The sequence below is a fragment of the Acinetobacter haemolyticus genome (genome assembly GCF_003323815.1).
GTDB lineage: Bacteria > Pseudomonadota > Gammaproteobacteria > Pseudomonadales > Moraxellaceae > Acinetobacter > Acinetobacter haemolyticus.
Genome location: NZ_CP030880.1, coordinates 1 through 57,671, shown reverse-complemented (window position 1 = coordinate 57,671; position 57,671 = coordinate 1). Strand labels below are relative to the sequence as shown.

The 57,671-nt window shown below is 42.5% G+C and carries 44 protein-coding genes, 2 tRNA genes and 3 rRNA genes (1 of these 49 running past the window's edge); 17 read left to right on the top strand and 32 right to left on the bottom strand.

All coding sequences use genetic code 11. The features are described from left to right. The 4 genes in view from DS737_RS00250 to ahr are tightly spaced (at most 27 nt apart) and all read left to right on the top strand, a layout consistent with a single transcriptional unit that may run on beyond the window. Nucleotides 1–474 carry the 3' portion of a M23 family metallopeptidase gene (locus DS737_RS00250; protein WP_113996492.1) on the top strand. 63 nt of this gene lie to the left of the window's left edge, so the window shows 474 of its 537 coding nt (coding positions 64–537); its start codon lies beyond the left edge, outside the window; it ends in the stop codon at nt 472–474. A gap of 9 nt (nt 475–483) precedes the next feature. Beyond that, entirely contained in the window at nt 484–729 is a 246-nt protein-coding gene (locus tag DS737_RS00245) for a hypothetical protein (protein ID WP_004637255.1), read from the top strand. A gap of 27 nt (nt 730–756) precedes the next feature. Next, nucleotides 757–1,311 carry a DNA-3-methyladenine glycosylase I gene (locus DS737_RS00240; RefSeq protein WP_008942087.1) on the top strand — a complete coding sequence of 185 codons (555 nt, stop codon included), beginning with the start codon at nt 757–759 and terminating at the stop codon, nt 1,309–1,311. Nucleotides 1,312–1,337: 26 nt separating this feature from the next. After that, complete coding sequence (gene ahr, locus DS737_RS00235; RefSeq protein WP_113996491.1) at nt 1,338–2,363, top strand: NADPH-dependent aldehyde reductase Ahr; 1,026 nt, start codon at nt 1,338–1,340, stop codon at nt 2,361–2,363. On the opposite strand, the gene DS737_RS00230 is transcribed toward ahr, so the two are convergent. Beyond that, a complete protein-coding gene (locus tag DS737_RS00230) occupies nt 2,360–3,787 on the bottom strand; it encodes an aminotransferase-like domain-containing protein (RefSeq protein ID WP_113996490.1) in 1,428 nt (475 codons plus the stop codon). The two genes, ahr and DS737_RS00230, sit on opposite strands and share 4 nt — an antisense overlap. 89 nt (nt 3,788–3,876) lie before the next feature. Between DS737_RS00230 and DS737_RS00225 the strand changes: the two genes are divergently transcribed. Continuing rightward, nucleotides 3,877–4,287: a hypothetical protein gene (locus DS737_RS00225; protein ID WP_113997942.1), complete on the top strand. Its 411-nt coding sequence runs from the start codon at nt 3,877–3,879 to the stop codon at nt 4,285–4,287. Here DS737_RS00225 and DS737_RS00220 read toward each other — a convergent pair. Continuing rightward, nucleotides 4,235–5,137: a LysR family transcriptional regulator gene (locus tag DS737_RS00220; protein WP_113996489.1), complete on the bottom strand. Its 903-nt coding sequence runs from the start codon at nt 5,135–5,137 to the stop codon at nt 4,235–4,237. The genes DS737_RS00225 and DS737_RS00220 overlap by 53 nt on opposite strands. Before the next feature lie 129 nt (nt 5,138–5,266). Between DS737_RS00220 and dkgB the strand changes: the two genes are divergently transcribed. After that, entirely contained in the window at nt 5,267–6,073 is an 807-nt protein-coding gene (gene dkgB / locus DS737_RS00215; RefSeq protein WP_113996488.1) for a 2,5-didehydrogluconate reductase DkgB, read from the top strand. 1 nt (nt 6,074) lies between these two features. Beyond that, nucleotides 6,075–7,262, top strand: a complete 1,188-nt coding sequence (locus tag DS737_RS00210; RefSeq protein ID WP_113996487.1) for an MFS transporter — start codon at nt 6,075–6,077, stop codon at nt 7,260–7,262. A 41-nt stretch (nt 7,263–7,303) separates the two neighbouring features. Here DS737_RS00210 and DS737_RS00205 read toward each other — a convergent pair whose 3' ends face one another. The 6 genes from DS737_RS00205 to DS737_RS00180 all read right to left on the bottom strand — a co-directional run bounded on the left by DS737_RS00205 (nt 7,304) and on the right by DS737_RS00180 (nt 14,981). Further along, a complete protein-coding gene (locus DS737_RS00205; protein WP_113996486.1) occupies nt 7,304–7,951 on the bottom strand; it encodes an START domain-containing protein in 648 nt (215 codons plus the stop codon). An 89-nt stretch (nt 7,952–8,040) separates the two neighbouring features. Then, nucleotides 8,041–8,862 carry a 4-hydroxy-tetrahydrodipicolinate reductase gene (gene dapB / locus DS737_RS00200; RefSeq protein ID WP_017396296.1) on the bottom strand — a complete coding sequence of 274 codons (822 nt, stop codon included), beginning with the start codon at nt 8,860–8,862 and terminating at the stop codon, nt 8,041–8,043. A gap of 113 nt (nt 8,863–8,975) precedes the next feature. Continuing rightward, nucleotides 8,976–10,091, bottom strand: coding sequence for a molecular chaperone DnaJ (dnaJ, locus tag DS737_RS00195; RefSeq protein WP_004637270.1), 1,116 nt, complete (start codon nt 10,089–10,091; stop codon nt 8,976–8,978). Between the two features lie 148 nt (nt 10,092–10,239). Beyond that, nucleotides 10,240–10,617, bottom strand: coding sequence for a hypothetical protein (locus tag DS737_RS00190; protein WP_005087385.1), 378 nt, complete (start codon nt 10,615–10,617; stop codon nt 10,240–10,242). Nucleotides 10,618–10,749: 132 nt separating this feature from the next. Next, the gene (locus tag DS737_RS00185; RefSeq protein ID WP_017396294.1) at nt 10,750–13,878 is read right to left on the bottom strand and encodes an efflux RND transporter permease subunit; all 3,129 of its coding nucleotides are present in this window, start codon (nt 13,876–13,878) and stop codon (nt 10,750–10,752) included. Between the two features lie 2 nt (nt 13,879–13,880). After that, complete coding sequence (locus DS737_RS00180) at nt 13,881–14,981, bottom strand: efflux RND transporter periplasmic adaptor subunit (protein WP_008942076.1); 1,101 nt, start codon at nt 14,979–14,981, stop codon at nt 13,881–13,883. Between the two features lie 162 nt (nt 14,982–15,143). Here DS737_RS00180 and DS737_RS00175 point away from each other — a divergent pair, with 162 nt between their 5' ends. The 4 genes from DS737_RS00175 to DS737_RS00160 all read left to right on the top strand — a co-directional run bounded on the left by DS737_RS00175 (nt 15,144) and on the right by DS737_RS00160 (nt 21,135). After that, nucleotides 15,144–15,767, top strand: a complete 624-nt coding sequence (locus DS737_RS00175; RefSeq protein WP_005088817.1) for a TetR/AcrR family transcriptional regulator — start codon at nt 15,144–15,146, stop codon at nt 15,765–15,767. 84 nt (nt 15,768–15,851) lie between these two features. Further along, nucleotides 15,852–18,533, top strand: a complete 2,682-nt coding sequence (ppc, locus tag DS737_RS00170; protein WP_113996485.1) for a phosphoenolpyruvate carboxylase — start codon at nt 15,852–15,854, stop codon at nt 18,531–18,533. A gap of 312 nt (nt 18,534–18,845) precedes the next feature. Beyond that, nucleotides 18,846–20,141 carry a solute carrier family 23 protein gene (locus tag DS737_RS00165; protein WP_113996484.1) on the top strand — a complete coding sequence of 432 codons (1,296 nt, stop codon included), beginning with the start codon at nt 18,846–18,848 and terminating at the stop codon, nt 20,139–20,141. Nucleotides 20,142–20,244: 103 nt separating this feature from the next. Then, nucleotides 20,245–21,135, top strand: a complete 891-nt coding sequence (locus tag DS737_RS00160) for a LysR family transcriptional regulator (RefSeq protein ID WP_113996483.1) — start codon at nt 20,245–20,247, stop codon at nt 21,133–21,135. Nucleotides 21,136–21,142: 7 nt separating this feature from the next. Here the strand turns inward: DS737_RS00160 and DS737_RS00155 are convergent, their stop codons facing one another. The 3 genes from DS737_RS00155 to ilvD all read right to left on the bottom strand — a co-directional run bounded on the left by DS737_RS00155 (nt 21,143) and on the right by ilvD (nt 25,234). Continuing rightward, a complete protein-coding gene (locus DS737_RS00155) occupies nt 21,143–21,874 on the bottom strand; it encodes a sulfite exporter TauE/SafE family protein (RefSeq protein ID WP_004637287.1) in 732 nt (243 codons plus the stop codon). A gap of 79 nt (nt 21,875–21,953) precedes the next feature. Continuing rightward, entirely contained in the window at nt 21,954–23,243 is a 1,290-nt protein-coding gene (locus DS737_RS00150) for a hypothetical protein (protein ID WP_005087402.1), read from the bottom strand. A 161-nt stretch (nt 23,244–23,404) separates the two neighbouring features. After that, a complete protein-coding gene (gene ilvD / locus DS737_RS00145) occupies nt 23,405–25,234 on the bottom strand; it encodes a dihydroxy-acid dehydratase (protein WP_113996482.1) in 1,830 nt (609 codons plus the stop codon). 210 nt (nt 25,235–25,444) lie between these two features. Here ilvD and fmt point away from each other — a divergent pair, with 210 nt between their 5' ends. Then, complete coding sequence (fmt, locus tag DS737_RS00140; protein WP_005088823.1) at nt 25,445–26,407, top strand: methionyl-tRNA formyltransferase; 963 nt, start codon at nt 25,445–25,447, stop codon at nt 26,405–26,407. Continuing rightward, entirely contained in the window at nt 26,404–27,711 is a 1,308-nt protein-coding gene (gene rsmB / locus DS737_RS00135) for a 16S rRNA (cytosine(967)-C(5))-methyltransferase RsmB (protein WP_008942069.1), read from the top strand. The genes fmt and rsmB overlap by 4 nt, the downstream gene beginning before the upstream one ends. Nucleotides 27,712–27,769: 58 nt before the next feature. Here rsmB and DS737_RS00130 read toward each other — a convergent pair whose 3' ends face one another. The 4 genes from DS737_RS00130 to DS737_RS00110 form a co-directional block, all read right to left on the bottom strand. After that, a complete protein-coding gene (locus DS737_RS00130) occupies nt 27,770–27,886 on the bottom strand; it encodes a methionine/alanine import family NSS transporter small subunit (protein WP_005087409.1) in 117 nt (38 codons plus the stop codon). Nucleotides 27,887–27,895: 9 nt separating this feature from the next. Next, on the bottom strand, nt 27,896–29,374 hold the full coding sequence (locus DS737_RS00125; RefSeq protein ID WP_005088826.1) for a sodium-dependent transporter: 1,479 nt from the start codon (nt 29,372–29,374) through the stop codon (nt 27,896–27,898). A 368-nt stretch (nt 29,375–29,742) separates the two neighbouring features. Further along, complete coding sequence (locus tag DS737_RS00115; RefSeq protein WP_017396287.1) at nt 29,743–30,315, bottom strand: DUF1287 domain-containing protein; 573 nt, start codon at nt 30,313–30,315, stop codon at nt 29,743–29,745. Continuing rightward, the gene (locus DS737_RS00110; protein WP_113996481.1) at nt 30,312–31,760 is read right to left on the bottom strand and encodes an aldehyde dehydrogenase family protein; all 1,449 of its coding nucleotides are present in this window, start codon (nt 31,758–31,760) and stop codon (nt 30,312–30,314) included. The genes DS737_RS00115 and DS737_RS00110 overlap by 4 nt, the downstream gene beginning before the upstream one ends. A 130-nt stretch (nt 31,761–31,890) precedes the next feature. Between DS737_RS00110 and DS737_RS00105 the strand changes: the two genes are divergently transcribed. Next, nucleotides 31,891–32,643: a TIGR04219 family outer membrane beta-barrel protein gene (locus DS737_RS00105; protein ID WP_075314259.1), complete on the top strand. Its 753-nt coding sequence runs from the start codon at nt 31,891–31,893 to the stop codon at nt 32,641–32,643. Nucleotides 32,644–32,692: 49 nt separating this feature from the next. On the opposite strand, the gene DS737_RS00100 is transcribed toward DS737_RS00105, so the two are convergent. From DS737_RS00100 to tyrS, 9 genes are all read right to left on the bottom strand, one after another. Next, on the bottom strand, nt 32,693–34,468 hold the full coding sequence (locus DS737_RS00100) for an SLC13 family permease (RefSeq protein ID WP_113996480.1): 1,776 nt from the start codon (nt 34,466–34,468) through the stop codon (nt 32,693–32,695). A gap of 397 nt (nt 34,469–34,865) precedes the next feature. Next, nucleotides 34,866–35,429, bottom strand: a complete 564-nt coding sequence (locus DS737_RS00095) for a DUF4256 domain-containing protein (RefSeq protein WP_113996479.1) — start codon at nt 35,427–35,429, stop codon at nt 34,866–34,868. A gap of 47 nt (nt 35,430–35,476) precedes the next feature. Then, on the bottom strand, nt 35,477–35,875 hold the full coding sequence (locus DS737_RS00090) for a putative signal transducing protein (RefSeq protein ID WP_075314255.1): 399 nt from the start codon (nt 35,873–35,875) through the stop codon (nt 35,477–35,479). Nucleotides 35,876–35,971: 96 nt separating this feature from the next. Then, nucleotides 35,972–36,086 (bottom strand): 5S ribosomal RNA (rrf, locus tag DS737_RS00085). Nucleotides 36,087–36,261: 175 nt separating this feature from the next. Continuing rightward, a 23S ribosomal RNA gene (locus tag DS737_RS00080) occupies nt 36,262–39,153 on the bottom strand. A 382-nt stretch (nt 39,154–39,535) separates the two neighbouring features. Next, nucleotides 39,536–39,611 (bottom strand) — tRNA-Ala (locus DS737_RS00075). A 70-nt stretch (nt 39,612–39,681) separates the two neighbouring features. After that, a tRNA-Ile gene (locus DS737_RS00070) sits at nt 39,682–39,758 on the bottom strand. Between the two features lie 59 nt (nt 39,759–39,817). After that, nucleotides 39,818–41,355 (bottom strand): 16S ribosomal RNA (locus DS737_RS00065). The 16S, 23S and 5S rRNA genes sit together here with 2 tRNA genes alongside, the layout of an rRNA operon. A gap of 496 nt (nt 41,356–41,851) precedes the next feature. Then, a complete protein-coding gene (tyrS, locus tag DS737_RS00060) occupies nt 41,852–43,084 on the bottom strand; it encodes a tyrosine--tRNA ligase (RefSeq protein ID WP_008942570.1) in 1,233 nt (410 codons plus the stop codon). 61 nt (nt 43,085–43,145) lie between these two features. On the opposite strand from tyrS, the gene DS737_RS00055 reads away from it, so the two are divergent. Continuing rightward, the gene (locus tag DS737_RS00055) at nt 43,146–44,279 is read left to right on the top strand and encodes an anhydro-N-acetylmuramic acid kinase (protein ID WP_004637302.1); all 1,134 of its coding nucleotides are present in this window, start codon (nt 43,146–43,148) and stop codon (nt 44,277–44,279) included. A 54-nt stretch (nt 44,280–44,333) separates the two neighbouring features. Here the strand turns inward: DS737_RS00055 and erpA are convergent, their stop codons facing one another. The 4 genes from erpA to DS737_RS00035 form a co-directional block, all read right to left on the bottom strand. Beyond that, on the bottom strand, nt 44,334–44,669 hold the full coding sequence (gene erpA / locus DS737_RS00050; protein WP_005086061.1) for an iron-sulfur cluster insertion protein ErpA: 336 nt from the start codon (nt 44,667–44,669) through the stop codon (nt 44,334–44,336). Between the two features lie 121 nt (nt 44,670–44,790). Beyond that, on the bottom strand, nt 44,791–45,795 hold the full coding sequence (locus tag DS737_RS00045; protein ID WP_075314251.1) for a putative solute-binding protein: 1,005 nt from the start codon (nt 45,793–45,795) through the stop codon (nt 44,791–44,793). A 288-nt stretch (nt 45,796–46,083) separates the two neighbouring features. After that, nucleotides 46,084–47,094, bottom strand: a complete 1,011-nt coding sequence (locus DS737_RS00040) for a putative solute-binding protein (RefSeq protein WP_005086066.1) — start codon at nt 47,092–47,094, stop codon at nt 46,084–46,086. 141 nt (nt 47,095–47,235) lie between these two features. Further along, the gene (locus DS737_RS00035; protein ID WP_113996478.1) at nt 47,236–48,237 is read right to left on the bottom strand and encodes a putative solute-binding protein; all 1,002 of its coding nucleotides are present in this window, start codon (nt 48,235–48,237) and stop codon (nt 47,236–47,238) included. A 229-nt stretch (nt 48,238–48,466) separates the two neighbouring features. Between DS737_RS00035 and DS737_RS00030 the strand changes: the two genes are divergently transcribed. Both DS737_RS00030 and DS737_RS00025 read left to right on the top strand, forming a co-directional pair. After that, a complete protein-coding gene (locus DS737_RS00030) occupies nt 48,467–50,395 on the top strand; it encodes an ATP-binding cassette domain-containing protein (protein ID WP_113996477.1) in 1,929 nt (642 codons plus the stop codon). Between the two features lie 333 nt (nt 50,396–50,728). Then, nucleotides 50,729–51,286 carry a VTT domain-containing protein gene (locus tag DS737_RS00025; RefSeq protein WP_004637309.1) on the top strand — a complete coding sequence of 186 codons (558 nt, stop codon included), beginning with the start codon at nt 50,729–50,731 and terminating at the stop codon, nt 51,284–51,286. 89 nt (nt 51,287–51,375) lie between these two features. Here the strand turns inward: DS737_RS00025 and gyrB are convergent, their stop codons facing one another. From gyrB to dnaA, 4 genes are all read right to left on the bottom strand, one after another. After that, entirely contained in the window at nt 51,376–53,844 is a 2,469-nt protein-coding gene (gene gyrB, locus DS737_RS00020) for a DNA topoisomerase (ATP-hydrolyzing) subunit B (protein WP_004637310.1), read from the bottom strand. Nucleotides 53,845–53,893: 49 nt separating this feature from the next. Next, the gene (gene recF, locus DS737_RS00015) at nt 53,894–54,988 is read right to left on the bottom strand and encodes a DNA replication/repair protein RecF (protein ID WP_113996476.1); all 1,095 of its coding nucleotides are present in this window, start codon (nt 54,986–54,988) and stop codon (nt 53,894–53,896) included. 27 nt (nt 54,989–55,015) lie between these two features. Further along, nucleotides 55,016–56,164, bottom strand: a complete 1,149-nt coding sequence (gene dnaN / locus DS737_RS00010) for a DNA polymerase III subunit beta (RefSeq protein ID WP_004637312.1) — start codon at nt 56,162–56,164, stop codon at nt 55,016–55,018. A gap of 112 nt (nt 56,165–56,276) precedes the next feature. Then, nucleotides 56,277–57,671 (bottom strand): chromosomal replication initiator protein DnaA, encoded by a 1,395-nt coding sequence (gene dnaA / locus DS737_RS00005; protein ID WP_005086074.1) that lies wholly within the window; start codon nt 57,669–57,671, stop codon nt 56,277–56,279.

The window sequence follows — 57,671 nt, the reverse complement described above, 5'->3', positions numbered from 1 at the left end:
AGCACACCTCAAAAACCAACACCACTACCAAATACCCAAGTCAACAAACTACAAAATATGCGCCTCGATAGCCGATTACCAATACCGGTCAAAGGTGTTAGTCGAAGTGAGTTGAGCGACACGTGGGGAGCTGCTCGTAGCCAAGGTCGTCGTCACGAAGGAATTGACATCATGGCAGCACGAGGAACGAAAGTGTATAGTGCAACTGACGGGCTCGTCGCAGACTTACGCAACAACAATCTGGGTGGAAAAGTGGTCTGGATTTTGGGACCATCAGGATCATGGCATTACTATGCACATCTAGATCGTCATAAACGTGGGCTCAATGTCGGTGATTATGTTCTCAAAGGCGAGCACATTGGATATGTGGGAAATACAGGCAATGCACGCCATACAGCTCCACATCTACACTATGGTATTTATTTAAATGGCAAAGGGCGTGGCGCAGTCAATCCATTCCCTTATTTACGTTAGGAACACACAATGTCAGAAGCATTGATTGAACGACTGGTTGAATTTGCAGAGTCAGGGAATCAACAAAAAATCATTCTCAATGGAACCAGTTATCAAGGCTGGATCATGGAGATTACCGAAGATGCACTGCTAATCAGTACAGGTTTTGCAGATAAATCAGGTAAAGACTTTTGGCTAAAGTTTGATGATTTGGATAGTGCCGCACTGTATTATTGGGATAATCATAGTGATGAGTGGGTTGAATTCAAACTCTAAAATTCACAGTATTCAGGAGCAACAGATATGACGATTCAACGCTGTGGTTGGTGCTCTAACGACCCTTTGTATATAGCTTACCATGATGAAGAATGGGGCAAGGCTGAACATGATGAAGCACGTTTATTTGAAATGCTTTGCCTTGAAGGTCAACAAGCTGGCTTATCATGGATTACTGTTCTAAAAAAACGTGAATGTTATCGTACTCATTTCTTTCAATATCCAGTTGCACACATCGCAGCACTCACCGATGATCAACTAGAAAATAAGCTCAATGATTCAGGGTTAATCCGTCATATCGGTAAACTCAAAGCCATTCGAGACAATGCGATCGCATGGCAAAAACTCAAAGATGAAGTTCAAGATGTCTCAGCTTGGTTTTGGAACTTCGTCAATCATCAAGCACCAAACAACGATGTGATGCATTATCGTGAAGCACCCGCCCAAACTGAAATCAGTCAAATACTTTCCAAAACATTAAAAAAGCGTGGTTTCAAATTTGTTGGGCCAACCACCTGCTATGCCTTCATGCAAGCGGTAGGTATGGTCAATGACCATGAAAACCATTGTCATTTTAAATAAAACGATCCCCTCAAAGGAGTCCTTTCATGAGCAATAATCAAATTCGCGCTTATGCAGCGATGCAAGCAGGTGAACAGCTGGTTCCTTACCAATTTGATGCAGGTGAATTACAAGCCCATCAGGTGGAAGTCAAAGTTGAATACTGTGGTTTATGTCATTCTGATCTTTCAGTCATCAACAATGATTGGCGTTCTTCAACCTACCCTGTCATTGCTGGTCACGAAATCATTGGCACAATCACAGCGCTCGGCACGGAAGCAAAGGGGCTCAAACTGGGTCAACGTGTTGGGATCGGTTGGACAGCTGAAAGTTGCCAAGCATGTGATCCGTGTATTGGAGGCAATCAGGTGCTCTGTACAGGTGAAAACGTGGCAACCATCGTGGGTCATGCGGGGGGCTTTGCAGAAAAAGTACGGGCTGGTTGGCAATGGGTTATTCCTCTACCCGATGATTTAGCGCCTGAAAGTGCGGGTCCACTCCTTTGTGGTGGGATTACCGTATTTGATCCATTACTTAAACATAAAATCCAAGCCACACATCATGTCGGTGTGATCGGTATTGGTGGCTTAGGTCATATCGCAATTAAACTGCTCAAAGCTTGGGGTTGTGAAATCACCGCGTTTAGTTCTAATCCAGAAAAAACGGAAGAACTTAAAGCGATGGGCGCAGATCATGTCGTGAATAGTCGTGATGTTCAAGCGATTAAAGCACAACGTGGTAAGTTTGATTTATTATTAAGTACCGTCAATGTCACACTGAATTGGCAAGCCTATTTGAGTACCCTTGCACCCCATGGCAGTCTCCATTTCTTAGGTCTTACTTTAGAGCCAGTTCCTGTTTCAGTCGGTGCGCTCATTGATGGTGCCAAATCTGTCACAGGCTCTCCAACAGGTTCTCCTTTGGCATTACGTCAGCTTTTAAAGTTTGCTGCACGTAAAAATATTGCACCACAAATTGAACTATATCCTATGTCACAACTTAATGAAGCCATTGAGCGACTTCATTCTGGTCAAGCCCGCTATCGAATTGTTCTCAAAGCTGATTTTGATTAGGCTGAAGACGAGTCTAAGCTCTGTTTTACCCAATCCGCCAATTGCTGAATCGCTTGGCGGATTTCTTGTGTAAAAGCATGCCCCGCATTTAAACGGATAAAATGCCGATAGCGCTGATCTTCACCAAATACTTCACCCGGTACAATATTGATACCTTTAGCTTGTGCGAGATAATATAGATCAAGCCCTGTAATCGTGTCAGGCAGCTGCATCCATAAAGCATAGCCTCCTTGTGATTGACTTAATGCAATCGGAATCCCCTGAAAAGTTTCTAAAATACAGGCACGATACTGTTCCACCTGCTGCATGAGCTTGGGTCTTAATTGATCTAAATGTTCTCTATAACCACGACTATAGATAAAATCAGCCAAACCAAGCTGTAAAGGCGTATTCACACCAACGTTATTTGCCAATAATTGGGGGCGTAAGGATTCAAGTTTTTGCCCCAAACAGAACCAACCAACTCGATAAGCACTGGATAATGACTTTGAAACTGATGCACACCAGACCACATAGCCCTGTTGATCCCAATAACGAATCGGTAATGGGCGCTCATTTTGGAAACTACACTCCGCATAAATATCATCTTCAATAATGAAACATTGATACTGCTGCGCCAGTTCAGCAATCCGTTGTTTCTGCTGGTTACTGAGACAATATCCTAACGGATTTTGAAAGTTTGCCGTCAATAAACACAGTTTGGCACTGCCCTGCTGCATAAAATGCTCTAAGCGTTCCAGATCTATTCCCTGATGGTCTGCGGGGATTTCAATAATTTTACGTTTTAAACTGGCCAGCATTTGTAGCTGACCATTAAAGGTCGGGGTCGGAATCAGAATACTATCGCCCTCTTTGCTCATTTGCTGGATCAGTAGCGAAATCGCAGGCAAACAGCCATTGGTAATAAAAATATCCTCTGCCGCAATATAAATCCCATCCTCACGCCAATGATCCGCAAGCGCCTGTCTCAACACGTGATGCCCTTGTTTATTGCAATACAGAAAATCTTCAGGCTGGCAATGCTTCAACGCCCGTTGCAAAGAACGGCGCAACCCATCAACAGGAATGAGATGAGGTGAAAGTTGTATTGCCCCGAGTGGTGTCAAATGGCTTTGAATGGAGGCAGTTTGAATCTGATTTTGTAGATCAAAATTGGAAACTTGTCGTGGCATCGATTCAAACTGAGGACTGTCAGGAGCAGGACTTTGATACTGTCTAGAGCTAACAAAATAACCTGACTTGGCTTTGACATAAATCAGCCCTTTTGCTTCCAACAACTCATAGCATTGTTGTGCCGTACTCAAACTGATCTCTTGCTGACGTGCAAACTCACGTAAAGAGCTGAGCTTCTGCTGTGGTTGCAGCTCATGGTGATAAATCTTATGTGCCAACTGTTCGGCGAGACGCTGATATTGAAAAGTCATTCTGTACTGCTTTTTTAAAAATTTCTGTATCTGTATTGGTTTATACAACACTATTAAGCTATAAAAATCAACTACAGGAGGATAAGGCAATGAAAAATAAACTCTTATTTATAATATGTAGCGTCCTATTTACTGGCTGCCAATTTACCGACCAGACCGTTTATCAACAGCAACAGATCTGTAAAAGACTTGCTGAGGGATATTTAACCACTCAAAACCAACAAATGTATGAGTTTTGGAAACTTGAACAAAGCCCAACACAAGGGCAGCAACATACAATCAAGTTGACCTATAAAAAACCCAATGAAAATGGACTGATTTTATCAGGTCTGCTTTTGCCAACCGTTGAGTTGGAGTGTACTTTAGAACAGCAACAGATTATGGTGTCACTCATTCAGGCAGCAGGTAAACAGGTTCGTGTTTTAGAGGTTCAACTACCTGATGCAACTAACGACATACCGAGAAACCTTGTTCAAGTTGCTCAGTCAAAAATTCGATAAATAGGCGGACTCGTTTGGGTAAATGTTCTTGTTGATAATAAACCGCATGGATGCGTTGATAAGAATGTTCGATTTGGTCTTCAAACAAAGCCACCAAGCGACCCTCTTCTAAATCTTTCCAGATTTCAAACTCAGATAATCGGGCGATACCTAAACCACGTAAACATAATTGTCGTACCGTTTCTCCACTCGACGCTTTAATACTCGATTGCGCCACAAAGTATTCACCATCGACTTTTATCGGCCATTTATTGATATAAAGTGGACGAGTAAAACCAATCACATCATGCATCGCCAGTTGTTGCGGATGTTGTGGCGTACCACGCTGAGTAAGGTATGCAGGGCTAGCAACAAGATATAAACGGCTTTGACACAGCAATTTGGCATGCAAACTTGAATCATGCAACTCACCGAAACGAAATGCGACATCGGTTTTATGTTCAAGTAAATCAATCACCTGATCATTACTATTTAACTCAATCTCGATATTTGGGTAGCGTTGATGAAATAACTGCATTAACGGTGCAATCACATGCAAGATAAAGGGTACGGCTGAGTCTACCCGAATGATGCCAGACGTATCCTGATCAGATCGAAGTAAGGCTTCTTCGGCTGCGTTGAGATCATTGAGAATTTTACGCGCGTGATTTAAAAACTGTTGACCTTCCTGCGTTAATTTTAATTTCCGCGTCGTACGCTCGAGTAAAGTAACATCTAATTTTGATTCTAAACGACTGAGCGAACGACTGAGTCCGGATGCAGTTTGTCCTAACCGCTCTGCTGCAGCAACAAAAGAACCTGTATCGACAATGGTAATAAAAGCCAGTAGTTCTTCAATACTTGATTTCATAGCGGATCATTATTGATATTGAGTCAACTATATTTTGCAAATTCATCTATTTTTTAGCAACAATAATCGTCGCACAATCACATCATCAACAAAATAGGCTCAATCGAGCACAACAAGATGAGGTGAAGCATGCATATCCCACAATTTGGTTTAGGTACTTTCCGTCTTAAAGATCAAGTGGTGATTGATTCTGTTAAAACGGCGTTGGAAGTCGGTTATCGTGCAATTGATACAGCACAAATTTATGAGAATGAAGCTGCAGTCGGACAAGCGATTGCCGAAAGTGGTGTTGCACGCCAAGATTTATTTTTAACCACAAAAATTTGGGTTGATCACTTTGCAGAAGATAAATTGATCCCAAGCTTAAAAGACAGCTTACAGAAACTTCGCACTGATGCGGTCGACCTTACCTTGATTCACTGGCCCGCACCACAATTGGGTGTATCCATTCCAGCAGTGATGCAGTTGCTATTAGAAGCAAAACAACAAGGTTTGACCCAGCAAATAGGGATCTCGAACTTTAATATTGCCTTAACCCAGCAAGCGATTGACACCATTGGTGCCGAACACATTGCGACCAATCAAATTGAATTAAGTCCTTATCTACAAAATCTGAAGCTTGCGAATTATCTAACTCAGCAACACATTGATGTGACTTCTTACATGACGCTTGCTTATGGCAAAGTCCTGAATGATCCAACCTTGCTTGAAATCGCCGCGCAACATCAGGCAACTACCGCGCAAATTGCATTGGCTTGGGCTTTACAGCAGGGTTATGCCGTGATCCCTTCTTCAACCAAACGTGAAAATTTAATCAGTAACTTAAAAGCACAAGATCTAACGCTGAGTTCTGAAGAAATGCAATTGATTGCTCAGCTTGAACGTAATGGTCGTGAAGTCAATCCTGAACAATGGGCACCTGAATGGGATCAATAATATGAACCGTGACGTTCATTTTACTTTGCTCGCGCTAGCGATTGGTGCATTTGCAATAGGTACAACCGAATTCTCCCCTATGGGACTATTGCCTAATATTGCCAACGATCTAGGGGTATCCATCCCCAGTGCAGGTCTACTCATCACAGGTTATGCATTAGGTGTCATGATAGGCGCTCCAATCATGACACTCTGGTTTGGTGGCTATGCGCGCCGCAATGCACTCATTCTGTTGATGGCGATTTTTACCATTGGAAATCTTATAGCAGCCTTTGCACCCAGCTATATGAGTTTAATGGGGGCGCGGTTGATTACCAGCTTGAACCACGGTGCATTTTTTGGAATTGGATCAGTGGTTGCCGCTAGTGTCGTTCCTGCAAATAAACAAGCCAGTGCGGTTGCAAGTATGTTTATGGGGCTGACCATTGCAAATATCGGCGGTGTACCACTTGCCACATGGGTAGGACAGAATATTGGTTGGCGCATGTCATTTCTTGCGATTTCAGCGCTCGGTCTGATTACCATGCTGGCGCTGTGGAAAGCCCTACCCGTCGGTTCGGTCGGGCAAAAGCCCAATATAAAAATGGAACTGAAAGTCCTCACCCGTTTACCTGTGGTATTAGCACTGCTCACCACTGTATTCGGGGCTTCAGCAATGTTTACCCTCTACACTTACATTGCCCCGAGCTTGGTCGAATTTACCCATGCGTCACCGAGCTTTATCACCATGATGTTGGTCTTGATTGGAATTGGTTTCTCTCTTGGCAATCATTTTGGAGGAAAATTTGCAGATTTATCGATGGATAAAACGCTGATCGGATTCTTAGGATTACTGATTGGCTTAATGGTGATTTTCCCAATCTTGGCTCAAACACAGTTAGGGGCAGCGATTGGTTTAGTACTTTGGGGTACTGCAGCCTTTGCAATCGTACCACCGCTTCAAATGCGTGTGATGTCTGTTGCACGAGAGGCTTCTGGACTCGCTTCCTCAGTCAATATCGGCGCATTTAACTTGGGCAACGCCATCGGTGCAGCAGCAGGAGGTGCCGTCTTAAGTTTGGGTTTAAATTATGCTGCAGTTTCAATGATTGGAGCAGTACTAGCTGCGATTGGATTAGTTTTAGTTTTCATCCAAATAAAGTTAACCACTAAACCCAATACGCCGTATCAACAGTGTTCTCAAACTTAAACAAGTAAAAGCCTGATGTAAAATCAGGCTTTTTATTATGATTATTTTAGCAAATCCGGTAATGTCGGTTGCTTATATAAAGGGTTTTGTACTTCTTTTTTCATTTTCATCAGCATCTGATAAGGCTGCTGTTGTACAAACATATTCACAAAACTTAATGGAATTGCACCTGCTGGATCAGCATAACCACGGGTTGAAACTTTCACTTTGTTGTCAGCCACTTTTTGGAAAGTCCAATCCCCTTCATAACGACTCAAACGAATAATATCGGGTTGCACTGGATAATCATGCTTAATTGCCTGATTTTTGATACTAATACTGCCATCCCCATTCTTATTCATTTTTCCTTTAATCACCACATCACGATCTTTTAGCGGAAATGGAAAATCCAAAACCATATATAAGATGAACTCACCTTTTTGATCGTCTCGTGATAACAATTGCACTTTGCCTACGTAGGGTACCCATTGTGGTGTGCGTTCAACATCCAATACCACAGCCACAGCACGTTCTAATGGCACATCAAAAGTGGTTTCTGCTTTGTATTGAATGACTGGATTATTTTCTGTTTGATAGGTCCAAACTTTAATGTCATTACGGTGTAAACTGAGTTTAGGCGCTGTTGCAGCACTGGCGACTAGACTTGCGGTACTAAGTAACGCAGCAAGAACGATATGTTTTTTTTTCATGTCATGCTCAATTCTTTTAATCATTATCAGAGCTTGTATATCCTCTAGATCGACATTACAAGCTCTTTTATCACGTAATATTTAAGGTTTTATACTTCAATTTCATTAAAACCCAAAACATCCTTCATATCATATTTTTGAGCTTTACGTCCTACTACCCATGCAGCAGCACGTACCGCACCTGAAGCAAAGTTCATACGATTTGTAGCTTTGTGTGTCACTTCAACACGCTCACCCTCGCCAATAAACATCACCGTATGCTCACCCACGATATCACCACCACGAATGGTTTCAAAGCCAATCGTTTGACGATCACGAGGTCCTGTATAACCTTCACGGCCATAAACCGCTACTTCTTTTAAGTTACGACCTAAAGTATCCGCAATCGCCTCACCCATCATAAAGGCTGTGCCTGATGGTGCATCTACTTTGTGACGGTGATGCGCTTCAATAATTTCGATATCAACCGTATCACCGAATACCTTTGCAGCCAACTCAAGTAATTTAATTGATACATTTACACCCACTGAATAATTTGCAGCATATACGACTGGGGTATGTGTTGCAGTTTCATCTAAAAATGCCTTTTGCTCATCCGACATGCCTGTGGTCCCAATCACCATCGCCACACCGGCTTCACGACAAAGCTTTAAATGCTGTTCAGTCGCAACAGGTGCGGTAAAGTCAATCACCACATCACAGTCTTTCAGCACTTCACTCAAACTTCCCACAACTTTGACACCGATGTTGCCAATGCCTGCAAGCTCACCCGCATCTGCACCAACCAAGCTGCTTTCAGGACGCTCTACTGCTGCGGCAAGTTGATAGCCAGCCTGTTGTACTGCTTGAATCAGAATACGCCCCATGCGTCCGCCTGCACCCAAGATCCCAATGCGTGGAGAAGTTGACATAATATTTCCCAGTCTTTTATTTAAACAATCCTGCTACTATAGCAAAACTCTCACATTCCGCTAAAAAATTCCCATAAAAAAACCTGCCGAAGCAGGTTTTTTGTTGATGCCGATTAATCAAATAGGCGATCAAAGAATGATTTTTTCTTTGGCGACGATGCATGACCATCTCCATCCAAAGATGCTTGTAATTCTTTTAATAACTCACGCTGACGACTGGTTAAATTCACAGGCGTTTCAATAACGATACGACATAGTAAATCACCAACCATGCTACTACGTACTGGACGGACACCTTTACCACGTAGGCGGAACAGTTTACCTGTTTGCGTACCTTCAGGAATCTTCAGGCTGACACGCCCTTCAAGCGTTGGAATTTCAATTTCTTTACCTAAAGCAGCATCGGCAATACTAACAGGCACATCCATATAAAGATCTGCACCATCACGCTGGAAGATTTCGTGTTCACGCACGACAACTTCTACATATAAATCACCAGACTGACCATCGCGAATCGCCTCACCTTTACCCGTTAAGCGTACGCGATCTCCATTATCCACACCCGCTGGAATGGTGACTTCAAGTGTTTGTTGACGGTCTGCTACCCCTGAACCATGACAGGTATTACATGGGTTCTTAATGATTTTTCCTTGTCCACGACAAGTACTACAAGTTTGCTGAACCGAGAAGAAACCCTGTTGCATACGGATTTGACCCGTACCGTGACAAGTACGACAGGTTTCAACGTCATTTGGATTTTTCGAACCTTTACCATCACAGGTTTCGCATGGTGCAGGTGCAGTAAAGGTAATGGTCTTTTTCACCCCTTTTACCGCTTCTTCGAGCGTCAGTTCCATCACATAGCGGAGATCTGAACCACGACGTTGACGTTGTTGTTGACGACCGCCACCACCGAAAGCACCACCGAAAATATCACCAAACTGGCTAAAAATATCTTCTGCGCTAAAACCGCCACCGAAGCCACCGCCGCCACCAAAGCCGCCCTCAAAAGCACTGTGCCCAGCACGATCGTACATACTACGCTTTTCGCTATCCGAAAGTACTTCGTAAGCTTCCGATGCTTCTTTGAATTTTTCTTCTGCTTCAGCATTGTCAGGATTTCGATCTGGATGATACTTCATCGCCAACTTACGATAGGCTTTCTTGATCTCATCATCACTTGCGGTTTTCGAAACGCCTAAAACCTCATAATAATCACGTTTAGCCATGGTTGGCGATGCTCCTCACGGAATGTATTTAAATCTAAAAAAACATAAAATAGGCTCTGCTGGCATTTTATTTATAAAAGCCAACAGAGCCTTAATAAGGACGATCTTATCTATTTACAAGGGTAATTCCGATAAAAAAACAATAAATTTAGAAAACTGCCTTGTTTCTAAAATACTTAGCGATGCCTTTTAACCACGCATTGAGTAAAAATAGCCATGCAATTGCACTAAATACCACACCAGCAACCGTCAAGGCAGTTACCCAAAGTGTGCTGTCCCATGCAAAGAAGAACAATGGAATAAACCACAAAGCAGCAAAAAAAGCCATTATGATGAATAACAGCACATTACGCATAATCCAGAGTGCGTGCGCATGAATCCATACCTCTGCATCATCCACAACAGCAACTTTTCGCGCTAATACATAGGCGAAGGCCGCAAATACGATTGTAAACAATGCAAGAAACATGAACACGTAAGAAATCGCCACGTAACGGCGATGCTGCTCAACCTTATCTTGCCCCATGCTTGATATCACCTCATTCATCACATTTTGCCAAATCGACTATGCAATGGGATTCCATTATTTTTTAATATTAAAATATAGGTGCTACTATATTGAAATTTTCAATATTTCGCACCTCTATTCGCAAAAAAATTATGTGCTAGGTGTTGCTTTCTTAACCTTAAACCATGTTGCATAGAGTGCAGGAAGGAAAAATAAGGTGAGTAATGTTGCAACAATCAATCCCCCCATAATCGCCACCGCCATCGGCCCGAAGAAAATACTGCGGGAGAGCGGAATCATTGCTAACACTGCGGCAAGTGCGGTTAACACAATTGGACGAAAACGACGCATAGTTGCATCAATCACTGCGTCCCAAGCTGCTTGTCCTGCTCGAATATCCTGTTCAATTTGGTCAATCAGAATCAGCGAGTTACGCATAATCATACCAGACAGCGCAATTGTTCCTAGCATGGCCACAAAACCAAAAGGTTTATTGAACAATAATAAGAACGCTACGACACCGATTAAACCCAGAGGTGCTGTCAGCAATACAATCGTTGCTCGAGACATACTACGGAGTTGGATCATTAACAACGTCATCACCACGACTAAGAATAATGGCATACCGGCATTGACAGAACTCTGACCTCGTGCCGACTCTTCAACCGTTCCGCCCACTTCAAGTAGATAACCACTTGGAAGATCCTCACGCAAAGTTTGCATCTGATCCGCCAATTGTTGAACCACGGTGGCTGGTTGAAGTTGTGTGCGGATATCTGCTCTCACAGTAATGGTGGGTAAACGGTTCCTATGCCAAATCAATCCCTCTTCAAAACGCGACTCAATTTGTGCAATTTGTGCCAATGGTACCGTCGTCCCTTTGCTGGTTGGTACGGCTAAACTGGCTAAAGAGGCAACTTCAGCACGCTCCGTCTCATCACCACGTAAACGGATTTCAATCAATTCACGTTTTTCACGATACTGATTCATGACAGCCCCAGTCACCGAAGCATTGAGGAAGTTTGCCAAATCGACACTACTCACTCCCATCTGACGCGCACGATCTTGATCAATCTCGATTGCAATAATCTTACTCGGCTCTCCCCAATCCAGATGCACGTTGGTGGTATTTGGGTCCTCACCCACCACTCGTGCAACTTTTTGTGCCCATTGACGTACGGTTGCTAAATCCTCACCTGAAACTCGATATTGCAATGGATACCCCACAGGTGGACCATTTTCTAACAATGAAACACGCGTCCGCACTTGTGGCAGCAATTGCTTAATCTGTTGCTCTAAAGAACGACGAATTTCATCTCGATCATCCAAAGATGAAGCCAAAACGACAAATTGCGCAAAGCTCGCCTGCGGGAGTTGTTGATCTAAAGGCAAATAGAAACGAGGTGAGCCTGTTCCCACATAAGCCACATAATTATCAATTCCCTCTTGCTTGGCCAAGAACTGCTCTACTTTTTGTACAGCTTGCTCAGTCGCAGTCAGAGATGCACCTTCTTCAAGTTTTAAATCCACTAAAATTTCAGCGCGGTTAGAGGGTGGAAAGAATTGCTGTGGCACAAACTTAAACATCATCACTGAAAGTACGAATATGCCAACCGTCGTCGCAATGACCGTCTTGCGATAGGTAATACAGATTTCTACAGCCCGACGGAAAGACTGATAAAATTTGGTTTGATAGGGATCATGATGTGCACCATGTGCCTGTACGACTGGTGCTGGCTGCTTACGTAGTCGTGCCCACAAACGTAGATACCATGCAGCCTTTTGCTGTTGCTTGCTAAAATCAGGTAGTAGTTTTTCACCCAAGTACGGTACAAATAATACCGCTGCAATCCAAGACACCACTAAGGCAATCGTCACCACTTGGAAAATCGAACGAGTATATTCACCTGTTCCCGATTGTGCAGTTGCAATCGGTAAAAAACCTGCTGCGGTAATCAATGTCCCCGTTAGCATCGGAAAGGCGGTGGTCTGCCATGCAAAACCCGCTGCTTTGAGTCTGCTGTAGCCCTGCTCCATCTTAATCGCCATCATTTCAACGGCGATAATGGCATCATCGACCAACAAGCCAAGCGCGAGAATCAGCGCCCCTAGCGAGATCTTATGCAACCCGACATCAAATAGGCTCATGCCCGCAAATGTCATGGCCAACACCAGCGGAATTGACAACGCCACCACCAGTCCAGTGCGAAAACCCAAAGAGAAAAAGCTCACCAATAAAACGATAATCACCGCTTCGGCCAATACTTTTAAAAACTCTTGGATACTGCGTTTTACTGCGACAGGTTGATCAGAGACTTTTTGCAGTTTCATCCCGAGGGGTAAACTTTTTTGGAGGCGGGTAAATTCGGTTTCAAGATTTTTGCCCAGAGCAATAATGTCTCCGCCTTTACGCATCGAGACAGCAATACCGATCCCATTTTCACCCATAAAGCGCATACGTGGCTGGGCAGGTTCGCTAAAACCACGATATACCTCGGCGACATCACCCAATTGAATGGTTTTGTCCCCGACCAACAACGGCATTTTTCTTAGTTCATCCACACTATGTAGATGCCCACTGACACGAATCTGAATACGATCTGTGCCTGTTTCAAAGAAACCAGCACTGGCCATGTCATTTTGTTTTTGTATCGCTTCTTGTATGGCGGTAACTGGAACCCCCAGCTGCACTGCCTTAGTATTTGACAGCTCAATCCAAATCTTTTGATCTTGCAAGCCGACTAAGTTGACTTTGCTCACATCTTTGACGCGTTGCAGTTGTAATTGCAAACGATCGGCATATTCTTTCATCACCGCATAGTCAAAATCCTTGCCTGTCAGCACATAAATATTGCCAAACGTATCGCCGAACTCATCATTGAAAAATGGTCCTTGCACCCCATTTGGCAACTCAGCGCGAATATCATTAACCTTTTTACGGACGTTATACCAAACGTCAGGAATTTGTTTTGATGGCAAAGAGTCTTTTGCCACAAAGGTGACCAATGACTCTCCTGGACGTGAGTACGCCATAATGCGGTCATATTGACCTGTGGTCATCAGCTCTTTTTCGATTCGATCTGTAACTAGCGTCGAAACTTCTTTTGCGGTTGCCCCTGGCCAGAAAGTTTGCACCACCATCACTTTAAACGTGAATGGAGGATCTTCACTTTGAGAGAGTTTTGAATAAGACATTATGCCAATAATGCCCAATATCAACATGAAGTACAGCACAATACCTTTATTGTTGAGTGCCCATTCTGAAAGGTTAAATTTCATGCTTAACCTCCCGTTTTGACAAGAACTTCACGATTTTCACGGTCAATTGGATGGATTTTTTGTTGCTCACGTAACAAATGTACCCCTCCAACGACAACCCAATCGGTTGCCTTTAAACCAGAAATAACGGGCACCCTGTCACGTGCATAAGCACCTAAAGTCACAGGAACTTTACGTAATGTTTTATCTGTATTGACCACCCAGACATAGGCTTGTTGATCCGTCGCAGTAACACTCGATAAAGGTACACTCAATACATCATTTTCATTCGATACAAAGAATACGCGAGCACTTTGACCTAACTGGATACTGGACTGACCTTCGAGTAAGGAAACTTTAACAGTGAAAGTACGAGATTGATCTGCTGCTGGTGATACTTCACGCACCTTTGCAGCAAAACGAGCATCGGGTTGTGACCATAAAGTTACCCATGCAGGTTGCCCAACTTTGATTGCACTGACCGCTTGCTCAGGCACGCCAAAGACAACTTCTCGTTCGCCATCAATTGCCAATTGATATGCTGCTTGTCCTGCAGCCACCACTTGCCCAACCTCAATTTGACGCTGAGTAATCACCCCTTTCTTATTGGAGATTAGCTGGTTATAACCGGTTTGATTTGCAGAAACTTGGTAGTTAGAGCGTGCTTGCTGTAGATTTGCTTGAGCAGATTCATATTGATTTTTCACGGCATCAAACTGTGAACGGCTCACCGCATTGACAGGTAACAATTGCTGATATCGTTGGTATTCTTCCGTAGCAATTTTGGCTGCCGCCTCAGCACTTTGTAATTGTGCCTTCGCTGCATTCATTTGCAATTGAGCATCTTTTACATCAAGTTTAGCCAAGACTTGCCCAACATTGACTCGATCACCCACCTCAACATACCGCTCCGTCACCTGTCCCCCGACACGAAACGCCAAAGCAGTTTGCTGTCTTGCTTGTACATCACCTGCATAACTTTTTTGATCTGTGTGATTACGACTCGGTTGCGTCACCATGACATAAGGAATTTCCTCGGTTTTAGGAAGCTCTTTTTGGCATGCTGATAAAGTGACACTGCTGAGTACGAGCAACCCCACAATGACATGATTTAGCAAATTCATCTTTTTTCGCTCTTATTCAAATAGATTTTTTAAGGCACAATAAGTTTATTGACAGTTACCATCATAAATTGTTTAATTTTTAATTAATATACCCGTAAGTACATTAATTAAAAATTAAATCTAGATTTATGATTTTTGGTTAAATTTAAAGAGAAAGATAACGTGCAAATTCAAAGTGGTCGTCCCAAAGATTTAGAGAAAAGAGCCAAAATCTTGCAGGCTGCAAAAGCTATTTTCTTAAAGATGGGCTATCACGCTGCCAATATGAATCAAATTGCCCAAGAAGCAGGTGTGACTAAACTGACGGTGTATAACCACTTCCAAGATAAAGCCAATTTGTTTATTTGTGCGATTGAGGAAACCTGTGAAGAATCAATTTGTGCAAAAGAGTTTGTACTCACAGCTGAAACCAATTTTGAACAAGCGCTTTATCTGATGTGTCATCGTGCCCTCAGTATTATTTATTTACCTGAAGCGATTAAGTTAGACCGCGTCCTATTTGAGTTAGCTGCCGAAAGTAGTCCATTAACGCAACAATTTTTTGATGCATCACACACGCGTATGAGCCATGTGTGGTGTGATTTTTTTGAGCAAGCAATTAAGCTGAAATTTATTCAAGCAGATGATCCACTCAAGCAGACATCACTCATCATATCGTTGATGCTAGGGGTACGTCATCACAGCGTTTTACTCGGGCTAGATACGGTTCCTTCAGCCGATGAATTAGATCAGGTGATCCAACAAGCAATCGAGATATTTTTGCTTAAATATCAAACTAAAAGTTAGAGAATTTTCACATTTTTTTACGTTCTGCTCTTGGATTGTTGCTCAATCACGCTATAGTCAAATGAGAACATCAGGAGAAATAGAATGATTCAGCAAATCACTGCTCCATTACGTGAAGATGTCCGCTTATTGGGCAATCTACTCGGTGAGACCCTAAAACAACATGCAGGGCAAGATTTGTTTAATCAAATCGAACAAATTCGCGCATTAGCCAAAGGCGCTCGTGACGGTCAAATCGAAGCAGAAAAGCAATTAGAACAACTTTTCCTTGGTTTAAAAGATGAAGAAATCTTGCCACTGACGCGTGCATTCTCACATTTTTTAAACTTTGCAAATATTGCCGAGCAGTACCATGTGGTACGCAATCGTCGTCAGGCTGAGTTTGACGAGCAAGTCCCCAACCCTAACCCTCTCGCACCACTATTCGAAAAGTTCAAAACACAACAAATTTCGGCACAACAACTATTCCAACAAATTTGTGACCTGAACATTGAATTGGTATTGACCGCTCATCCAACGGAGATTAGCCGTCGCACCTTGATTCAAAAATATGATGATATTACCGATTGTCTTTCTCGACTGGATCAACAAAAGTTAACGCCAAAAGAGCGTCAGCAAGCCATTGCGGTACTCAAGCAGCTTATCAGTTCTGCTTGGCAAACGGATGAGATTCGACAACACCGCCCAACCCCAGTAGATGAGGCCAAATGGGGCTTTGCAACCATTGAGCAATCGTTATGGAATGCAGTTCCTAAATTTATCCGTGAGCTGAATGAACTTACTCAGCAACATTGTCAAAAGGAGCTACCACTCGACATCGCCCCAATCCGTTTTGCATCTTGGATGGGTGGAGATCGTGATGGTAATCCAAATGTCACGCATCAAGTGACTCAAGAGGTGCTGTGGTTGTCACGCTGGCAAGCGGCTGATTTATATCTCCGTGATATCGAAAATTTACGCTGGGAACTCTCCATCCAAAGTTGCTCGCAAGAATTAACCGATGCGCTGGGTTATGCCCATCCTGAGCCTTATCGAGAATATTTGCGTGACACCCGTGAACGTTTAAAAGCCACCAGAACTTGGTTAGGACAGCGTCTTCAGGGCATTGAAGCGGATGACAGCAATATTATCCGAACCAAGGATGAACTGTTAGCGCCCTTATTGCTTTGCTACCGCTCACTGATGGACCGTAATCTCGCCGAGATTGCCAATGGACAATTGCTGGATTTTATTTACCGTGTGAACTGCTTTGGTATTGAGCTGCTAAAACTCGATATTCGCCAAGAATCAGGACGTCATCGCCAAGCTGTTTCAGCCATTACTGAATATTTAGGCTTAGGTAATTTTGAATCATGGACAGAACAGGCACGACAAAACTTCTTGATTCAAGAACTTCAAAGTAAGCGTCCATTACTTCCAAAATTTTTTAATGAGCCTGAAGGCAGCCTCATTCAGCATCCTGATGTATTGGAAGTGTTTGCCACCATGCGTACTTTAGCTGAACAACCAGCAGAGAGCTTAGGTGCCTATATTATCTCCATGGCAGAATATCCAAGCGATGTATTGGCAGTTTTATTACTGCAAAAAGAGGCCGGCATTCAACATCCGCTTCGTGTAGTGCCTTTATTTGAAACGTTAAAAGATCTCGACGGCGCAGCCAAAACCATGGATACCTTGTTCAATATGCATTGGTACAAACAGCATATTCAAGCTAAACATGAAGTCATGATTGGTTATTCGGATTCTGCTAAAGATGCAGGTTTTATGTCTGCCAACTGGGCACAATATCGTGCACAAGAAGAATTGACTGCAATTGCCAAAAAACATGGCGTACAACTGACCTTATTCCATGGTCGAGGCGGCTCGATCAGTCGTGGTGGTGCTCCAACCCAACAAGCTTTATTCTCTCAGCCACCGGGGTCGATCTCAGGGGCGATTCGGGTGACTGAACAAGGTGAAATGATTCGCTTTAAGTTCGGGTTAGAAGGAATTGCCTTACAAAACTTAGAGATTTATACCGCTGCGACACTTGAAGCGACCTTGCTTCCCCCTCCTGTACCAAAGCAAGAGTGGCGCGCCTTGATGAATCAAATGACGGATTTATCGGTTCAAGTCTATCGTCAGACCGTACGTGAAAATCCAAACTTTGTACGTTATCTGCGGACGGTCACACCAGAATTAGAGTTGCAAATGTTACCTCTCGGTTCTCGTCCAGCGAAACGTAAAGTCAGTGGTGGAATCGAATCACTTCGTGCAATTCCATGGGTATTCGCATGGACACAGATTCGCTTGATGCTTCCCGCTTGGCTCGGTACAGGCACGGCGATTAATCAAGTTCACGAACAACACAAGAAAACCTTGGATGAGATGCTGGAGCAGTGGCCTTATTTCCAAACGTTGATTGATATGTTGGAAATGGTGTTGTCCAAATCCGATGCTGATATTGCCTTGTATTACGAATCTCATCTCACACAGGATCAGGATCTCAAAGTATTGGGCGTAGAACTGCGCCAACGCTTGCAAAATGCGGTGGATACCTTATTGAGACTCAAAGGTGAATCAAAACTACTGAGCAACAATGAGGTATTGGATCAATCAATGCAGGTGCGCAAACCTTATTTACTTCCCTTGCATTTGCTACAAGCAGAATTGATGAAACGTCGTCGTGTTTATCTGGCTGAGCATCAGACCGAACATAGCCCTGTTGATCATGCCTTGATGGTGAGCATCGCGGGGATTGCAGCGGGTTTACGCAACACAGGCTAAGCCCTTATACACAAGGTCGCCATCAACAGAAATCATCGCTGTTGATGGCAGCATTGGCAAAATATTCCATTTCTATGAAAATTTTTAGAAAAAATTTAAAAAATTATTTTGAAAATAAGATAGTTAACTTTTCAAGCAATCTAAGCAAAATAAAGAATAAATCCGATAAGTTATTTTGAAACATATTTTACCAAAAGGTAAAAAAATCAAACTTCAAAGCCTGATCTTCTCCACCTCTCCCAGATCAATAGGTTAAAGCTGGTTTTAATAAAGAGTATGATACGCGCTGATATCACATCATGAGTCTAATTTATGTCCAGTTGGTTTCCAAAATGGCAACCGTATCAGGGAAAGATTGATCATCGCCCTGTTGCGACCAATGAATATTTACCGCCCTTACAAAGTGCGGTGCTAGGGGTTCAACACGCATTTGCAATGTTCGGAGCAACGGTATTGGCACCGTTACTCATGGGTTTTAGCCCAAATCTGGCCATTCTCATGTCAGGGATTTGTACCATCCTATTCTTCTTCATGACAGGTGGACGTGTTCCCAGTTATTTAGGCTCAAGCTTTGCTTTTATTGGTGTAGTCGCAGCCGCAACAGGACACATTACGGGCTCAGGAGCCAACCCCAATTTATCGGTCGCTTTAGGTGGCATCATTGCATGTGGTGTACTGTATACACTGATTGGTTTTGCGGTGATGCTGACAGGAACACGCTGGATTGAAAAATTAATGCCACCTGTAGTAACAGGTGCTGTGGTGATGATTATCGGTTTAAATCTCGCACCAATCACCATCAAAAGCGTTGCAGGACAACCTTTTGAAATGTGGATGGCATTGATCACGGTCTTGAGTATGGGACTGATTGCTGTCTTTACCAAAGGCTTATTACAGCGTTTACTCCTGCTCGTCGGTTTATTGGCTGCATATGCAATTTATGCGATTGCCACTAATGTTTTGGGACTCGGCAAAGCCATTGATTTCTCGCAAATCGCAGAGGCACCTTGGTTCGGTATTCCAAGTTTTTCACATCCGACCTTTGAGTTGAATGCAATGTTGATCATTGCCCCTGTTGCCTTAATTTTAGTCGCTGAAAATTTGGGTCATATCAAAGCTGTCGGTGCGATGACTGGAGAAAATCTTACGCCTCATCTGGGTAAAGCTTTCGTCGCGGATGGCGTTGCGACCACCTTATCAGGAAGTGTCGGTGCACCAGGTATGACCACCTATGGCGAAAATATTGGGGTCATGGCTGTCACGCGTGTTTATTCCACCATTATTTTTGTCATCGCTGGTGTATTCGCGATTTTCCTCGGGCTTTCGCCTAAGTTTGGTGCCGTGATCAGTACCATTCCAACTGCCGTATTGACGGGTGCTTCGATCGTGGTATTTGGTTTGATTACCATTGCTGGGGCTAAAATCTGGATCGAAAATAAAGTTGATTTCTCCAATAATAAAAATCTAATTGTTGCCTCTGTGACGGTGATTCTTGGTGCAGGAAACTTTGAATTACTGTTCGGTAACTTTAATTTAGGCGGAATTGGTACCGCTACTTTTGCAGCCATTTTATTAAACTTATTGTTTAGCATAAAAGATAAAAACTAAACTTCAAGGCAGCGCTAAGCTGCCTTTTTTATTCATATCATTATCCCGCTATCTTGCATTAATCTAAGGTATGATGAATTTTTAACTTTCAATACATTCGCTCATGCGTTTTGATTTTTTTGATTTGCAACTGGTTCTTCATATCGTCAGCACAGGGAGTTTGACCAAAGGTGCTGAGCGTTCCGCAATCTCGCTACAAGCCGCCAGTGAGCGGATAAAAAAACTGGAACAATATTTTGAAATCCCGTTATTTATTCGGCATACGACAGGGGTTGAGTTGACTACCGCAGGACACGCTTTCGTTGAGCATGCTCAATGTCTTATGTTACAAAAAAATCAATTAGAGCAAGACATGCAACGTTTTCGGGACATCACACCTCAATCCTTGACATTGTGGTGTAATTCTTCTGCACAGAGTGAATATTTACCTAAACTTTTGCCACAGTACCTTGTCCATCATCCCGAAATCAATCTAGACCTGCATGAAGCGGAAAGCTCAGAAATTGTTGATGCGCTCACCCAAGGCATCGCTAAATTAGGTCTAGTGTCCAGTTTTTTTGACACCCGACACTTACAAACCAAAGACTTTGCCAGTGATCCTTTGGTGTTGATTTGTCCGATCTCACATGCTTTAGCACAACATGATCATATCAATCTACTGGATACATTGAACTATAGCTTTATTGGTTTGATGCCACACCACTCTTTGCAGCAATCGATTGACACCCAAGCTAAATTGTTAGGTTTTGACATCCAATATCGTCTACGACTCCCCAACTTTTCTGCGATTGCTGAGGTGGTTACCAAAGGCGTCGGGATTGCCATCATGCCTGCACGTGCTGCACAGCGCTTACATGCAAATTATCATTTTCATTCGGTGCAATTACTCGGTGCATGGGCAAATCGTAAGCTGCTTTTGGCAACACAGGACTTCAAGCAACTTCCATTATGTTATCAACAATTTGCAGATTTTTTATTGCAACATCGCCCTTAGAGATCGCTCAATGTAAAAACATATAGCCGCCTAGCGTCACTAAACCCATAAAAAAAATACGGCGAAACTTCTGTTCATCTAACTGATAACGTATTTTTTTACCAAACCACATTCCGATCAATGCAGCCAACAACGCTAAAATAGACAATCGATAATCTAAGACTACGCCCGACATCGGGTTATGATGTAAAAAAACCGCCAAACAAATCGTAGAAACCGTAAAAGTAAGCCCAAGTGCTTGTACCAACTCATCTCGTTTAAGCTGTAAGGATTGTAAATACGGCACAACAGGAATAATAATCACCCCTGTTGCTACTGTCACAGCCCCTCCCAAATACCCAATCACAGGAGATAACCAGCGTTCATGCGCAGTCAATTGTGGAAGTTTATTCACACATAAACCATAAAGCCCATAAATCGCCAACATACTGCCTAGAAGTAACTCACTACTTTGACCATGACTTTGATTCAATGTGGGTAGAAAACTCCAAACCGAACCAATCACGATCCCGAGCAACAAAGACCAAAAACGGCGAATAAACGCCCACACTTGTCCTTCAGCAAAAAGTTGCCAGATATTAGTGACCATAGAAGGCACGATGAGCAACGCTGCTGCTTGAAATGGACTCATGGCAATGGTGAGCAATCCCATTGAAACCGCGGGTAGACCTAGACCAATCATGCCTTTAATCATGCCCGCAAAAGCAAAAACCAACACGATAATGGCTAAAAAAGTCACTGCTTAACTCCGATCTGTTATCGAAATCATGTTAAGCAAAAACAGAAACTTACCCTATTCTTTATTTTGGAAGGAGGCCTCAATGAGAGCTTGAGGCCATTTTGTATTTTTCTTCGAGTACATTACTTAAAATACTTTCAATCATCCAAACTCGATACAAACTATTAAACACATAGCTTTGCTCATCAATACGTAGTTCTAAAACAGGAAAATCAGGTTGATGTTTCTGCTGACAAAGTTCATCATTTTGTTTTAATAGCAACTCAACATCCTGCTCTGTCAACTCCTTGATACCCAAGTGCCGCTGCATGCGTTGGAAGTGTGCTTTGAACGAAAGATCTTTACCTCTCGTCCAAACTGCCTCCAAAATTTGATGAATACAATCCACTTGCTCGTCTTTCGGCACACTATAGAATAACTTCGCCATATCATAGGTGGCTTCTTTGGTTGGACGACAAAACGGCGTAAACATCACCTCTGTTCGTTTTGAAACACGCGTCGCCAAGCTCCAGTCAAACCAATCACGCCCTTGATAACTCAATGGATAAATCGTGAGCTGAATATTGTAATAATCTGCAAGCTCTTCTTTGATATACGCCAATAATAACCAACTCATTGGATCTTCAAGCGCGATATACAAATCTAATTCAGCATGCATGGCCTGAATTTCTGTTAAGGATTCGGTATCGTTAATTAAATGCTCACGCCATTCGATATGATTAATCAGAAAAATAGGTGTTCCCGTTAATAATTTTTGTTGTTTTAACCGTCGTGTTAAACGCAATAAATCATCAACCGCGTGGTACTTCCGCTCACTCAATTCGAAATAGCTAGCAGCGACAGGAACATCTTTAAAAATCCGCTCAGGATAATCCTGTGGCTTTTGATGTCGACTCGCCATTGCATATAAGGTACGTAGTTTTCCATATTGCTGTTGCCATAACATATGAAAAACATCTTCCAGCAAGTGCAAAAAATTCTGTTCTCTTAACGGTGTATTTCTTAGAATCGTTTCTGCTTGTTGTAATGCTTCTGGACGAGGAATTTCGGGTGTTTCATCAAAGCCAAAACGATGTTGTTTCGCCAAAATCTTAGCGTCATTTAAACAGTAACGCTGCCAGTCCTGTGGTGACATTCCATTTGGTGGTTCAGCATCTTGTTTGGAAATGATGACCTTTAATGGCTTCAGCTCATCACTCAAGATCTCATTCAGTTGAGCCAATTGCTGTACAGCTAGATAGCTATAGACATCGTCTAAACGTAGGTAAATGCTTAAACCCTGCTCCGTAGGTAGTACCGCCTGACGCGAAGGTTTTTGGTAAAACCAACTCGATCGGATGGGATCAAACCAACGACGTAACAAAGACATGTCGATCGCCTCTAATGGTCTCAAATAGATGATGGGTAGGTTGTACTCAGACTTGCAATCAAACAAGTGAGTAAATAAGGCTATTCAGTATCTTATAAAATGAAAAAAAAGTCCCCCTGAGATGCGATTATAGCATCGCAAGTAAGAGGGACTGAGTTGGCTTACAAAACTCGTACTGCACCTTTGGCTGCACTAGTTGAATGCAACGCGTAAATCTTCAATGACTTAGAAACTTTACGTTTACGTTCTTCGGCAGGATGCCAACCTTTTGCCTCTTGAACGGTACGACGATGCGCCATGGTTGCATCATCAACATCGAGGTGAATGGTACGGTTTGGAATATCGATTTGAATAGTATCGCCATCTTCAACCAAACCAATTGCACCACCTTCAGCCGCTTCTGGTGATACGTGACCAATTGACAAACCTGAAGAACCACCTGAGAAACGACCATCGGTAATCAAGGCACAATCCTTACCTAAGCCTTTCGACTTCAAGTAACTGGTCGGATACAACATTTCTTGCATACCCGGACCACCACGTGGGCCTTCGTAGCGAATCACAACAATGTCACCTGCCACTATTTTATGATCCAAAATCGCTTCAACAGCAGAATCTTGGCTTTCAAAAACACGTGCTGTGCCTGTGAATTTCAGGATTGATTCATCCACACCTGCAGTTTTTACGATACACCCATCTAAGGCAATGTTGCCGTAAAGCACCGCCAAGCCACCATCTTTAGAGAAGGCATGTTCCGCATTACGAATCACACCTTTTTCACGGTCACCATCAAGTGTTGAGTAATAACGGTTTTGTGAGAATGCCACTTGCGTAGGAATACCACCCGGTGAAGAGCGGTAGAACTCATATACATCCACATCTTCAGTGCGAATAATATCCCACTTGTCTAAAGCATCTTTCAGTGTTTTTTCATGTACAGTTGGGCATGAGGTATTCAATAGATTGGCACGATCAAGCTCACCTAAGATCGCCATGATGCCACCAGCACGGTGCACATCTTCCATATGCACATCTGATTTAGCAGGGGCAACTTTAGACAGTACAGGTACCTGACGTGATAAACGGTCGATATCATCCATGGTGAAATCAACTTCTGCTTCGTGTGCAGCAGCAAGTAGATGCAAGACCGTATTGGTTGATCCACCCATCGCAATATCAAGCGTCATGGCATTTTCAAAAGCCGCTTTGGTTGCAATTGAGCGTGGCAAAATGCTGTCATCATTCTGTTCGTAATAACGTTTCGCAAGTTCAACCACTAAGCGACCTGCTCTTAAGAACAATTTTTCACGATTGGCATGGGTTGCCACGATGGAACCATTACCTGGAAGCGATAAACCAAGTGCTTCCGTTAAACAGTTCATTGAGTTGGCAGTGAACATACCTGAACATGAACCACAAGTAGGACATGCAGAGCGTTCGAAAGCAGCAACTTCTTCATCGGTATAGCTTTCGTCTGCCGCAACCACCATCGCATCGACAAGGTCAATCGCTTTCTCATCGCCACGGAATTTAACTTTACCCGCTTCCATTGGGCCGCCAGATACGAACACCACTGGAATGTTCAAACGCATAGCCGCCATGAGCATTCCTGGTGTGATCTTGTCACAGTTCGAGATACATACCATCGCATCTGCACAGTGTGCATTGACCATATATTCCACAGAGTCCGCGATCAAATCACGCGAAGGCAATGAATACAACATGCCGTCATGACCCATCGCAATGCCATCATCAACAGCAATGGTATTAAATTCTTTTGCAACGCCACCCGATGCTTCAATTTCTCGCGCAACCAGTTGCCCTAGATCTTTAAGATGCACGTGGCCTGGAACAAATTGGGTAAATGAGTTGACCACCGCAATAATAGGTTTGCCAAAATCTTCATCTTTCATACCTGTCGCACGCCATAAACCGCGCGCGCCAGCCATATTTCTTCCATGTGTTGATGTTTTCGAACGATAATCAGGCATTTTGTATTCCCAACAAGTTTGTGCTCGAGATGAATGGGACATTCTCTCTGGCGAAATGATACTGAGCTAAACCCATCATACTACAAGTTATCGCTTAACTGATGACCACAGAAACTATCTTTTTTGCTCAAAAGCTATTCCTTCCGTTCAATTAGGGGCTATGGGCTTTTTGGCTTATAATTTGCGGTAAGTTTTCTTTGGATTATCTTCGTGAAAATCATTTTTGCTGGTACGCCCGAATTTGCGGCAACCGCATTGGCGGCATTATTAAAAACATCCCACCAGATTATAGCGGTTTATACTCAGCCTGATCGTAAATCAGGACGTGGGCAAAAACTAACACCCTCTCCTGTAAAGCAACTCGCACTTGAACATGGCTTACCTGTTTTTCAACCCCTGCATTTTAAAGCGTCGACTGAAGAAGGTTTAGCTGCCCAACAAGAGTTGGCAGCTTTAGGCGCGGATGTCATGGTGGTCGCTGCTTATGGTTTAATCTTGCCACAAACCGTATTAGATACACCCAAATACGGTTGCTTAAATATTCACGGCTCTCTGTTACCTCGTTGGCGTGGTGCTGCACCGATTCAACGTGCCATTGCCACTGGTGACGATGAAACAGGGATTACCATCATGCAAATGGCAGCAGGCTTGGACACAGGCGATATGATGTATAAAACCTATTGCCCAATCACTGCAGCAGATACCTCTGCAACATTGCATGACAAACTGGCAACGCAAGGTGCTGAAGCGATTTGTACCGTGCTTGAATCAGAACAAAGCCTACAGGACTTCATTGCCAAACGTGAAGTGCAAGATGAAACACACACTGTTTACGCACACAAATTAGTCAAAACAGAAGCACGCATCGACTGGACACAAACGGCAATCCAAATCGATCGCAATATTCGTGCCTTCAATCCTTGGCCTGTGGCTTTTATCCAGCTTGATGAAAATAATGCGCTACGTGTTTGGGGATCAATGCTCTCTCAACATAGCAAAGCAGATGCGCAAATCGGTGAAATCTTGGCGATTGATAAACAAGGTGTACATGTCGCTTGTGGTGATAACAGTACCGTGTGCTTAACCAGTTTACAGTGGTCAGGGGGTAAAGCGCTTAATCCTGTACAAATTGCCCAAACACAAAAATTGAACATTGGACAAATTCTCCCATGAACCCATCAAATCAATCATCTGCAAAAAATTTGAATCTGCGTGCGCAGGTGATCAAAACACTTTTGGCTGTTCAAAATGGGCAATCTTTGTCTTCCGTTTTGAATCAACATATCAATATGGTGTCTGAACGTGACCGTGGTTTATATCACGAGCTTACTTTAGGTTGTTTACGCCAATGGTATTCTTTAAAAGCCATTACCTTACCATTGCTCACAAAACCGTTAGACAATGAAGCCCTAGAAAGTTGTTTATATCTTGGTTTATATCAAATTTTATGTACACGTATTCCTGTACATGCTGCAATTTCAGAAACGGTAAATGCTGCTAAGCAACTCGGTTTCGAGCCAATGAGTGGTTTGGTCAATGCGATTCTGCGTCGTGTTTCACGTGAAACAGATGAATTTGAAACAGCTTTGAATAATACCCATGGTTTACCAAGTTGGTTATTCAAACGACTCAAAAAAGATTGGCCTGAGCAAGTAGAGCCACTCTGCCAAGCCTTAAAACAAGTCGCGCCACTGACTTTGCGCGTCAATGAACGCCAAGTCAGTCGTGACGAATATCTAGATATTTTGGATGAAGAGCAAATCGATGCTCGTGAATGCGAATTTTCTGATGTCGGTATTGTTCTTAGGCAAACTGGCAATATAACGCTTTTACCTGGTTTCGAAGCAGGCGGATTTTCAGTTCAGGATGAACATGCGCAGTTGTGTGCCACTCTGTTACCCGATTTAGATGGCAAAGTTGTGGTCGATGCATGTGCTGCGCCAGGGGGTAAAACCGCACATATTCTAGAACGGTTTAATCCTAAAAAGCTGATTGCGATCGACCAAGACCCTAAACGTATTGTTCGTATTGGTGAGAACCTAGAGCGCTTGGCTTTAAATCTAGATAATGTTGAGATTTTAGTTGCTGATGCCACCACGTGGCAGGCGCAAGAACCTGTCGATTGCATCGTGCTGGATGCGCCGTGTTCTGCAACAGGTGTCATTCGTCGCCATCCAGATATTCGCCTACTCAGACAATCTACAGACATTGCTCAAACGGTTGCGCTACAGCAACAAATTTTGCAACAGATGTGGCAACAGCTTAAAGTCGGTGGCACATTGCTCTACATCACCTGCTCAATTTTAAAAACAGAGAATGAACAGCAAATGGTCAAATTCTTTGCTGAACATCCAAATGCCAAAGAGATTAAAATCACTGCGGATTGGGGCATTGAACAGATGCATGGTCGTCAGCTTTTACCTTCTGATCAATCAGGTGATGGTTTTTATTATTGTCGTATCCAGAAGATTGCCTAACACAAACAAGAAAGCCATACATCGATGTATGGCTTTCTGAATTCTGATCTACGTATTTTTATACGCTATCGTCCTTTTGTTCGGGATGACGCATCAAATGTATAATTGAAAGTGCCAATCCGCCCCACAACAAGGTGATTGCAACGATCATCATGATTAAAGCTGAACTATTCATCCTAATCTCCTAACGATTCTTTAAGCTGCTCATAAACAACGCACCGATTGCGCAGAATAAGATACAACCCCAACCAAACCAAAGCTGTAAGCTCATTGCATAATCACCATAGCCTTTTTGCAATAAAGCACTTAATGCAAGACCCAGTGTGGAAATCAAAACAACAGGTGTCACGATGGTTAATGTGATCTCCCAGACTGGACCCAGTTGCACTGTTGAAACACGATTAACATGCTGTTCCAATTGTTTCATCAATGAGCGCTTGAACCATGACACCATGATGATTGACACTAATGCACCTGAAACAATACCCAAGTTGTTGATAAAGTGATCAATAATATCGACGAGCTTAATCGCATTGGCACTTGAGAATAAGAAGATCGAAACAGCACCTGTACCACCACCAATGATCGTAACGGCTTTTGCACGACTCCAACTCAACTTGTCCTGCATCGCAGAAATCGGCACCTGTAAGATACTCACCATCGAGGATACGCCTGCTACAAACAGCGAGGCAAAGAACAAGATGCCGAACAACTCAGCCCCTGCACCCAAGCTTGAAATAATCTTTGGAAACGCAATAAATGCTAAGCCAATCCCACCACTCACGACATCCTGAACGCTAGTTCCTGCCGCATGTGCCATAAAACCTAAAGCCGCGAAGACACCAATACCCGCTAAAATTTCAAACGATGAGTTGGCAAAACCAATCACGAGGCCTGAGCCGGTTAAATTGGTTTTTGGCTTCAGATAAGAGGCGTAGGTCACCATGATCCCAAATCCAATCGACAAGGAAAAGAAGATATGACCATAAGCAGCCAACCAAACTTTATAGTTCTTCATCGCTTCCCAGTTTGGGGTGAAGAAGGCATTCAAACCATCTACCGCACCAGGTAAACGTAAAGCCTGAATGACTAAAATACCAAACAGTACCAATAAGATCGGCATGAAAATACGGTTTGCAAGTTCAACCCCTTTTCGCACACCGCCATACAAGATGAACAGTACTAAAGCCCACACCCCGATCAACGGCCAAAATAAATGACTGATAAAGGTCATATCAAAGCCAGAGGATTGTGAAGTGGCTAAAAAGTTACTAAAGAAAAAGCTTTCTGGGTCTGTGCCCCAACTTTGACCAAAAGAGAAATAAATATAACTGCCTGCCCACGTCAATACACTGGCGTAATACAAGGCAATCACGATACACACACAAGCTTGCCACCACCCTAAAGGTTCTGCTGGCTTGCTGAGCTGTTGATACGCTTTTGGTGGTGCACCGTTACTACGATGTCCCACGGCATAGTCTAAAAATAACAACGGTAAACCCGCTGTTAATAATGCAACCAAATAAGGGATTAAGAACGCACCACCGCCGTTCTCATATGCAACATAAGGGAAGCGCCAAATGTTTCCTAATCCGATCGCCGAACCGATTGCGGCAATAATAAAACCTGATCGTGCCGACCAGTGCTCACGAGTATCTGTCATAAAATAACCTAATCCTAAGGCAACTTTTGATGCTGCTGTTATCTGTTTGTTGTACTGCTAGCAAAAAAAGTACCAATGCAAATCCTATTATTGTTTGAACTAGAAAAAACCTTTTGAGTTTTATTTTCTTATATCCAAACCAGCAAAAATTAGAAAATCTTTCCTTAAAAAATTTCGCTAATTTTTGCCCGTTGATGATTGAACAATACCCTTTTTTATTTATTTTTACTGTAAATTCTGCAAAAAAAATCTGCCGTTCATCGCTAATTCCAACACAATTGATTATTTTTCAACTCAATCGAGGAGGTGCCGTTTAAATTTATCAATTGCTCCAAAAATTAAGCCTGTTGATCCTGATATACAAGCATTTAGTTTTTGATTCGATAATGCCCTGTGATCTTATACTGAAATAAAATATCGGATTCTTCTGTACCACGACCAATGTTATGCAAAATTAACGGTGTTTTCTGCAGAAAGCTTTTTTTATCCGAAACAATACCGATGTGTACCAACCCTTTTCCTAAATCCCACGTGACAATATCTCCAGCACGATATTGTTGGTCAGTGACTCGATAACCTTTTCGCTGGAAATAGGTCGCAATGTTGGGCACTCGCCGATGATCGATATTTTTATCAGGTGCTTTGAGTCCCCATTTATTTGGATACAGGCTGAAATGCTTACGCATGTCCTCATGGATCCCTTGTTGTAAATCGATGCCTTGCTGGCGAAGTGCCCGTACGACCACATCTGTACATACGCCTTTAATCAACGGAACATCTCCCATCGGGTACGCTAAACGTGTGTAAGCAGGATCATAATATTTGGTCACACCGATTTGCTTTCTGGCATCGGTTACCAGCTGTTGTGAAGAAAATGCCGATACAGACATCGTCCATGCAAAACAAACAGCCAGTAAAATTGGTTTACGCCATCTCATCATGATATCTCTTTAATCACCAATAAGCGTTCTTCCTGCATATCACGAATCGCAGCATGAATTCCCTCACGCCCCAAACCAGAATCTTTCACGCCGCCATACGGCATATTGTCAACGCGGAAGGTTGGAACATCATTGATAATCACCCCACCCACATGCAAATGATCCCATGCATACAGCATATGATTTAGGCTTTGGGTATATACTCCTGCTTGTAACCCGAAACGGCTTTGATTAATTGTCGCAATGCCCTGCTCAAAGTTTTTAAATTTTTCTAAAATTGCGACTGGGCCAAATGCTTCATCTTTATAAACCTCAAGCTTGGCATCAACATTTTCTAGCAATGTAGGTTCCAGTAAAACACCGTGTAGATTTCCGCCGATCAGTATTTTTGCACCTTTCTTTTCTGCCTTATCGATCCACTTTTTGAGACGCGTTGCTTCCGCTGATTTGATCATTGGGCCCACCAATGTAGTGGATAATGTTGGATCATCCGCTTTGATCTTTTTCAGCTTTGCCAAGAGTTTCTTTTTCACTTCAGCATAAATATCAGCATGTATTAAGATACGCTGCACACTAATACAAATCTGACCCGCATGCCCATATGCAGCACCAATCAAACGGTCAATCAAAGCATCATCGACTACAGTATCGGCATCGATGAGTACCGCAGCATTGCCTCCTAACTCTAAAGTTACTTTCTTGCGACCTGCACGTGCTTTCATATCCCAACCAACTTGATCAGAACCTGTAAAGCTCAGCAATTTAAAACGGTCATCTGTCACGAGAATATCCGCAGCTTGTCGTTCGCAAGGCAATATAGACCAAGCGCCTTTCGGTAAGTCCGTCTCTGCCAGTACTTCGGCAATTTTCAACGCACTAATCGGCGTTAAACTCGCTGGTTTCAGTACGAATGGACAACCCGCGGCAATCGCAGGGGCAATTTTATGGGCAACTAAATTCAGTGGAAAATTAAACGGACTAATGAGAGATACAGCACCAATCGGTACTTGCTTGACCATGCCACGATAGCGTGCTGCTGCAGGCGTAACTGCCAAAGGTAACACACGACCTTCATCGATTTGAGTGACTGCATCTGCCGCCAACTGAAAGGTATTAATCAAACGCTCAACTTCTGCACTCGCAGCATTGCGTGGTTTGCCGCCTTCAGCAATTAAAATTTCGGTCAATTCATCACGTAATTCATTAAATCGTTTCACACAATGCAGTAAGATTTTTTGCTTTTGATACGGTTTTAATGCGGCCATCTCTACTTCAGCTTTGACTGAGGCTACGATTGCTTTTTCTAGCACTTTGTCATCTGCCACAGCAACACGAGCAAAAACGGTCTGCTGATATTTATTCTGAACCTCCAGCCACTGTCCTGTACTGACCGCTTTACCCGCCACATACAGTGGATAATCCTTCACATTTTCTAGCTCTGTCATTGTTGTTGTCTCTTTGCAAAAAATTAAAAATAGACTACTGCATCTTTGCCTAGTTCACTATATGATGCGCCCAATCACAGATGAATTCACAACAATTCATTACGCTTTTGATATGAATTAGGACAATACGATGAAAGAATTAAAAATATCAATCTTGGCTTTAGGAATAAGCCTTTGTGGGCTAGCACAAGCGGATGTGATTGGTGTAAAAGCTGATGCCAGTTATTGGTTTTATGATGGAAAAGCTCAAGTTAAGCCAAATAATATAAGCTCTCTATCCAATCACACAGGTGCAGATAACCTTTTGTTAGATCCATATGCGGGTTATAGAGAATATGATTTAGAACGTAAAGGTTCAGCTCAGATCTCTCTTGCATTTGAACACCCTATCCCTTTACTACCCAATGCTAAAATTCGCTATGTAAATTTAAAATCACAAACTGAAAAAGAAGTCGCGGGCCAACCGATTTATGATCTTGATATCGATCATACCGATTTTATTTTATATTATGAGATCTTAGACAATATCATCGATGCAGATGTTGGTTTAGGTGCAACCACTCTAAATGGCCATGTCAAAACCTTATCTGCAAGCAATACTGACATTGATAAAACCGTTCCTGTGATCTATGGATCTGCTGGGGTCAAGCTACCATTTACAGGTCTCAGTGCCAAAGGCGAACTGTTATATAGCAACTTCAATGATACCAAGATCACTGATGCGCTAGCCGAGTTACAATATAACTTTATTGATAATCTGCTGGTCGATGTCGGCTTAAAAGCAGGCTATCGAATCTTAGATATTAAATTGGATGACTACAAGAAAAATGATCTTAAATTTGATTTCAAGGGACCTTATATCGGAATCGACATTCACTTCTAACATCTGAATATCACATAAAAAGCCCTGAATCACTCAGGGCTTTTTTTATTTATAGTTGAATTGGAAATACCAACAGCAACAGTATCACCGTAATACACCCGATAAAGATATTCATCGGTAAGCCCACCTTGATAAAATCACTAAAACGATAATTTCCCGGTCCCAATACCATCAAATTGGTTTGATAACCTAGTGGTGTCGCAAAACTTGCCGAAGCTGCCATCATAATCGCGAATACAAACGGAATCGGATTTAAATTCGCCTGTTCCGTAATCGCTAGTACAATCGGCAAAGTCAGCAAAGCGGCTGCGTTATTGGTGATCACTTCAGTTAATAAGGAGACAAAGAAATACGTCAAAATCAGCAATAAAATCGCTTCACCTGCACTAAAATGCACGATGAATTGTGCCAGCATCTCAGCAACGCCTGTCTTCTCTAAAGCAGTACCTAAAGCAAATGACGCCGCAATAGTTAAAATAACAGTCAAATCTAAACTTTTCTCAGCTTGTTTCACCGTCAAACAACGGCAAGCGAGCATCGCACCTGCAGCCAATAATGCTGCATTTAGCATACTCAACACACCAAAACCTGCTGCAGTTACAGCCGCAAGTAAAATCCCCCAAGACAATAATGCTTTGTCATGTTGCAATGGTTCATGATCTAACTCATTTACCAATAGAAAATCTTTATTGTATTTTTGACGTGTAACAAAGGCTGGACGAGCTTCCAATAGCAGCGTATCACCGGCCTGTAATTTGATGTTACCCAATCCACCTTTTAAACGTTCACCATTACGTGCTACAGCCAATACAACTGCACCATAACGATTACGGAACTTGGAATCACGAATGGCGCTTCCGATCGCATCACAGTGAGGAGATACCACAGCTTCAACCAATCGGCGCCCTGCATGTGTTTCTTCTAAGGCCGATTTTTCATCAATACTATCTGGCGCCACTAAACCATGAATTTTTAACAACTCAGTAATTGCTTCAGTGTCTCCCGCGAAAACTAGACGATCATTGCCAAATAAAATTTCATCTGAAGAAACTGCTGATAAAACCGTTTGTTGGCGTTCAATTTCAACCAGATAGACCCGTTTTAAACTTCTGAGACCTGCTGCTGCAACCGATTGCCCCACCAATGGCCCATTCGGGCTTACAATCACTTCTAAAGTAAACTCTCGCAGATTGGAAAATACATTTTGCTCTTGATGATTTGGCAATAACTTGGGTGCAAACCAATACATGATAAACATACCAATGATCGCAACAGGTAAGCCAATAATCGTGATATCAAATATCCCAAAACCCACTTCGCCTGTAAGCGCTTGGTACTGACCATTAACCACCAAATTAGTACTGGTTCCAATTAACGTAATTGTCCCACCTAAAATCGCGGTATAACTTAATGGAATCATTAACTTGGAAGGTGCAATCCCAATTTTCTTCGACCAACTATTTAAAGCGGGAATCATCGTAGCAACAACAGGCGTATTATTTAAAAAAGCACTCAGTGGCGCAATCGGCAAAAAGATTCGCAACAGTGCCATACGTTCTGTTTTAGGTGTGCCCAATAGTTTATTCACAAAAAGGTCGATGCCACCGGAGTTGGAAATTCCTGCAGCCACCACAAACATCGCAGCCACAGTAATCAAACCTGAATTACTAAAACCAGCCAATGCCTCTTGCGCAGTTAATATGCCCAACACGCTTAATATCGTCAAAATTGCCAACATCACGATATGTGGGGCAATTCTTGAAAAAATCAGCGTAAGCAGTCCTGCTAGCGTCAATGCTAACGATAACCAACCTTCCCAACCCATGAGGCAGTCTTTCCACAACTATATAATTTTCCGAATTTTATATAGTTAAAGATGATATACAAATGCGATTTACAGCTAACCTTAGCTAAAATTGTGATAAGAAGATGCATCTATATCGATTTATCTGGTAAAAATCACACAATCCAATCTAAGCATAATGTAAGCCTAAGCCTACATTAATCGGGGAAATTGACGAATATACAACGCCTCTGATTCATCTTAATATATAAATCATACAGAGACAGGAAGTCTCATTGAAAATAACAAGACCCACAGGAAGTGGTTGTTTATAGGAAGTAAACAACAATAAACTGAATATGAAGAAGCCCCATCAGGATGATGGGGCTTCTTTTTATGTTTGGCTTTTTAAATATTGAATAGTCTCTGTTTCCTTATTTCAAACTTTTAGACGACTACGAAATCCCCGCGTCGCATAATAAGATTGCGCACCATTATGATAAGTAAATACTCGACCATAGCGGCTATCACAAAATATCGCCCCGCCTAGTTCCCGAATATCATCCGGTGTTTTTACCCAACTCGATGTCTTTAAATCAAAACCCTCAATAGTTTGCAGTTGTCTATATTGGTCTTCCGTTAATAACTCAACGCCCATTTCTTCAGCGACATCAAGTGCGTTATTTTTGGGTTTATGTTCTTTACGTGCATCTAAGGCAGCTCGATCATAACACAAACTTCTCCGCCCTTTAGGGGACTCAACAGCACAATCATAAAACACAATAGTCGATGTTTTTGAATCAAAGCAAACAACATCGGGTTCACCACCTGTCATTTCCATTTGATTCAAGGACCATAATTTCTTTGGCTGTTGTTTTAATTGATCTGCTACATCCACCCAATCTAGCCCTTGATGTCGATGCATATTTTGCTCAAATCGTTGTTTTAAACCCATCATCAACGTATTGATTTGCTCTGCATTTAAATCTTCTTTTTTCGTCATTTTAATTCTCTAAATATTTACTCTAATAAATTGGAGTTTAAGCTTAATTATTTACTCCAAAAATACTGACACTGCTGACATTTATAACCACTTGTATAAGAAAACAAAGGAAAACCTATTAATAAAAATAGCAAATAAGCTGGCTTTTTACCCTTAATATAAACCTCTATATCATGGCTTCCACACTGAGGACAACAGTCTTTCTCTCCTTCAAACTCTTGCTCTAGTAACTCACTAAAATCTTGGGTAAGAATCATTTTTGCTTCATCTTCATAAGCATTAGGTACCAGTAAACGCACACCACCTAAAGCATTAGAATAAAGCCAATTCATGTTAATCGTATGTTCATTTTCAATTTGGGCAGGAATGCCAGCAGCTTCTAATTGTGTTTTTGCAATTTGCGCTTCATATGGAAAAGAGAAGCTTTTTACGACGATCCAAGTCATTGCATAAAGCTCTTAAACTAAATAGGTAAGTATATAAAATTCCGCCCAATAAAAAACACCCCAACCTCTCTCGAGATTGGGGTGTTTGAATTTAAAAGCTGGCGATGACTTACTCTCACATGGCAAGTGCCACACTACCATCAGCGCGAAGAGGTTTCACTTCTGAGTTCGGGAAGGGATCAGGTGGTTCACTCTTGCTATTGTCGCCAGCAAACTGTTTTGGCTTTGGGTGGTCTTACTTTTGAACTTATTATTAAGTTCATGCCACTTAGTACCGAAAGAGTTATTAACGGATTAGTTAATCGAGTCGTATTGTAACTAGTTTTGACACTAAATCAAGTTATGTATTGAATTTATCTTGAATACAACAACTGTTTGGGTGTTGTATAGTCAAGCCTCACGAGCAATTAGTATTGGTCAGCTTCACACGTCACCGTGCTTCCACACCCAACCTATCAACGTCCTAGTCTCGAACGGCTCTTTAGAGGAATAAATTCCTAGGGAAATCTTATCTTGAGGTAGGCTTCCCGCTTAGATGCTTTCAGCGGTTATCCCTTCCGAACATAGCTACCCGGCGATGCGACTGGCGTCACAACCGGTACACCAGAGGTTCGTCCACTCTGGTCCTCTCGTACTAGGAGCAGATCCTCTCAAATTTCCAGCGCCCACGGTAGATAGGGACCGAACTGTCTCACGACGTTCTAAACCCAGCTCGCGTACCTCTTTAAATGGCGAACAGCCATACCCTTGGGACCTGCTTCAGCCCCAGGATGAGATGAGCCGACATCGAGGTGCCAAACACCGCCGTCGATATGAACTCTTGGGCGGTATCAGCCTGTTATCCCCAGAGTACCTTTTATCCGTTGAGCGATGGCCCTTCCATACAGAACCACCGGATCACTAAGACCTACTTTCGTACCTGCTCGACTTGTGGGTCTCGCAGTTAAGCGCGCTTTTGCCTTTATACTCTACGCGTGATTTCCGACCACGCTGAGCGCACCTTCGTACTCCTCCGTTACTCTTTAGGAGGAGACCGCCCCAGTCAAACTACCCACCAGACATGGTCCTCGTCCCGGATAACGGGACAGAGTTAGAACCTCAACATTACCAGGGTGGTATTTCAAGGACGGCTCCATTGGAACTAGCGTTCCAACTTCAAAGCCTCCCACCTATCCTACACAAGTAAGGTCAAAGTTCAATGTCAAGCTGCAGTAAAGGTTCACGGGGTCTTTCCGTCTAGCCGCGGGTACACTGCATCTTCACAGCGATTTCGATTTCACTGAGCCTCTGCTGGAGACAGCGCCGCCATCATTATGCCATTCGTGCAGGTCGGAACTTACCCGACAAGGAATTTCGCTACCTTAGGACCGTTATAGTTACGGCCGCCGTTTACTGGGGCTTCGATCAAGAGCTTCGCTTACGCTAACCCCATCAATTAACCTTCCAGCACCGGGCAGGCATCACACCCTATACGTCCACTTTCGTGTTTGCAGAGTGCTATGTTTTTAATAAACAGTTGCAGCGGCCTGGTTTCTGTGGCTGCCAATAGCTCAGGGAGCAAGTCCCATCACCGTCAGCAGCGTACCTTCTCCCGAAGTTACGGTACCATTTTGCCTAGTTCCTTCAGCAGAGTTCTCTCAAGCGCTTTGGTCTACTCGACCTGACCACCTGTGTCGGTTTCGGGTACGATTCCTGTGTAACTGAAGCTTAGAGACTTTTCCTGGAAGCATGGTATCAGCCACTTCACTGTACAAGTACAGCTTGCTATCGACTCTCAGCATAGAGCACCCCGGATTTGCCTAAGATGCATGCCTACTGTCTTCCACCTGGACAACCAACGCCAGGCTGACTTAACCTTCTCCGTCCTCTCATCGCATTACACAGAAGTATTGGAATATTAACCAATTTCCCATCGACTACGCCTCTCGGCCTCGCCTTAGGGGTCGACTCACCCAGCCCCGATTAACGTTGGACTGGAACCCTTGGTCTTTCAGCGAACGGGTTTTTCACCCGTTTTGTCGTTACTCACGTCAGCATTCGCACTTCTGATACCTCCAGCATACTTCTCAATACACCTTCATCGGCTTACAGAACGCTCCCCTACCACTTGACTTAAAGTCAAATCCGCAGCTTCGGCACATAGTTTTAGCCCCGTTACATCTTCCGCGCAGGCCGACTCGACTAGTGAGCTATTACGCTTTCTTTAAAGGGTGGCTGCTTCTAAGCCAACCTCCTAGCTGTCTATGCCTTCCCACATCGTTTCCCACTTAACTATGATTTTGGGGCCTTAGCTGGCGGTCTGGATTGTTTTCCTCTTGACTACGGACGTTAGCACCCGCAGTCTGTCTCCCGGATAGTACTCATTGGTATTCGGAGTTTGCATCGGTTTGGTAAGTCGGGATGACCCCCTAGCCGAAACAGTGCTCTACCCCCAATGGTATTCGTCCGAGGCGCTACCTAAATAGCTTTCGGGGAGAACCAGCTATCACCAGGCTTGATTAGCCTTTCACCCCTATCCACAAGTCATCCCCTGGCTTTTCAACGACAGTGGGTTCGGTCCTCCAGTTAGTGTTACCCAACCTTCAACCTGCTCATGGATAGATCGCCTGGTTTCGGGTCTATACCCAGCAACTATACGCCCTATTAAGACTCGATTTCTCTACGGCTCCCCTATGCGGTTAACCTCGCTACTGAATATAAGTCGCTGACCCATTATACAAAAGGTACGCAGTCACACCACGAAGGTGCTCCCACTGCTTGTATGCATGCGGTTTCAGGATCTATTTCACTCCCCTCACAGGGGTTCTTTTCGCCTTTCCCTCACGGTACTGGTTCACTATCGGTCAGTCAGGAGTATTTAGCCTTGGAGGATGGTCCCCCCATATTCAGACAAGGTTTCACGTGCCTCGCCCTACTCGTCATCATTGTGTGTGCCCTTTCGTGTACGGGAATATCACCCTCTACGTTCGCACTTCCCAGAGCGTTCCACTAGAACACACACAACTTAATGGGCTGATCCCCGTTCGCTCGCCGCTACTAAGGGAATCTCAATTGATTTCTTTTCCTAAGGGTACTGAGATGTTTCACTTCCCCTCGTTCGCTTCATAAGCCTATGTATTCAGCTTATGATACCCGCCTTATAGCGGGTGGGTTCCCCCATTCAGATATCTCCGGATCAAAGGATATTTGCCGCCTCCCCGGAGCTTTTCGCAGGCTATCACGTCTTTCATCGCCTCTGACTGCCAAGGCATCCACCACATGCACTTAATTACTTGACTATACAACCCCAAACAGTCGCTAACCCTTACAAGTAAGGTTAGGACAGATTGCTATGTTTGTTTTTCAACTCACATCGCTCTCATCCAGTTTGTTGCCTCGTGCACTTAAGCACCGTACAGCTTCAATCTAAATTCATATACCAAAACGCTTGATTCAGTGTTTTTGCTAGTTCTCAATTTCATTCTTTCGAATGAATTGAGTGAACAATTTATTTCAGACTCAATTCTACTAATCTGTTAATGATTAACTACAGCCTCGTCAGCTTGCAGTAAACTGTGATAAATCACAGAAGTTAATAAACTCAAATCAAAATCTCTTTTGATTTATTTAGATATTTATTAATTTCTATAATTTACTTTAGCTCGTACTTCGTAAAGTACGTGGTGGAGACTAGGAGAGTCGAACTCCTGACCTCCTGCGTGCAAAGCAGGCGCTCTACCAACTAAGCTAAGTCCCCAGCTTTAATCATAATGAACGATATATCTTCTCATCTAGCAGCTTGTGATTATTCATCACTTCGTCAGTAGTGGTGGGTCTGACAAGACTTGAACTTGTGACCCCACGCTTATCAAGCGTGTGCTCTAACCAACTGAGCTACAGACCCTCAGATACATCTTCGAAGAACAACTTGTTGTGGATTCTTACCGGCCATCAATCTTTCGTTAAGGAGGTGATCCAGCCGCAGGTTCCCCTACGGCTACCTTGTTACGACTTCACCCCAGTCATCGGCCACACCGTGGTAAGCGTCCTCCTTACGGTTAGACTACCTACTTCTGGTGCAACAAACTCCCATGGTGTGACGGGCGGTGTGTACAAGGCCCGGGAACGTATTCACCGCGGCATTCTGATCCGCGATTACTAGCGATTCCGACTTCATGGAGTCGAGTTGCAGACTCCAATCCGGACTACGATCGGCTTTTTGAGATTAGCATCCTATCGCTAGGTAGCAACCCTTTGTACCGACCATTGTAGCACGTGTGTAGCCCTGGTCGTAAGGGCCATGATGACTTGACGTCGTCCCCGCCTTCCTCCAGTTTGTCACTGGCAGTATCCTTAAAGTTCCCGGCTTAACCCGCTGGCAAATAAGGAAAAGGGTTGCGCTCGTTGCGGGACTTAACCCAACATCTCACGACACGAGCTGACGACAGCCATGCAGCACCTGTATGTAAGTTCCCGAAGGTACCAATCCATCTCTGGAAAGTTCTTACTATGTCAAGACCAGGTAAGGTTCTTCGCGTTGCATCGAATTAAACCACATGCTCCACCGCTTGTGCGGGCCCCCGTCAATTCATTTGAGTTTTAGTCTTGCGACCGTACTCCCCAGGCGGTCTACTTATCGCGTTAGCTGCGCCACTAAAGCCTCAAAGGCCCCAACGGCTAGTAGACATCGTTTACGGCATGGACTACCAGGGTATCTAATCCTGTTTGCTCCCCATGCTTTCGTACCTCAGCGTCAGTATTAGGCCAGATGGCTGCCTTCGCCATCGGTATTCCTCCAGATCTCTACGCATTTCACCGCTACACCTGGAATTCTACCATCCTCTCCCATACTCTAGCTGACCAGTATCGAATGCAATTCCTAAGTTAAGCTCAGGGATTTCACATCCGACTTAATCAGCCGCCTACGCACGCTTTACGCCCAGTAAATCCGATTAACGCTCGCACCCTCTGTATTACCGCGGCTGCTGGCACAGAGTTAGCCGGTGCTTATTCTGCGAGTAACGTCCACTATCTCTAGGTATTAACTAGAGTAGCCTCCTCCTCGCTTAAAGTGCTTTACAACCAAAAGGCCTTCTTCACACACGCGGCATGGCTGGATCAGGCTTCCGCCCATTGTCCAATATTCCCCACTGCTGCCTCCCGTAGGAGTCTGGGCCGTGTCTCAGTCCCAGTGTGGCGGATCATCCTCTCAGACCCGCTACAGATCGTCGCCTTGGTAGGCCTTTACCCCACCAACTAGCTAATCCGACTTAGGCTCATCTATTAGCGCAAGGTCCGAAGATCCCCTGCTTTCTCCCGTAGGACGTATGCGGTATTAGCATTCCTTTCGGAATGTTGTCCCCCACTAATAGGCAGATTCCTAAGCATTACTCACCCGTCCGCCGCTAGGTAATGTAGCAAGCTACACTTCCCCGCTCGACTTGCATGTGTTAAGCCTGCCGCCAGCGTTCAATCTGAGCCATGATCAAACTCTTCAGTTTAAAATCATTAGTAGCTTATGGCTACAAATCTTGGCTCATCAATTTTCTGACATTAATTTCTCAAATAAACTTCGAGTAATTTCTACCATCTAATCAATGAAATATTTTCGATTGATCAACCAGTAAAAATCCACACAAGTTGTTCTTCTATTCTCTTAATGATCTTCTCGATGATTCGTCATCATCAAGCTAGGTCGGCTATATTACTCTCAATCTCTTAAAAGTCAACAGGTAATTTAGATATTTTTAAAACTTATCAAACAACCCAAAAATCTAACCACTAAAGCCAAATCCTTGTTTATCAACAAGTTTTTATCTGCATCACCGCCGATGGATGTGCATTCTACAGCATTCACAACCCAACACAACCCCTTTTCTTATTATTTCCTTTTGCATGTTTCTTTTTTCTACAAAACTAGTGTTTTCGTTGTTTTTATCATCTATTTATGTATAAAAAGCAGGCTCATGGCCTGCTTTTTATTTTTTTCTTTATGATTTAATCGGTGAAAGTCACACGTGCAATGGCTTTTTTACCAGATTGGATGATTAAAGTGACATTCTCTTTTACAGAATAGCTCATATCGACCACATTCCAATCGACTTTAACAGCACCACGACCCACCGCATCTTTAGCTGATGCTGCATTTGGGTTTAAACCTGCAACACGAAGAATGGTTGCAATAAATAACTCACCACCAAACTCACCACGAGAAATGATTACTTCTGGCGTGTCTTCGGGTACTTCGCCTTCTGTTACACGGTTGCCTGCGCTCTTATGTGCATTTTCAGCCGCTTCTGCATCATGGAAACGCTCAACCAGCTCAAGCGCCAAAATACGTTTAATTTCTTGTGGGTTACGACCAGCAGCCATTTCATCAAGCAAGACTTTGATTTCATCGAGTGACTTAAAGCTAAGTAGATCAAAGTAACGTTCAATCAAGCTATCTGGCATCGACAAGATTTTTTGGTACATCGCACCTGGTGTGTCAAATACACCAATATAGTTGCCTAAAGATTTAGACATCTTATTGACGCCATCTAAACCTTCAAGAATTGGCACAGTAATACACACTTGTGATTCTTGACCATAACGACCTTGTAAGGTACGCCCCATCAGCAAATTAAAAGTTTGGTCTGTTCCGCCTAACTCGACGTCTGCTTCAAGCGCAATTGAATCATAACCTTGTACTAATGGATATAAAAACTCATGAATTGCGATCGGTTGATGATTGTTATAACGCTTGGTGAAGTCATCACGCTCTAACATACGCGATACGGTTTGTTGGCTCGCCAATTGAATCAAATCAGCTGCCGTTCTTTGATTAAACCATTCTGAGTTAAAACGAACTTTGGTTTTATTTGGATCTAAGATTTTAAAGACCTGTTCTTGATAGGTTTTCGCGTTAGCAAGAACTTGTTCTTTAGACAAAGGCGGACGCGTTGCACTTTTCCCAGATGGATCGCCAATCATCGCAGTATAATCACCAATCAAGAAAGTGACTTCATGCCCTAAATCTTGGAAGGTTTTTAATTTATTGATGAGAACCGTATGTCCTAAGTGCAAATCAGGTGCCGTAGGGTCAAAACCTGCTTTTACACGCAGTGGACGATTCTCTTTGAGTTTCTTCAGTAAATCTTCTTCAGAAATAATCTCATGCGTGCCTCGTTGGATGAGAGCAAGCTGTTCTTCGGCGGGCAAGAAATTTGACATCACAAAACCTAAACACATCAGTTATTCAATTTGTGCGATATACTAACATTTTTTCAGCATCTTGCAGGGGAAGTTGTTTATGAGCGCAATCTATATTGGTGTAATGACTGGCACGAGCATGGATGGTGTTGATATTGTTGCAACTTCATTCGAACCTTTAACTTTGCACGCGACACTCACAGTCCCATTTGATCCAGAATTACGTGATGAGTTGATGGCATTAACGCTACCAGACGATAATGAAATTGATCGTATGGGAAAAGCAGATGTTGCATTGGCACAAATGATTGGACAGGGTGTCAATCAACTGATTGAAATGAACGGTTTAGACCGATCACGAATTAAAGCCATTGGTTCACATGGGCAAACTATTCGCCATCGTCCTGAATATGGTTTTACCTTACAAATTGGTGATCCCAACATCATTACTGAAATTACTCAACTTCCTGTCATTTCAGATTTCCGTCGTCGCGATATGGCGGCAGGTGGGCAAGGCGCACCTTTGGTTCCAGCATTCCACCAAGCATTGTTCCAACATGACAGCATTCACCGTGTCATTCTCAATCTAGGTGGTATTGCCAATGTCAGTATGCTGCCTGCAAACAATCCAAATGCCGTTTATGGTTTCGATACTGGCCCAGCCAATATTCTGATGGATGCATGGTGCCAACGCCATACTGGAAATGCTTATGATGAGAATGGCGATTGGGCAGCTTACGGACAACCGATTCGTTCACTTTTAGATCGCTTACAAAATCATGAATTTTTTGCTAAAGAACCACCTAAAAGCACAGGCCGAGAGGACTTTAATTTAGAATGGCTCGATGACCAAATAAGTGATTGGCGCAATGATCTCGACTATGATGAACTGGAAGATACCCCAGAGAATGTGCAAGCAACGCTAATGAAACTCACCACACGTGCCATTAAAAAAGCCATTTATAGAAGCAAGGATTTAATGCCAACAGGTGAAGTTTATGTCTGTGGTGGTGGCGCATATAACTCTCATTTGCTAGAACAACTACGTTGGCGTTTACGTAAGCATAATTGGTCAGTCCAAACGACGGATGCTTTAGGTTTAGCCCCAACATGGGTAGAAGCAACAGCATTTGCTTGGCTAGCAATGCGCTTTATTCAACAACTGAGTGGTAATTTAGCTACAGTTACAGGTGCATCAGGTGATCGTATTTTAGGAACAATTACGGCGGTCTAAGCATAAAAAAGCCTCTCAGACTTTCTCATCGAGAGGCTTTTAAACAAATCTATCTTAGATTGAAAATGACGAACCGCAACCACAAGTGGTCGTTGCATTCGGGTTTTGCACCACAAAACGCGAGCCTTCCAGACCTTCTAAATAATCAACCACTGAACCCACTAAGTATTGATAACTTAAAGAATCAACCAAAACTTTGACATCGCCATTGCTGAATTCCGCATCATCTTCGTTGACCGTTTCAGCAAAGTTAAAACCATACGAAAAACCAGAACAACCTCCACCCGTGACGTAAACACGTAACATCAGGTCATTATTACCTTCACTTTCGCGCAGTTGGCGAACTTTTTTAGCAGCATTATCTGACAATTCGAGAGCTTGGGCGGTCATGGATGTTCCTCCGACTTCAATATGTCTTTCATAAATAAAAGACCCAATATTTAGTATAGCATACCTAATATCGGGTCGGTCTTTGAACTTTTAAAGTGTCGTTACAGACTTTTTCACAAGATTATTTGTAATTTTCGTCCTGTAAAGCGCACTCAAAATTCTTGGCATCTTCACGGCAACGGAATTGCCATAATAACTTCATCATACGCTTATCGTAGATACCGCGTTTGGTTAAATCAATACGTGCCTCACGCATTAATTTCTGATATCCAGGTTTGTCAGAAGCTGGTATTTCCATCCAATATTTTTGTGGAATGTCAGCTTTCATTTTGCCTAAAATATCAAAGGCCCGTGGTAATTGAGAACTCACCCATTGTCTGGATTTTTGCCCAAAACCTTCTGGGAATTTATCGGAACGAATAATAATATTTCCCGTTACTTGCAAAATTGGATAATTTACAATCGCACCTTTTGTACCTAAGCCTTTATGTAACTCTAGTGGTTTAAATGCAGCAGCTGGTGCACCAATGATATCAACCTGACCATTGTTAAATTTTGCCCCGAAGTTAGTCACATCTGAACTTACCGCTTGCGCACCCACTTGAGCTGCCATAATTTTTTGAGCATCATCATAATCTAGTACAGCGATTTTCTTGCCTGCAGCCTTCGCGACCGTATTAATATTACGATCATTGACCATCAAGTACGCATCTCCGACAGGAATAACGCCCACCACTTCATATTGACCGTTCACCATTGCTTTAGCAAAGGTTGGACTGGCTAGGCCTTGCATGACTTTGACTGCAAATTTTAGGTCTGTAATCGCGCCAATCGCGTCGAGTGATCCTGTAAATTTGTTAAACTGACGACCACGCATGCCTGTGATACTGACAGCATCACATTTGCCAGCCTTAAAATCTTCTGCAAGTACGGCTTCATTTTGTCCCACACGCAACTCAATGTCCGCACCCCACGATTTCGCAGCAATCTGATAGTCTTTCATCAAAGCATAGACATCACCATTTCGACCCACTAAATCAAATACACAAAGGGTTTGCTTTGCTTGTGTAACGGCAGAAACAGTGGCGATGCTTGACGCAAGTAAAATTGTTTTAAACCATTGCATGTTATTTTTTCCTTTGCATCTAGTTTGAGTGTTGTTGCATAACCTTAAGCTTGTGAAGAACAAATGAAGTCCCTCAGATAAAGGCTTTCAAATGAATATATGTTTAAATTCGGTATTGTTTCATCATCCTGATCAAACATATTTTTAAATCATCACGATTTCATCTGATTTTTATGCTTCTATCATCACGATGTTTCGTCATGAAGACAATGACCTTAATGACATAATCAAAAAAACAAAAAGCCTAGATAAATCTAGGCTTTAAGTATGCTTTTTTGCAATTCTGGATTATTCACCAGGTAATGCACATTCGAAGTTCGCTTTATCAACAGAACAACGTGCTTTCTTTAAAACAGACATCATGCTGGCATCATAAATACCACGCTTGGTTAAATCCATACGACCATCACGTAATAGTTTTTGATATTTAAGTTTGTCTTCAGCACTTAAATCCATTCTGTATTTTGCAGGAATTTCCGCTTCTAAACGCTTGATCATTGCAAATGCTTTCGGCAATTGTTTTACATGCCAATCACGTGACTTTTGACCAAAACCTGCTGGGAATTTCTCAGGACGAATCACTAAATCTGCAGTTACGTGTAAGACAGGGAAGTTAAACATCGCACCATTGGTACCTAGACCTTTGCTTAATTCTAATGGTTTATAAGCATAAGCAGGCGCACCCACCATATCTACCTGACCATTGTTAAACTTAGCAGCAAAGTTAGAAATATCTGAAAGTACTGCTTGCGCACCTACGCGTTGTACCATGATTTTTTGTGCATCATCATAACCAAGCACAGCAAATTTCTTGCCTGCGGCTTTTTCAATTGAGTTGATACTCTTATCACGCACAAAGATATACGCAGAACCTAAAGGTGCAATACCAGCGATTTCGTATTTATTGTTTCCTAAGTTGGTGGTCATTTTAGCAGCATTACGTGCATCTAATACAAACGTAATTGCACGTTGCGCAATTTCATTGCTCGTTACACCACCTAATGAGTCAATTGAACCAGCAAATTTATTGTATGGACGTGCACGCATTGAAGTCATTGCTACAGCGTCACACTTACCAGCTTTGAAGTTGTTATCTGCAACAGCTTCATCAGTCAATGCAACCAAATTTACATCAGCGCCCCAACCCTTAGCAGCCAATGCCCAATCCTGCATCATTTTGAATGACTCACCAGATCTACCCAATAAGTCAAATACACATACGTCTACTTTGTTTGCTTGAGCTGACGCAGAAAAACCCATGATAGATGCGGTGATCGCAGCGAACGCAATTTTTTTCATTTTTTCTTCCTTCTACAAACTTATGTCTGTCTCCTTGTACAAGGCAAATATTAATCATGTTTTATGGAAAAAAATAGAGTTAGTACTCTATTTTTTGTGTCAATATTGCTACATTTTGTCATTTTTTAACCAGTTTATGGTTTATTCACCGCTTAAAGAACATTCAAAATTTGTTCGTTCAACCGTACACCGCGCACGTTTCAACACATTCATCATGGTTGCATCGTATACACCTTCTTTGGTCAAATTCATTCGCCCATCACGTAACATTTTTTGGTAACGAACTTTATCTTCATTCGATAAATTGATACGAGCTGCATCCATACCCGCTTCTAAACGTTGTACCATCGCAAAGTTACTTGGTAATTTTCCAACAAACCACTGACGTGATTGCGCGCCAAAAGAACTAGGAAATTTTTCTGGGCGAATAATCAAATCTCCTGTGATATTTACGACTGGAAAATTAAATAAAGCACCATTTGCTAAACCTTTGTTAATCTCTAAAGGTTTATAAGCATAAGCAGGTGCAGCAATTACATCCACTTGGCCACGGTTAAATTTTTGCACGAAATCTGAGATATTAGAGGGTACTGCAACCAGATCAATACTTTCCACGATGGCTTTTTGCGCTTGATCATAATGTAAATATGCGAATTTCTTGCCTTTGGCCTTTTCAATGGTATTAATATTTTTATCACGCACAAAAATATAAGCTAAACCAACTTGAATAATCCCTGCAACTTCAAATTTCTCACCATTGAAAGTCGCCACTAAACGATGTTGATTACGTTTATCGAGCACAAATGAAATCGCTTTTTGTGCAATTGCATTACTGGTGACTGCACCTACAGCATCAATCGAACCCGCAAATTTATTGTATTTTCGCGCACGCATAGAGGTCATATACACTGCATCACAGCGTCCTTGGTCAAAATCGCGTTCCGCTTTTTCCTCATCTTGATAAGGAATTAGTTCAATATTTGCTTTCCATGTTTGTGCAGAAAGACGCCATTCTTCAAGAAGTTTATAAGACTCACCTGCTCTTCCTAATAAATCGAATACACAAACTTTTTGTTTTGCTTGTACTTGTGAGCTCATCGCAAATAAAGCCGCAGCCCCCAATAACCAAAGTCCATTTTTCATCTTGTTTTCCCTTCTGTACTGTTCTGCATGTTTTTCCATCAATGCAAAATCAATATAGTCAAATTTTGATCAAATTAACAGTATTTTTATATACATACATCGGATTATTATCAGTTTTAATCATATTCATCACACTTTTTTAAAGCTCTTTTTCGATTGCTATAGAAAAGTTTGCATTCATTGGGATAGCCCTTAAAATGCTGCTATCTATTCGCTATGCTGCATACTTATGATCCAGTTTGACCAAGTTTCACTACGCCGTGGTGGCCGAATTTTATTTCAAAAGGCCTCTATGCAACTTCATCCAGGTTGGAAAATTGGCTTAACGGGTGTAAACGGTGCTGGCAAATCGACCTTATTCGCAGCGCTCTTGGGTGATTTGGTTGCTGACGAAGGTAACTTAATCCGCCCTGCGGTATGGACAGTTGCGCACATGGCACAAGAAATTAAGGCCTTGGAAATGCCTGCGCTTGACTTTGTTCTTTCAGGCGATGAGGAATACTGGAATATCAAAGAAAGATTAGCTCACCCCGATCAATTGAGTAACGATGATCTAGCCAAACTGCATGGGCGTTTTGATGAGATTCATGGTTATGTCGCTCCTGCAAAAGCGGCTCAATTGATGGCTGGTTTAGGCTTTTTAGATCATCAATTAAGTTTAAATGTCGCCAGTTTCTCTGGTGGTTGGCGCATGCGTTTAAACTTAGCACGTACTTTGATGAGTCGTTCAGATCTCTTACTACTAGATGAACCGACCAACCATTTAGATTTAGATGCTATCTTGTGGTTAGAAGACTGGCTCAAAGCTTATGAGGGGACACTGGTTCTTATTTCTCATGACCGTGATTTTCTTGACGCAATTACTGATCATATCCTTCATATCGAAAACCAAGAATTGACACTGTACACAGGTAATTATTCAACTTTTGAAACCACCCGCAGTGAACGTTTAGCACAACAACAACAAGCTTTTGAGAAACAGCAAGAAACTCGTGCACATTTACAAAAATTTATTGATCGATTTAAAGCGAAAGCCACCAAAGCACGTCAAGCGCAAAGCCGAATCAAACAACTAGAACGAATGCAACAACTTGCTCCAGCCCATGTAGATACGCCCTTTACATTTAGCTTCCGAGAACCAACCAAAATGAGTTCTCCGCTATTAAGTTTAGATGCAGCCAGTATTGGTTATAGCGACAAAATCATTGCAGAAAAAATTCGCTTACAAATCACGCCAAGCTCACGTATTGGCTTATTAGGAATGAACGGTGCTGGTAAATCAACACTGATCAAAACTTTAGTGGGTGATTTAGCATTATTGTCTGGTGAACGTAAAGCATCTGAACTACTCAATATTGGTTACTTTGCGCAGCATCAAATGGATGCTTTAGATGCCAATGCCAGTCCGATGTTGCAACTTGCACGGATTGCGGATAAACAAATCAGTGAAGCATCATTACGAGCTTTTCTGGGTGGGTTTGGTTTTAGTGGCGAACGTATGGATACACCATGTGAAAGCTTCTCTGGTGGCGAACGTGCGCGCTTGGCTTTAGCACTCATCGTTTGGCAACGTCCAAATGTTTTAATTTTGGATGAACCCACCAACCATTTAGATTTAGATATGCGTCATGCACTCAGTATGGCCTTACAAGATTTCGAAGGCGCTGTGGTACTGGTTTCACATGAACGCCAACTCATTGCCAGTGTCTGTGATGAATTATTGTTAGTACATGCAGGGCGTTGTACTGAGTTTGATGGTGACCTACAAGACTATGCAAAATGGTTACGAGAAGCACGTCAACAACAAATCAATGCCCAAAATGCATTACAACAACAAGCGACCAATCAACAAGTAAACAGCGTGAAAGTTGATAAAGAAGCACAACGTAAAGAAGCTGCTCGACGTCGTGAAGTCACCCGTCCTTTGCGTAAAAATATTGAAAAAGTCGAAGCTCAAATTGAAAAGATTCAGCCTCGTTTAGTCGATATTGAACATTCGTTGGCTGATAGTGCATTGTACGAAGCTAATCGCAAAGATGATCTAATCAAGCTCATGAATGAACAAAGTGAATTAAAAAACAAACTAGAGCAATATGAAGAACAATTGCTCACCTTCATGATGGAGTTAGAAGAATTAGAAGCGTCATTTACGCATTAATTAAAAAATATAGATCCATATATTTACTGCATAGAAATATATGGATCTTAGATTCATGTAGATATTTAAAAACCTTTAAGCCTGTTCCCAAGCTCAAATCAACATCCCCGTAACATAAATCTGTATTGAATAATGTTATTCTTTTATCTCACTTTTTAATCTCGATTAAAATTTGAATTTTCTCAAAAAATTGAGCTTTGGCTTCAGGCTAGATATACTCAAGCCCCATTATTGTAATGTTATCACCTACGAATGAATCTTGAGGGTTAGATTCGTTTAATATTTTTTGTACTGCAATTTGCTGAGTACGTTATTTGGGACACTACAAACTGAATGAACTCTTTAGACTTTCTTTTTAATTTCGAACACTTCCTGCCAATCCTAGTTCAAGAATATGGTTTATGGATTTACGCTATTCTCTTTCTGATTATTTTTTCTGAAACAGCTTTTGTTTTCATGTTCTTCTTACCCGGTGATAGCCTATTACTTGCTGTTGGCGCTTTGTGTTCAGTAGTCGAAATTATGCATCTTGGCTATATGATTACACTGCTTTTTTTCGCTGCTGCATTGGGTTATATGGTGAATTTCCATATTGGTCGCCATTTTGGTGATCGAATTTTCAATACAGAATCTCGCTTCATCAAACAAGAATACCTACAAAAAACCAATGTGTTTTTCTTAAAGCATGGTGGGAAAACTATCCTTCTTGCCCGCTTCATTCCTTTTGCACGCTCATTTGCACCGCTAGCAGCAGGTTCAAGCAATATGAATTATACGCACTTTGTAGTTTACAATATCCTAGGTGCGTTGCTGTGGATCAGTGTTCTAGTTACTGCAGGTTATTTATTTGGTCACGCGATTATTCAAGTGAGTGATTTGGTAGATAGTTAATCCTTTAGTGTTCCACGTGAAACCTTCCCTGCTAGTTTTCAAAAAAAAAGACGATGCTCCAAGGCATCGTCTTTTTTTACATTCAGAATTTAAGCGTCAATATCTGCATTGAGTGCGTTTTCTTCAATGAAGGCACGACGAGGTTCAACATCATCACCCATGAGACATGAGAACATACGATCCGCCTCAATCGCATCATCAATGGTCACTTGCAACATATTGCGATTTTCAGGATCCATCGTGGTTTCCCAAAGTTGCTCAGCATTCATTTCACCCAAACCTTTATAGCGTTGAATCATCATGCCACGGCGAGAGTCTTGTAAAATATGCTGCCAAACCTGATGGAAACTTGCCACTTGGATACGACGCTCACCTTTCTGTAAGTAAGCCCCTTCTTCAAGTAACTTAAACCAGCTCTTTGAGTTTTTAAGTAAGCGCGCATATTCTGCTGAATTTAATAATCCAGCATCTAATAAATAAGCATGCGGTAAGTTATGGACGTACACCGTGACACGTGGCCAATAATGTGCTGATTTCTCACCTTGAGCATTTTCACGCTCAAATGCTTCTAAACTGATTTCAGGACGAAGGTTCGGCTGCAATGCTTCAATGGCTGAACGCAATTGCTCTGCCCAAGTTTCAACATACTCACGTTCGTGGTTATGATCGATTTTAAATGCATCTAGTTCTAACAGACCATCTAACAAACTTGCTGGATAACGTTGTGTTAAACGCTGTAAGCTCTTTTGTGAAACTTGATAATCTGCGATCACACTCGCCAATGCTTCCCCACTAATCGCAGGTGCATCCGCACTCACATGTAACGCCAATTCATCAATTGCATTTGAAATAAGGAAGGTTTCAAGCGCTTCATTATCTTGAAGATATTGCTCTTGCTTGCCTTTTTTCAATTTATACAATGGCGGTTGAGCAATATAAATATAACCGCGTTCTACCAACTCAGGCATTTGGCGGAAGAAGAAGGTCAACAACAAAGTACGAATATGTGAACCATCCACGTCCGCATCGGTCATGATAATGATTTTGTGATAACGTAATTTGTCAGGATTGTATTCTTCACGACCAATACCACAGCCTAACGCCGTGATTAAAGTGCCCACTTCTTGACTTGAAATCATCTTGTCAAAACGCGCACGTTCAACGTTTAGAATTTTACCTTTCAGCGGTAAAATTGCCTGCATTTTACGGTTACGACCTTGTTTAGCGCTCCCGCCCGCAGAGTCACCCTCGACCAGATATAGTTCAGACAAAGCTGGATCTTTTTCCTGACAATCTGCCAATTTACCTGGTAAACCTGCAATATCCAAAGCACTCTTACGACGAGTCATTTCACGTGCTTTACGCGCGGCATCACGAGCACGAGCAGCATCGATAATCTTGCCAGCGATTGATTTCGCAGCTTGCGGGTTTTCTAACAAATAGGCAGAAAACTCTTTGTTCATCGCCTGCTCAACCGCAGGTTTCACTTCACTCGACACCAACTTTTCTTTGGTTTGTGAAGAGAATTTAGGATCAGGGACTTTAACAGAGATAATTGCCGTCAAGCCTTCACGGGCATCATCCCCAGACACCACAACTTTTTCTTTTTTGAGCAGGTTTTCATTTTCCATGTAGCTATTTAAGCCACGGGTTAATGCTGCACGGAAACCAGCTAAATGTGTACCACCATCTTTTTGTGGAATGTTGTTGGTAAAACAACGTACATTTTCTTGATAGCTATCATTCCATTGCAACGCCACTTCCACACTGATGCCATTATCTGCATCGGTAGTGAAATGAAAGATTTCATTGAGATGCGTTTTACCTTCGTTGATATATCGAACAAACTCAGATAGACCACCTTCGTAGTCATAGACATTTTCAAGATTGACACGTTCATCACGCAATACAATGCGGACACCCGCATTCAAAAATGATAACTCACGCAAACGACGCGCCAAAATATCGACATTGAAAATGGTTTGACTAAAGGTTTCAGCACTTGGCCAAAAACGCACAATCGTACCCGTACGATCAGTTTCACCAATCACGCGTAATGGGTATTGTGGATCACCATGATGATATTCTTGCTGGTGTTCCTGCCCAGCGCGATGGATCGTCAATTGCAATTTACTGGATAAGGCATTTACGACTGAAACACCAACACCATGCAAACCGCCTGAAACTTTATAACTATTGTCATCAAATTTACCGCCTGCATGCAGAATCGTAAGAATCACCTCTGCAGCAGAAACCCCTTCTTCAGGGTGAATATCGGTTGGGATACCACGACCATTATCCGAAACACTCACTGATTCATCTTCATGAATCGTGACTAAAATTTCATCACAGTGCCCTGCCAATGCTTCATCGATGGCGTTGTCCACTACCTCGAATACCATGTGATGTAAACCTGTACCGTCATCAGTATCTCCGATGTACATGCCAGGACGTTTACGAACCGCATCTAATCCACGTAATACTTTAATACTAGAGGAATCATAAGCCTTTTCATTTGTTTGTTCTGTTTGAGAGACTGATTGAGACTCTGAACTCATGGTTACTCCCTAGTAAATATCGAATCTATCCAAAAATGAGGAAATAAAATTATGGCGCAGCAGGACTGACTTGACCGTGAACAACATGGAACAATTGAAAAGAAATCGACAAATCATGTAAGTGTTTTAATACCGACGTATGGTCTAAGGTGGTCATAAAAACCTGACTTCCTAATTGACTCAATCGCTCCATTAAGCGTTGTTGTGCAGCTAAATCTAACTCTGCTGTCAGATCATCTAATAATACCACAGTTTCCTTATTACTCGCATGTAGCATTGCAATTTGTGACAGTTTTAATGCCATGATTAACAACTTTTTTTGTCCTCGTGATAACACATGAGCAGCATCACTGCGCATGGCATCGCCCTTGATTTTTAAGCGTAAATCAGCACGATGCGGCCCATACTCAGTATAGCGTCGATCCAAATCTTTTTGATGTTGCTGTACTAAATCTTGCAATAGCCCTTGCTCAGTATGAAACCCTGCATGGTATTCCAATTCGATTTCGATATCAGGCAAAAGTTGCTTTAAATCTTCCTTAAAAAATAAATTCCATTGCTCTAAAATACCGACCCGCTGCGAGTGCAAAATTTCACCATAATCGCTCAACATTTTGTTCCATGGCTCCAAATCAGCCAAGGTCAAATTCCGCCGTGTTTTAAGTAAGCTATTACGCTGCTTAAGTGCACGAGAATAATATTGCCAAGCAAAGTAAAACTCAGGTTCCACGTGGAACATCAACCAATCTAACAACTGTCGCCTAGGCTTGGCACCTTGATCAATAATATCGGTACTTTGTGGATCTAAATGTTGCAATGGTAATCGCTTGGCCAATTGTCCTTGTGTTGCAATGGTATCTCCATTGATTTTAATCAACTGTTCACCAGAAGCCAGTTTTCGCATCCCCATCCGCTCATGAACTGATTGTGCAAAGACAATCGCATCATCAGCCTCATACTGAATGTAATGCTTTGGAATATGAGTGCGAAATGAACGACCAGTAGCCAACAAATGGATCGATTCCAAAATTGAGGTCTTTCCAGAACCATTAGCTCCGTAAAAAATATTAAACGGTTGCAACTCAGTGAGTGCAACCGTTTTTAAATTTCGTACACGCTCGATATTTAAACGCGTAATTTGCATGCTTTAAACTCAAATGATCAATGTTGATTAAACACGCATTGGCATCACAACATAAGTTTGATCAGGATGAGCAGGATCTTGTACAAGCACCGATTGATTTGCTTCGGTCATGCTCATTCTTACATCATCCCCATCAAGAACACTCAATACATCCAAAATATATTGGGCATTAAAGGACATCTCTAAAGGCGCATCTTGATACTGGATAGCCAAATCTTCAACAGCTTCATCTTGTTCTGGGTTATTGGCGCGTAACTGTAATGAATCTTGATTGAAGTTTAAGAAAACTCCTCTCAGTTTTTCATTACTCAAAATCGCCACACGCTGTAAGGATTGCTTGAAAACATCATGTGCGATGAGAACATGCTTATCGCCACCTCTTGGAATCACACGACGATAGTCTGGGAACTTACCATCAATCAGCTTCGTGGTAAAACGTACTGTGATATCGCTCTGCTCTTTGTCTCGGCTCGGCGTGTTGATGGTCACATTTAATAATTCACGACCAATCAACAGGGTCAACTGTTCATCTTCAATACTCAGCAAACGTTGTAATTCACCAACGGCCTTACGTGGCACAATTGCTTGCATTGGAGCAGAGGCGGTCGAAGAAGCTAAAACTTCACACAATGCCAAACGGTGCCCATCTGTTGTTACAGTTCGCAATTGATTCTGATCAATTTCTAGCAAAGTACCTGTGAGATAAAAACGTACATCCTGAACCGCCATAGCAAACGCTGTTTTTTCAAATAAGCGTTTTAACTCACGTTGGGTCACTTGAACTTGTGTCCCCTGACTATTTTCAGTGGTGAGCAAAGGATAATCTTCAGCAGGCAAGGTGCCCAAAACGAAACGACTATTACCTGATTTTAAAATACAGCGCTGATCTTCCGTAATTTGTAGATCAATCAAGGCTGCTGTAGGTAGAGATTTACAAATTTCGACCAATTTACGCGCAGGAACAGTGGTTTCACCCGGCTCCAAACACGCACCTTCGGCTAAATTTGTGCTTGCCACTAACTCAACTTCCAAATCAGAACCTGTAATGGTTAACGCATGCGGTGTAGTTTGAATTTTGACATTCGAAAGAATATTCAATGTATGACGACGTTCTACAGCCCCCACCACATGAGATAAAACATTGACTAAACTTTCTTTAGCGATTTTCAAACGCACGGTTTATTCCTCTTACAACGGAAGCTGATTACGAATATTAGCAGTGTACTATGCTGCACTTAAAAATAGTTTGCAACTAGGAAAATAGAGTCAGTTGCAATAATGCTCAAAACTAACTTTGCAACAAACGTAGTAAATTTTTATAGTCTTCATTAAAAATTGGATCTTCTTCGCGCAAACTCACCACTTTCTCGCAAGCATGCATCACGGTACTATGATCACGGCCACCAAATGCCATGCCGATTTCAGGAAAACTATCGCCTGTTAACTCACGTGCCAAACCCATCGCCAGTTGACGAGGTCGTGCGTAAATACGCGTACGCTTCGGTCCAATCAATTCTTTTAATGGAATACGGAAATATTCACTGACCACACGTTGGATATTTTCCACACTAATGGTTCTCGCACGAATTGCCAAGACATCTTTCAACGATTCTCGCACCACATCCAAATCGATTGCAGTCCCTTTAAAACGCGAGATCGCCACGACTTTATTCAGTGCACCTTCAAGCTCTCGTACATTGGCAACCACTTGTTGGGCAATAAATAAAGCACAATTTCGAGGTAAATCTACACCACTATTTTCAGCTTTTTTTAACAAAATCTCGATACGAGTTTCGATGTCTGGTGGTTCAACTCCCACTGACAATCCCCAAGAAAAACGGGAAACTAAACGCGGGTCTAATTCCGTTAACTCTTTTGGATAACGGTCTGAAGTTAAAATGATTTGCTTTGATTCATCCAGTAAAGCATTGAAGGTGTAAAAGAACTCAACCAAGCTCGCTTCTTTACCTGCTAATAAATGAATATCATCAACCAATAATAAATCTAAAGAACGGCAATTCTTTTTAAACTCTTCAACTTTTCCTTTTTGCAATGAACTAACAAAGTCCTGCACAAAACTTTCAGAAGTCATATACATCACACGAGCGTTGGGTTTAGCTTGCAGTAAAGCATTACCTACAGCTTGCATAAGATGCGTTTTACCAAGACCTGTCGGTCCATATAAAAATAATGGATTATGTTGTGAAGCTCCCAACTGGGTTAAAACCTTACGGCAGGTTTCTGCTGCCATTTGGTTAGAGCGACCTTCAACAAATAGTGAAAAAGTAAATAATGGATTGAGTTGTCTTTTCTTAGGAATCTTGTTGGCATTTTGGCTCGGCTGTACCAAATCAGCCTCTTTCTTTATTTTTGTCGGAATTGGAGTACTTGTATTCAATGCAGCAGTTGTGGTCGCAGGTTGTTCACTACTCGCTAGAATAGTACCAGGACGCGAATCAACCAAAATCTCGACTTGGCGTACTCGACCTTCCGACAATTGCTCAGCCAAAATAGAAATCAACTCAAGATGATTATCTTGGATATAACGCGTCCAATAGGGGTTAGGTGCGTATAACCGCATCACATCATCAACTTCTTCCGCAACCAAAGGACGAATCCACATCGCAAAGACGTTATCAGATAGCTCTTGTCGCAAGCGAGTTAAGCAGTCTGTCCAGAGCAT

What these genes read in the sequence shown, in the direction of transcription:
- DS737_RS00130 (WP_005087409.1), bottom strand. Translation starts at nt 27,886, where the DNA reads ATGAATAGTTCAGCTTTAATCATGATGATCGTTGCAATCACCTTGTTG.
- recF (WP_113996476.1), bottom strand. Translation starts at nt 54,988, where the DNA reads ATGCAAATTACGCGTTTAAATATCGAGCGTGTACGAAATTTAAAAACG.
- DS737_RS00035 (WP_113996478.1), bottom strand. Translation starts at nt 48,237, where the DNA reads ATGAAAAATGGACTTTGGTTATTGGGGGCTGCGGCTTTATTTGCGATG.
- dnaA (WP_005086074.1), bottom strand. Translation starts at nt 57,671, where the DNA reads ATGCTCTGGACAGACTGCTTAACTCGCTTGCGACAAGAGCTATCTGAT.
- DS737_RS00090 (WP_075314255.1), bottom strand. Translation starts at nt 35,875, where the DNA reads ATGACTTGGATCGTCGTAAAAAGCTTCTCTTTTCCATATGAAGCGCAA.
- ppc (WP_113996485.1), top strand. Translation starts at nt 15,852, where the DNA reads ATGATTCAGCAAATCACTGCTCCATTACGTGAAGATGTCCGCTTATTG.
- DS737_RS00025 (WP_004637309.1), top strand. Translation starts at nt 50,729, where the DNA reads ATGAACTCTTTAGACTTTCTTTTTAATTTCGAACACTTCCTGCCAATC.
- DS737_RS00030 (WP_113996477.1), top strand. Translation starts at nt 48,467, where the DNA reads ATGATCCAGTTTGACCAAGTTTCACTACGCCGTGGTGGCCGAATTTTA.
- DS737_RS00230 (WP_113996490.1), bottom strand. Translation starts at nt 3,787, where the DNA reads ATGACTTTTCAATATCAGCGTCTCGCCGAACAGTTGGCACATAAGATT.
- dapB (WP_017396296.1), bottom strand. Translation starts at nt 8,862, where the DNA reads ATGTCAACTTCTCCACGCATTGGGATCTTGGGTGCAGGCGGACGCATG.
- DS737_RS00150 (WP_005087402.1), bottom strand. Translation starts at nt 23,243, where the DNA reads ATGTCTTTGTTACGTCGTTGGTTTGATCCCATCCGATCGAGTTGGTTT.
- DS737_RS00115 (WP_017396287.1), bottom strand. Translation starts at nt 30,315, where the DNA reads ATGATGAGATGGCGTAAACCAATTTTACTGGCTGTTTGTTTTGCATGG.
- DS737_RS00160 (WP_113996483.1), top strand. Translation starts at nt 20,245, where the DNA reads ATGCGTTTTGATTTTTTTGATTTGCAACTGGTTCTTCATATCGTCAGC.
- DS737_RS00180 (WP_008942076.1), bottom strand. Translation starts at nt 14,981, where the DNA reads ATGAATTTGCTAAATCATGTCATTGTGGGGTTGCTCGTACTCAGCAGT.
- DS737_RS00110 (WP_113996481.1), bottom strand. Translation starts at nt 31,760, where the DNA reads ATGACAGAGCTAGAAAATGTGAAGGATTATCCACTGTATGTGGCGGGT.
- DS737_RS00100 (WP_113996480.1), bottom strand. Translation starts at nt 34,468, where the DNA reads ATGGGTTGGGAAGGTTGGTTATCGTTAGCATTGACGCTAGCAGGACTG.
- DS737_RS00045 (WP_075314251.1), bottom strand. Translation starts at nt 45,795, where the DNA reads ATGCAATGGTTTAAAACAATTTTACTTGCGTCAAGCATCGCCACTGTT.
- dkgB (WP_113996488.1), top strand. Translation starts at nt 5,267, where the DNA reads ATGCATATCCCACAATTTGGTTTAGGTACTTTCCGTCTTAAAGATCAA.
- DS737_RS00055 (WP_004637302.1), top strand. Translation starts at nt 43,146, where the DNA reads ATGAGCGCAATCTATATTGGTGTAATGACTGGCACGAGCATGGATGGT.
- erpA (WP_005086061.1), bottom strand. Translation starts at nt 44,669, where the DNA reads ATGACCGCCCAAGCTCTCGAATTGTCAGATAATGCTGCTAAAAAAGTT.
- tyrS (WP_008942570.1), bottom strand. Translation starts at nt 43,084, where the DNA reads ATGTGTTTAGGTTTTGTGATGTCAAATTTCTTGCCCGCCGAAGAACAG.
- DS737_RS00205 (WP_113996486.1), bottom strand. Translation starts at nt 7,951, where the DNA reads ATGAAAAAAAAACATATCGTTCTTGCTGCGTTACTTAGTACCGCAAGT.
- DS737_RS00210 (WP_113996487.1), top strand. Translation starts at nt 6,075, where the DNA reads ATGAACCGTGACGTTCATTTTACTTTGCTCGCGCTAGCGATTGGTGCA.
- ahr (WP_113996491.1), top strand. Translation starts at nt 1,338, where the DNA reads ATGAGCAATAATCAAATTCGCGCTTATGCAGCGATGCAAGCAGGTGAA.
- DS737_RS00040 (WP_005086066.1), bottom strand. Translation starts at nt 47,094, where the DNA reads ATGAAAAAAATTGCGTTCGCTGCGATCACCGCATCTATCATGGGTTTT.
- DS737_RS00185 (WP_017396294.1), bottom strand. Translation starts at nt 13,878, where the DNA reads ATGAAATTTAACCTTTCAGAATGGGCACTCAACAATAAAGGTATTGTG.
- DS737_RS00220 (WP_113996489.1), bottom strand. Translation starts at nt 5,137, where the DNA reads ATGAAATCAAGTATTGAAGAACTACTGGCTTTTATTACCATTGTCGAT.
- dnaJ (WP_004637270.1), bottom strand. Translation starts at nt 10,091, where the DNA reads ATGGCTAAACGTGATTATTATGAGGTTTTAGGCGTTTCGAAAACCGCA.
- DS737_RS00105 (WP_075314259.1), top strand. Translation starts at nt 31,891, where the DNA reads ATGAAAGAATTAAAAATATCAATCTTGGCTTTAGGAATAAGCCTTTGT.
- DS737_RS00165 (WP_113996484.1), top strand. Translation starts at nt 18,846, where the DNA reads ATGTCCAGTTGGTTTCCAAAATGGCAACCGTATCAGGGAAAGATTGAT.
- DS737_RS00095 (WP_113996479.1), bottom strand. Translation starts at nt 35,429, where the DNA reads ATGACGAAAAAAGAAGATTTAAATGCAGAGCAAATCAATACGTTGATG.
- rsmB (WP_008942069.1), top strand. Translation starts at nt 26,404, where the DNA reads ATGAACCCATCAAATCAATCATCTGCAAAAAATTTGAATCTGCGTGCG.
- ilvD (WP_113996482.1), bottom strand. Translation starts at nt 25,234, where the DNA reads ATGCCTGATTATCGTTCGAAAACATCAACACATGGAAGAAATATGGCT.
- DS737_RS00240 (WP_008942087.1), top strand. Translation starts at nt 757, where the DNA reads ATGACGATTCAACGCTGTGGTTGGTGCTCTAACGACCCTTTGTATATA.
- DS737_RS00225 (WP_113997942.1), top strand. Translation starts at nt 3,877, where the DNA reads ATGAAAAATAAACTCTTATTTATAATATGTAGCGTCCTATTTACTGGC.
- DS737_RS00245 (WP_004637255.1), top strand. Translation starts at nt 484, where the DNA reads ATGTCAGAAGCATTGATTGAACGACTGGTTGAATTTGCAGAGTCAGGG.
- DS737_RS00125 (WP_005088826.1), bottom strand. Translation starts at nt 29,374, where the DNA reads ATGACAGATACTCGTGAGCACTGGTCGGCACGATCAGGTTTTATTATT.
- gyrB (WP_004637310.1), bottom strand. Translation starts at nt 53,844, where the DNA reads ATGAGTTCAGAGTCTCAATCAGTCTCTCAAACAGAACAAACAAATGAA.
- DS737_RS00190 (WP_005087385.1), bottom strand. Translation starts at nt 10,617, where the DNA reads ATGGGGCAAGATAAGGTTGAGCAGCATCGCCGTTACGTGGCGATTTCT.